This is a genomic window from Phaeovulum molybdatiresistens (assembly GCF_023544865.1).
Lineage (GTDB): Bacteria > Pseudomonadota > Alphaproteobacteria > Rhodobacterales > Rhodobacteraceae > Pontitalea.
Map to the genome: position 1 here is coordinate 56932 of NZ_JAMJFX010000005.1, position 54961 is coordinate 111892.

At 63.0% G+C, this 54961-nt stretch carries 59 protein-coding genes, 2 tRNA genes and 1 pseudogene (2 of these 62 running past the window's edge); 34 read left to right on the forward strand and 28 right to left on the reverse strand.

Going from position 1 to position 54961, the window contains the following annotated elements; genetic code table 11:
* Window positions 1-798, forward strand: partial view of a propionate-CoA ligase PrpE gene (gene prpE / locus MXB90_RS05400; protein WP_250042068.1) — the 3' end only. The gene continues 1095 nt to the left of window position 1, outside the view; the window shows 798 of its 1893 coding nt (coding positions 1096-1893); the start codon falls outside the window, past its left edge; the stop codon is at window positions 796-798.
* 15 nt (window positions 799-813) lie between these two features.
* Here prpE and MXB90_RS05405 read toward each other — a convergent pair whose 3' ends face one another.
* Window positions 814-1575 (reverse strand): NAD kinase, encoded by a 762-nt coding sequence (locus MXB90_RS05405; RefSeq protein ID WP_250042070.1) that lies wholly within the window; start codon window positions 1573-1575, stop codon window positions 814-816.
* A gap of 166 nt (window positions 1576-1741) precedes the next feature.
* Between MXB90_RS05405 and glyA the strand changes: the two genes are divergently transcribed.
* The gene (gene glyA, locus MXB90_RS05410; protein WP_250042071.1) at window positions 1742-3034 is read left to right on the forward strand and encodes a serine hydroxymethyltransferase; all 1293 of its coding nucleotides are present in this window, start codon (window positions 1742-1744) and stop codon (window positions 3032-3034) included.
* A 47-nt stretch (window positions 3035-3081) separates the two neighbouring features.
* On the opposite strand, the gene MXB90_RS05415 is transcribed toward glyA, so the two are convergent.
* Window positions 3082-3453: a hypothetical protein gene (locus MXB90_RS05415; protein WP_250042072.1), complete on the reverse strand. Its 372-nt coding sequence runs from the start codon at window positions 3451-3453 to the stop codon at window positions 3082-3084.
* Between the two features lie 89 nt (window positions 3454-3542).
* On the opposite strand from MXB90_RS05415, the gene MXB90_RS05420 reads away from it, so the two are divergent.
* The gene (locus MXB90_RS05420; protein ID WP_250042073.1) at window positions 3543-4304 is read left to right on the forward strand and encodes an alpha/beta fold hydrolase; all 762 of its coding nucleotides are present in this window, start codon (window positions 3543-3545) and stop codon (window positions 4302-4304) included.
* Between the two features lie 18 nt (window positions 4305-4322).
* Here the strand turns inward: MXB90_RS05420 and MXB90_RS05425 are convergent, their stop codons facing one another.
* The 3 genes from MXB90_RS05425 to MXB90_RS05435 form a co-directional block, all read right to left on the reverse strand.
* Window positions 4323-4814, reverse strand: coding sequence for a cytochrome b (locus MXB90_RS05425; protein ID WP_250042074.1), 492 nt, complete (start codon window positions 4812-4814; stop codon window positions 4323-4325).
* A 66-nt stretch (window positions 4815-4880) separates the two neighbouring features.
* Window positions 4881-5066, reverse strand: a complete 186-nt coding sequence (locus MXB90_RS05430) for a CTP synthetase (protein ID WP_250042077.1) — start codon at window positions 5064-5066, stop codon at window positions 4881-4883.
* Window positions 5067-5148: 82 nt separating this feature from the next.
* The gene (locus MXB90_RS05435; protein WP_250042079.1) at window positions 5149-5469 is read right to left on the reverse strand and encodes a hypothetical protein; all 321 of its coding nucleotides are present in this window, start codon (window positions 5467-5469) and stop codon (window positions 5149-5151) included.
* 171 nt (window positions 5470-5640) lie between these two features.
* Here MXB90_RS05435 and MXB90_RS05440 point away from each other — a divergent pair, with 171 nt between their 5' ends.
* Window positions 5641-5778, forward strand: coding sequence for an entericidin EcnAB (locus MXB90_RS05440; RefSeq protein ID WP_250042081.1), 138 nt, complete (start codon window positions 5641-5643; stop codon window positions 5776-5778).
* A gap of 38 nt (window positions 5779-5816) precedes the next feature.
* Here the strand turns inward: MXB90_RS05440 and MXB90_RS05445 are convergent, their stop codons facing one another.
* Together MXB90_RS05445 and MXB90_RS05450 are read right to left on the reverse strand one after the other, a co-directional pair.
* On the reverse strand, window positions 5817-7043 hold the full coding sequence (locus MXB90_RS05445) for a DUF2235 domain-containing protein (protein ID WP_250042083.1): 1227 nt from the start codon (window positions 7041-7043) through the stop codon (window positions 5817-5819).
* Between the two features lie 81 nt (window positions 7044-7124).
* On the reverse strand, window positions 7125-8270 hold the full coding sequence (locus tag MXB90_RS05450; RefSeq protein ID WP_250042085.1) for a type III PLP-dependent enzyme: 1146 nt from the start codon (window positions 8268-8270) through the stop codon (window positions 7125-7127).
* Window positions 8271-8493: 223 nt separating this feature from the next.
* Here MXB90_RS05450 and MXB90_RS05455 point away from each other — a divergent pair, with 223 nt between their 5' ends.
* The 3 genes from MXB90_RS05455 (at window position 8494) to MXB90_RS05465 (ending at window position 13330) form a co-directional block, all read left to right on the forward strand.
* Entirely contained in the window at window positions 8494-8925 is a 432-nt protein-coding gene (locus MXB90_RS05455; RefSeq protein WP_250042087.1) for an Lrp/AsnC family transcriptional regulator, read from the forward strand.
* A 132-nt stretch (window positions 8926-9057) separates the two neighbouring features.
* On the forward strand, window positions 9058-12105 hold the full coding sequence (locus MXB90_RS05460; RefSeq protein WP_250042094.1) for a valine--tRNA ligase: 3048 nt from the start codon (window positions 9058-9060) through the stop codon (window positions 12103-12105).
* Between the two features lie 118 nt (window positions 12106-12223).
* Window positions 12224-13330, forward strand: coding sequence for a pyridoxal phosphate-dependent aminotransferase (locus MXB90_RS05465; protein ID WP_250042096.1), 1107 nt, complete (start codon window positions 12224-12226; stop codon window positions 13328-13330).
* A 5-nt stretch (window positions 13331-13335) separates the two neighbouring features.
* Here the strand turns inward: MXB90_RS05465 and MXB90_RS05470 are convergent, their stop codons facing one another.
* A complete protein-coding gene (locus MXB90_RS05470; protein ID WP_250042099.1) occupies window positions 13336-14535 on the reverse strand; it encodes a pyridoxal-phosphate-dependent aminotransferase family protein in 1200 nt (399 codons plus the stop codon).
* A gap of 131 nt (window positions 14536-14666) precedes the next feature.
* On the opposite strand from MXB90_RS05470, the gene MXB90_RS05475 reads away from it, so the two are divergent.
* The 3 genes from MXB90_RS05475 to MXB90_RS05485 all read left to right on the forward strand — a co-directional run bounded on the left by MXB90_RS05475 (window position 14667) and on the right by MXB90_RS05485 (window position 17822).
* Window positions 14667-16430 (forward strand): ABC transporter ATP-binding protein, encoded by a 1764-nt coding sequence (locus MXB90_RS05475; protein ID WP_250042348.1) that lies wholly within the window; start codon window positions 14667-14669, stop codon window positions 16428-16430.
* A 15-nt stretch (window positions 16431-16445) separates the two neighbouring features.
* Window positions 16446-17177, forward strand: a complete 732-nt coding sequence (gene ygfZ / locus MXB90_RS05480; protein ID WP_250042102.1) for a CAF17-like 4Fe-4S cluster assembly/insertion protein YgfZ — start codon at window positions 16446-16448, stop codon at window positions 17175-17177.
* 324 nt (window positions 17178-17501) lie between these two features.
* Window positions 17502-17822: a DUF6280 family protein gene (locus tag MXB90_RS05485; protein WP_096429996.1), complete on the forward strand. Its 321-nt coding sequence runs from the start codon at window positions 17502-17504 to the stop codon at window positions 17820-17822.
* 183 nt (window positions 17823-18005) lie between these two features.
* Here MXB90_RS05485 and MXB90_RS05490 read toward each other — a convergent pair whose 3' ends face one another.
* The 3 genes from MXB90_RS05490 to MXB90_RS05500 all read right to left on the reverse strand — a co-directional run bounded on the left by MXB90_RS05490 (window position 18006) and on the right by MXB90_RS05500 (window position 21339).
* Window positions 18006-19139, reverse strand: a complete 1134-nt coding sequence (locus tag MXB90_RS05490) for a hypothetical protein (protein ID WP_250042106.1) — start codon at window positions 19137-19139, stop codon at window positions 18006-18008.
* A 59-nt stretch (window positions 19140-19198) separates the two neighbouring features.
* Window positions 19199-20593, reverse strand: a complete 1395-nt coding sequence (locus MXB90_RS05495) for a TolC family outer membrane protein (protein WP_250042108.1) — start codon at window positions 20591-20593, stop codon at window positions 19199-19201.
* A 95-nt stretch (window positions 20594-20688) separates the two neighbouring features.
* Window positions 20689-21339: a protein-L-isoaspartate O-methyltransferase family protein gene (locus MXB90_RS05500; RefSeq protein ID WP_250042110.1), complete on the reverse strand. Its 651-nt coding sequence runs from the start codon at window positions 21337-21339 to the stop codon at window positions 20689-20691.
* A gap of 177 nt (window positions 21340-21516) precedes the next feature.
* Here MXB90_RS05500 and MXB90_RS05505 point away from each other — a divergent pair.
* Window positions 21517-21590: transfer RNA gene (locus MXB90_RS05505), tRNA-Cys, on the forward strand.
* 30 nt (window positions 21591-21620) lie between these two features.
* Here MXB90_RS05505 and MXB90_RS05510 read toward each other — a convergent pair.
* Genes MXB90_RS05510 through MXB90_RS17835 form a run of 3 tightly spaced genes read right to left on the reverse strand, consistent with a single transcriptional unit; the run spans window position 21621 to window position 23134 of the window.
* Entirely contained in the window at window positions 21621-22688 is a 1068-nt protein-coding gene (locus MXB90_RS05510) for a tyrosine-type recombinase/integrase (RefSeq protein WP_250042112.1), read from the reverse strand.
* Window positions 22685-22891, reverse strand: a complete 207-nt coding sequence (locus MXB90_RS05515) for a hypothetical protein (protein ID WP_250042117.1) — start codon at window positions 22889-22891, stop codon at window positions 22685-22687. The genes MXB90_RS05510 and MXB90_RS05515 overlap by 4 nt, the downstream gene beginning before the upstream one ends.
* A 9-nt stretch (window positions 22892-22900) precedes the next feature.
* Window positions 22901-23134, reverse strand: a complete 234-nt coding sequence (locus MXB90_RS17835; protein WP_462982223.1) for an excisionase family DNA-binding protein — start codon at window positions 23132-23134, stop codon at window positions 22901-22903.
* A gap of 103 nt (window positions 23135-23237) precedes the next feature.
* On the opposite strand from MXB90_RS17835, the gene MXB90_RS05520 reads away from it, so the two are divergent.
* From MXB90_RS05520 to MXB90_RS05545, 6 genes are read left to right on the forward strand one after another with little or no spacing between them, the layout of a single operon-like run.
* Window positions 23238-23660, forward strand: coding sequence for a helix-turn-helix domain-containing protein (locus MXB90_RS05520; protein WP_250042120.1), 423 nt, complete (start codon window positions 23238-23240; stop codon window positions 23658-23660).
* Window positions 23657-24025: a hypothetical protein gene (locus MXB90_RS05525; RefSeq protein WP_250042124.1), complete on the forward strand. Its 369-nt coding sequence runs from the start codon at window positions 23657-23659 to the stop codon at window positions 24023-24025. Before MXB90_RS05520 ends, MXB90_RS05525 begins: the two co-directional genes overlap by 4 nt.
* Before the next feature lie 60 nt (window positions 24026-24085).
* Window positions 24086-25645 carry a site-specific DNA-methyltransferase gene (locus tag MXB90_RS05530; RefSeq protein WP_250042127.1) on the forward strand — a complete coding sequence of 520 codons (1560 nt, stop codon included), beginning with the start codon at window positions 24086-24088 and terminating at the stop codon, window positions 25643-25645.
* Window positions 25642-28314, forward strand: a complete 2673-nt coding sequence (locus MXB90_RS05535) for a DEAD/DEAH box helicase (RefSeq protein WP_250042131.1) — start codon at window positions 25642-25644, stop codon at window positions 28312-28314. The genes MXB90_RS05530 and MXB90_RS05535 overlap by 4 nt, the downstream gene beginning before the upstream one ends.
* A complete protein-coding gene (locus MXB90_RS05540) occupies window positions 28311-29618 on the forward strand; it encodes an SIR2 family protein (RefSeq protein WP_250042133.1) in 1308 nt (435 codons plus the stop codon). The genes MXB90_RS05535 and MXB90_RS05540 overlap by 4 nt, the downstream gene beginning before the upstream one ends.
* Complete coding sequence (locus tag MXB90_RS05545) at window positions 29581-31386, forward strand: ATP-binding protein (protein WP_250042135.1); 1806 nt, start codon at window positions 29581-29583, stop codon at window positions 31384-31386. The genes MXB90_RS05540 and MXB90_RS05545 overlap by 38 nt, the downstream gene beginning before the upstream one ends.
* Here the strand turns inward: MXB90_RS05545 and MXB90_RS05550 are convergent.
* Window positions 31383-31607: a helix-turn-helix domain-containing protein gene (locus tag MXB90_RS05550; protein WP_250042139.1), complete on the reverse strand. Its 225-nt coding sequence runs from the start codon at window positions 31605-31607 to the stop codon at window positions 31383-31385. The genes MXB90_RS05545 and MXB90_RS05550 overlap by 4 nt on opposite strands.
* A 95-nt stretch (window positions 31608-31702) precedes the next feature.
* Here MXB90_RS05550 and MXB90_RS05555 point away from each other — a divergent pair, with 95 nt between their 5' ends.
* The 6 genes from MXB90_RS05555 to MXB90_RS05580 are packed head-to-tail and all read left to right on the forward strand — an operon-like array spanning window position 31703 to window position 33843.
* Window positions 31703-31972: a hypothetical protein gene (locus tag MXB90_RS05555; RefSeq protein ID WP_250042141.1), complete on the forward strand. Its 270-nt coding sequence runs from the start codon at window positions 31703-31705 to the stop codon at window positions 31970-31972.
* On the forward strand, window positions 31960-32373 hold the full coding sequence (locus tag MXB90_RS05560) for a hypothetical protein (protein WP_250042143.1): 414 nt from the start codon (window positions 31960-31962) through the stop codon (window positions 32371-32373). Before MXB90_RS05555 ends, MXB90_RS05560 begins: the two co-directional genes overlap by 13 nt.
* Window positions 32370-32528, forward strand: coding sequence for a hypothetical protein (locus tag MXB90_RS05565; protein WP_250042147.1), 159 nt, complete (start codon window positions 32370-32372; stop codon window positions 32526-32528). The genes MXB90_RS05560 and MXB90_RS05565 overlap by 4 nt, the downstream gene beginning before the upstream one ends.
* Entirely contained in the window at window positions 32525-33352 is an 828-nt protein-coding gene (locus MXB90_RS05570) for a hypothetical protein (protein WP_250042150.1), read from the forward strand. The genes MXB90_RS05565 and MXB90_RS05570 overlap by 4 nt, the downstream gene beginning before the upstream one ends.
* 4 nt (window positions 33353-33356) lie before the next feature.
* The gene (locus MXB90_RS05575) at window positions 33357-33653 is read left to right on the forward strand and encodes a hypothetical protein (RefSeq protein WP_250042154.1); all 297 of its coding nucleotides are present in this window, start codon (window positions 33357-33359) and stop codon (window positions 33651-33653) included.
* Window positions 33654-33663: 10 nt separating this feature from the next.
* Complete coding sequence (locus MXB90_RS05580; RefSeq protein WP_250042157.1) at window positions 33664-33843, forward strand: hypothetical protein; 180 nt, start codon at window positions 33664-33666, stop codon at window positions 33841-33843.
* A 183-nt stretch (window positions 33844-34026) separates the two neighbouring features.
* Here MXB90_RS05580 and MXB90_RS05585 read toward each other — a convergent pair whose 3' ends face one another.
* The gene (locus tag MXB90_RS05585; RefSeq protein ID WP_250042160.1) at window positions 34027-34596 is read right to left on the reverse strand and encodes a hypothetical protein; all 570 of its coding nucleotides are present in this window, start codon (window positions 34594-34596) and stop codon (window positions 34027-34029) included.
* A 279-nt stretch (window positions 34597-34875) separates the two neighbouring features.
* Between MXB90_RS05585 and MXB90_RS05590 the strand changes: the two genes are divergently transcribed.
* From MXB90_RS05590 to MXB90_RS05600, 3 genes are all read left to right on the forward strand, one after another.
* The gene (locus MXB90_RS05590) at window positions 34876-35679 is read left to right on the forward strand and encodes a metallophosphoesterase (RefSeq protein ID WP_250042163.1); all 804 of its coding nucleotides are present in this window, start codon (window positions 34876-34878) and stop codon (window positions 35677-35679) included.
* 308 nt (window positions 35680-35987) lie between these two features.
* Window positions 35988-36251, forward strand: a complete 264-nt coding sequence (locus MXB90_RS05595; RefSeq protein WP_250042165.1) for a type II toxin-antitoxin system prevent-host-death family antitoxin — start codon at window positions 35988-35990, stop codon at window positions 36249-36251.
* Window positions 36244-36660, forward strand: a complete 417-nt coding sequence (locus MXB90_RS05600) for a hypothetical protein (RefSeq protein WP_250042168.1) — start codon at window positions 36244-36246, stop codon at window positions 36658-36660. The genes MXB90_RS05595 and MXB90_RS05600 overlap by 8 nt, the downstream gene beginning before the upstream one ends.
* Before the next feature lie 52 nt (window positions 36661-36712).
* Here the strand turns inward: MXB90_RS05600 and MXB90_RS05605 are convergent, their stop codons facing one another.
* The 3 genes from MXB90_RS05605 to MXB90_RS05615 form a co-directional block, all read right to left on the reverse strand.
* Complete coding sequence (locus MXB90_RS05605; protein ID WP_250042170.1) at window positions 36713-36865, reverse strand: hypothetical protein; 153 nt, start codon at window positions 36863-36865, stop codon at window positions 36713-36715.
* A gap of 115 nt (window positions 36866-36980) precedes the next feature.
* The gene (locus MXB90_RS05610) at window positions 36981-37202 is read right to left on the reverse strand and encodes a hypothetical protein (RefSeq protein WP_250042172.1); all 222 of its coding nucleotides are present in this window, start codon (window positions 37200-37202) and stop codon (window positions 36981-36983) included.
* Between the two features lie 3 nt (window positions 37203-37205).
* Complete coding sequence (locus MXB90_RS05615; protein ID WP_250042175.1) at window positions 37206-37751, reverse strand: hypothetical protein; 546 nt, start codon at window positions 37749-37751, stop codon at window positions 37206-37208.
* A gap of 16 nt (window positions 37752-37767) precedes the next feature.
* On the opposite strand from MXB90_RS05615, the gene MXB90_RS05620 reads away from it, so the two are divergent.
* Together MXB90_RS05620 and MXB90_RS05625 are read left to right on the forward strand one after the other, a co-directional pair.
* A complete protein-coding gene (locus MXB90_RS05620) occupies window positions 37768-38223 on the forward strand; it encodes a hypothetical protein (RefSeq protein WP_250042177.1) in 456 nt (151 codons plus the stop codon).
* 15 nt (window positions 38224-38238) lie between these two features.
* Window positions 38239-38439: a hypothetical protein gene (locus MXB90_RS05625; protein WP_250042179.1), complete on the forward strand. Its 201-nt coding sequence runs from the start codon at window positions 38239-38241 to the stop codon at window positions 38437-38439.
* A 143-nt stretch (window positions 38440-38582) separates the two neighbouring features.
* Here the strand turns inward: MXB90_RS05625 and MXB90_RS05630 are convergent, their stop codons facing one another.
* Together MXB90_RS05630 and MXB90_RS05635 are read right to left on the reverse strand one after the other, a co-directional pair.
* Window positions 38583-38909, reverse strand: coding sequence for a plasmid mobilization protein (locus MXB90_RS05630; protein ID WP_250042180.1), 327 nt, complete (start codon window positions 38907-38909; stop codon window positions 38583-38585).
* A gap of 163 nt (window positions 38910-39072) precedes the next feature.
* On the reverse strand, window positions 39073-40161 hold the full coding sequence (locus MXB90_RS05635; protein WP_250042182.1) for a helix-turn-helix domain-containing protein: 1089 nt from the start codon (window positions 40159-40161) through the stop codon (window positions 39073-39075).
* Window positions 40162-40621: 460 nt separating this feature from the next.
* On the opposite strand from MXB90_RS05635, the gene ettA reads away from it, so the two are divergent.
* A complete protein-coding gene (ettA, locus tag MXB90_RS05640) occupies window positions 40622-42277 on the forward strand; it encodes an energy-dependent translational throttle protein EttA (protein WP_250042185.1) in 1656 nt (551 codons plus the stop codon).
* A 57-nt stretch (window positions 42278-42334) separates the two neighbouring features.
* Here the strand turns inward: ettA and MXB90_RS05645 are convergent, their stop codons facing one another.
* The 4 genes from MXB90_RS05645 to MXB90_RS05660 all read right to left on the reverse strand — a co-directional run bounded on the left by MXB90_RS05645 (window position 42335) and on the right by MXB90_RS05660 (window position 46843).
* Window positions 42335-42505, reverse strand: coding sequence for a hypothetical protein (locus tag MXB90_RS05645; protein WP_250042187.1), 171 nt, complete (start codon window positions 42503-42505; stop codon window positions 42335-42337).
* A gap of 300 nt (window positions 42506-42805) precedes the next feature.
* Window positions 42806-44695: an acyl-CoA synthetase gene (locus MXB90_RS05650; protein WP_250042189.1), complete on the reverse strand. Its 1890-nt coding sequence runs from the start codon at window positions 44693-44695 to the stop codon at window positions 42806-42808.
* A 172-nt stretch (window positions 44696-44867) separates the two neighbouring features.
* Window positions 44868-46655 (reverse strand): ABC transporter transmembrane domain-containing protein, encoded by a 1788-nt coding sequence (locus MXB90_RS05655; RefSeq protein ID WP_250042199.1) that lies wholly within the window; start codon window positions 46653-46655, stop codon window positions 44868-44870.
* Between the two features lie 102 nt (window positions 46656-46757).
* Window positions 46758-46843, reverse strand: a tRNA-Leu gene (locus MXB90_RS05660).
* Between the two features lie 119 nt (window positions 46844-46962).
* Here MXB90_RS05660 and MXB90_RS05665 point away from each other — a divergent pair.
* The 3 genes from MXB90_RS05665 (at window position 46963) to MXB90_RS05675 (ending at window position 50020) form a co-directional block, all read left to right on the forward strand.
* Window positions 46963-47718, forward strand: coding sequence for an SDR family NAD(P)-dependent oxidoreductase (locus MXB90_RS05665; RefSeq protein ID WP_250042202.1), 756 nt, complete (start codon window positions 46963-46965; stop codon window positions 47716-47718).
* A gap of 84 nt (window positions 47719-47802) precedes the next feature.
* The gene (gene metG / locus MXB90_RS05670; RefSeq protein ID WP_250042205.1) at window positions 47803-49533 is read left to right on the forward strand and encodes a methionine--tRNA ligase; all 1731 of its coding nucleotides are present in this window, start codon (window positions 47803-47805) and stop codon (window positions 49531-49533) included.
* A gap of 79 nt (window positions 49534-49612) precedes the next feature.
* Window positions 49613-50020, forward strand: coding sequence for a group III truncated hemoglobin (locus tag MXB90_RS05675; RefSeq protein ID WP_250042208.1), 408 nt, complete (start codon window positions 49613-49615; stop codon window positions 50018-50020).
* Between the two features lie 5 nt (window positions 50021-50025).
* Here MXB90_RS05675 and MXB90_RS05680 read toward each other — a convergent pair whose 3' ends face one another.
* Both MXB90_RS05680 and MXB90_RS05685 read right to left on the reverse strand, forming a co-directional pair.
* Window positions 50026-51036, reverse strand: a complete 1011-nt coding sequence (locus MXB90_RS05680; protein ID WP_250042211.1) for a YcjF family protein — start codon at window positions 51034-51036, stop codon at window positions 50026-50028.
* Window positions 51033-52442, reverse strand: a complete 1410-nt coding sequence (locus tag MXB90_RS05685; protein WP_250042214.1) for a YcjX family GTP-binding protein — start codon at window positions 52440-52442, stop codon at window positions 51033-51035. The genes MXB90_RS05680 and MXB90_RS05685 overlap by 4 nt, the downstream gene beginning before the upstream one ends.
* A gap of 146 nt (window positions 52443-52588) precedes the next feature.
* Here MXB90_RS05685 and truA point away from each other — a divergent pair, with 146 nt between their 5' ends.
* Window positions 52589-53368 (forward strand): tRNA pseudouridine(38-40) synthase TruA, encoded by a 780-nt coding sequence (gene truA, locus MXB90_RS05690; RefSeq protein WP_250042220.1) that lies wholly within the window; start codon window positions 52589-52591, stop codon window positions 53366-53368.
* Between the two features lie 122 nt (window positions 53369-53490).
* Window positions 53491-54879 (forward strand): annotated as a pseudogene (locus MXB90_RS05695) (IS5 family transposase).
* Between the two features lie 48 nt (window positions 54880-54927).
* On the opposite strand, the gene MXB90_RS05700 reads toward MXB90_RS05695, so the two are convergent.
* Window positions 54928-54961, reverse strand: the 3' portion of a protein-coding gene (locus MXB90_RS05700) for a polysaccharide biosynthesis protein (RefSeq protein ID WP_250042222.1). The gene runs 1862 nt beyond the window's last position; only the last 34 of its 1896 coding nucleotides appear in the window; the start codon falls outside the window, past its right edge; its stop codon occupies window positions 54928-54930.

Here is a 54961-nt window from a genome sequence, read left to right on the forward strand (position 1 = left end):
GAACGGGCCGACCCCGATACCGTGAAATGGGCGCAGCGCCATCTGCGCCTGCCGGTGGTGGACCATTGGTGGCAGACCGAAACCGGCTGGCCGATCGCCGCGAATCCGCTGGGGATCGAGGAACTGGAGACCAAGGTCGGCAGCCCCTCGGTCGCGATGCCGGGCTATGACGTGCAGGTGCTGGATGAAGGCGGCCACCCCGTCGCCCCCGGCACGCTGGGCGCCATCGCGATCAAGCTGCCCCTGCCCCCCGGCACCCTGCCCACGCTGTGGAATGCAGAGGATCGGTTCCGCAAAAGCTATCTGACGCAGTTCCCCGGCCATTACGAAACCGGCGATGCGGGCTATGTCGATGAGGATGGCTATCTTTACATCATGGCGCGCACCGATGACGTGATCAACGTCGCGGGCCACCGCCTGTCCACCGGCGCGATGGAGGAGGTTCTGGCCAGCCATCCCGACGTCGCCGAATGCGCGGTGATCGGCGTCGCGGATGAGCTGAAGGGCCAGATGCCGCTGGGGCTTTTGTGCCTGAACAAGGGCACAAACCGCCCGCATGAGGCGGTGGTGGCCGAATGCGTCAAGCTGGTGCGCGACCAGATCGGCCCGGTCGCGGCCTTCAAGCTGGCCTGCGTGGTGGACCGCCTGCCCAAGACGCGGTCAGGCAAGATCCTGCGCGCCACAATGGTCAAGATCGCCGACGGGCAGGAATTCAAGATACCCGCGACGATCGACGACCCGGCGATCCTTGATGAAATCGCCGTGGCGCTGAAGGCGCTGGGTTATCCCGAGGCCTGAACCTGCGATGCGCGATCAGGCGAACTGTTCGCGCATCAGCCGTTCCTCCAGCCCGTGGCCGGGGTCGAACAGGATGCGGTGTTCGACTTGGGGTTCGGACCGCACCTCGACCCAGATCACCGGTTCTACACAGCGGGAATCGGCATCCGCCATCACCGGGCGCTTGTCGGGCTCCAGCACGTCGAACCGGACCACGGCAGATCGCGGCAGGATCGCGCCCTGCCAGCGCCGCGGCCGGAATGAGGCGATGCCGGTCAGCGCCAGCACATCAGACCCGATGGGCAGGATCGGGCCATGCGCCGAATAATTGTAGGCGGTGGACCCGGCCGGGGTGGACAGGATCGCGCCGTCGCAGATCAGTTCCTCCATCCGGACGCGGCCATTGACGGAAATCCGCAGCTTGGCGGCCTGGGGGCCTGCGCGCAAAAGCGACACTTCATTGATCGCCAGCATTTCGTGCAGCGTGCCATCCTCGGTCTGCGCGCGCATCGCCAGCGGGTTGATCACCGCCTCTTCCGCGCTGGCAAGCCGTTCGGTCAGCCCGTCTTCGGAATAATCGTTCATCAGAAAGCCGATGGTGCCGCAGTTCATGCCATAGACCGGCAGGCCGGTGCCTTCATGCAGCGTCTGCAGCATGAAGCCATCGCCCCCCAGCGCCACGATCACATCGGCGGCATAGCGCGGCACCTGACCATAGCGCGCGATCAGCGCCGCCAGCGCCGTTTGCGCACTGGCGCTGGACGATGCGGCAAAATGGATGTGCTGCGCCTGTGCCACGGGCCCTGTCCTTCCTGTTTTGCCAAGGTGTGGCAAGGCCCGCCCGGAAAGACAAGCGCCAATGCCCGGGCCCAAATTGACCCTTGCGCGTTTTGAACGCTTCCGGCGTGGGAAAAACTGCGATAAAGCTCCGCCCAAACCCGATGACCCCTTGCAGGAGACGCCCATGACTGCGCAACGTGACGCCGGTTTCTTCACCGAAAGCCTTGCCACCCGCGACCCCGAGCTGTTCGGCTCGATCCGTGATGAGCTTGGCCGCCAGCGCGACGAGATCGAGCTGATCGCGTCCGAAAACATCGTTTCGGCGGCGGTGATGGAAGCCCAAGGCTCTGTCATGACGAACAAATATGCCGAAGGCTATCCGGGCAAGCGCTATTACGGCGGCTGCCAGTTCGTTGACGTGGCCGAAAACCTGGCGATCGAACGCGCCAAGCAGCTGTTTGGCTGCGAATTTGCCAATGTGCAGCCCAATTCCGGCAGCCAGGCGAACCAGGGCGTGTTCCAGGCGCTGATCAAGCCCGGCGACACCATTCTGGGCATGAACCTCGCCTCGGGCGGGCACCTGACGCATGGCGCGGCGCCGAACCAGTCGGGCAAGTGGTTCAACGCGGTGCAATATGGCGTGCGCCAGCAGGACAACCTGATCGACTATGACCAGGTCGAGGCGCTGGCGGTCGAACACCAGCCCAAGCTGATCATCGCCGGCGGCTCTGCCATTCCGCGCCAGATCGACTTTGCCAAGTTCCGCGCGATTGCCGACAAGGTCGGGGCCTGGCTGATGGTCGACATGGCCCATTTCGCGGGTCTGGTCGCGGGCGGCGCGCATCCCTCGCCCTTCCCGTATGCGGACGTGGCCACCACCACCACGCATAAAACCCTGCGCGGCCCGCGCGGCGGCATGATCCTGACCAACAACGAAGAGATCGCGAAAAAGGTCAATTCGGCGATCTTCCCGGGCATCCAGGGCGGCCCGCTGATGCATGTGATCGCCGCCAAGGCCGTGGCCTTTGGCGAGGCGCTGCGCCCCGAGTTCAAGGTCTATGCCCAGCAGGTCATCAAGAACGCGCAGGCACTGGCGGATGAGCTGATGAAGGGTGGCCTTGATATCGTCACCGGCGGCACCGACACCCATGTGATGCTGGTCGACCTGCGCCCCAAGGGCGTGAAGGGCAATGCGACCGAAAAGGCGCTGGGGCGCGCGCATATCACCTGCAACAAGAACGGCATCCCGTTCGACCCGGAAAAGCCGATGGTGACCTCGGGCATCCGTCTGGGCACGCCCGCCGGCACCACCCGCGGCTTTGGCGAGGCGGAATTCCGCGAAATCGCGCGCCTGATCGTTGAGGTCGTCGATGGTCTGGCCGCCAATGGCGAAGACGGCAACGGCGCGGTCGAGGAGGCCGTCAAGGCCAAGGTCGCCGCGCTTTGCGCTCGCTTCCCGATCTACCCGAACCTCTGATCCCCGGATCATCGGCGCGAAGGGCCCCCACGGGGGCCCTTTTCGTTTCAGATCAGCCCGCGCCAGACCATGACCGCCAGCACCCCTGCCCCCGTCACCAGCAGCGCCAGCACGACCGAGGCCGCGATGCCCAGAACCGTCGCGCGCAACCGATCGGCCGCGCCCAGCGGCTGAAGGTGGTGAACGGCGATGTCATGGGCCTTCTGCACCCGGGCGGGGTCCAGCTGGCGGGCGATCTTGGGGGCGGCGGCCAGTGCCTCGGCCTCGGCCAGCACGGCGACGGCACGGCGCACCTTGCGCGGCAGCGCGCGCGACCGCGCCCGCAGCTTGGCCTGCAGCCCATGACCCTTTGCCCCCAGCCGCTGTTCCATCAGCCGGGCGACACGGTCGGTCATCTGCTGCAAGGCCATCGGGTCCATCGGCGCTCCTTCCGCGGTCAACCTAGCCCCGGGCCCGTCGCCTTGCAACGGGGCTGGCGGGCGACGCGGGCCTGCGCTAGCTTGCGGCCATGTTGAACCACCACCTTCACGGTGCGCCCTCGCACCACCCGCCGCTGCTGATTGTGCATGGCCTGTTCGGGTCGGCGCGCAACTGGGGCGTGATTGCGCGCCGCCTGTCCGAAGATCGGCTGGTCATTGCCGTCGATCAGCGCAACCACGGCGATAGCCCCTGGGATGACGCCCATGGCTATGAAGACATGGCCGCCGACCTGGCCCGCGTGATCGACGACCACGGCGGACAGGCGGATGTGCTGGGCCATTCGATGGGGGGCAAGGCCGCGATGGTGCTGGCGCTGACCCGGCCCGGGCTGGTCCGCCGCCTGATCGTGGCCGACATCGCCCCCGTGGCCTATGGCCATTCGCAAAACCATCTGGTCGATGCGATGCAAGCCTTGGACCTGACCGGCCTGACCCTGCGGTCCGAGGCGGACCGGCGGCTGGCCGAAACCGTCGACGATCCCGGTGTGCGCGCCTTTTTGCTGCAATCGCTGGACCTCAAATCCGATCCGCCGCGCTGGAAGCTGAACCTGAACGTGCTGCGCGACGAAATGGACGGCATCACCGGCTGGCCGGGAACCCCGGGTCGGTTTGACGGGCCCGCGCTGTTCGTTTCCGGCGCGCGGTCCGATTACGTCAGGCCGGAACACCACGCCGCGATCCGGGCCCAGTTCCCCGCCGCGCGCTTCACCGAGATCGGCGAGGCGGGGCACTGGCTGCATGCCGAGCGCCCGCGCGAGTTTGAGGCCGTGGTGCGCGACTTCATCGCCTGAACGGGCACCGGCACCGCATCAGGCCGCCGGTCGCTTCATCCGCGCCATAAGGTTCGTCTTCAACACGAACTGGTGGTAAAGCGCGCCCACGACATGCAACACAACCAGCAGCAACAGCAGGGTTTTCATCACCTCATGCGCGCCAGCGGCGGGGCCGACGCCACCAAACCATGCAACCGCGCCCGACACCGGCAAGCCAAGCATCAGCAGATACAAAATCCCATGCGTCGCCTTGGCCAGCAGCTTCAGCGCAGGCGCTTCCTGTTCGGGCGGCGGCGGCGCACCGTGGCGCGCCCGCAGCACCAGCCGCCACACCACCAGCGCCAAAATCAGAATGCCGCCAAAGACATGCTGCGCGACCAGCGGGTCAAAACCCGTTTCCTGGCCAAGCCGCGTCGCGCGCCAGGCCGCCGAAATCGCATCCTTGAACACATATTGCAGGACGATCAGCACCGCGACGATCCAGTGCAGGCCAATCTGCACGGCCGTATAGCCCCGGGGTTGTATCATGTCTCTCTCCTTCGGGGCACCGCGCCCCTAGGCTGTAACGATCTGCCCCGTCGCTTCCGTCGCGGCTCAGCCGTTCGAACTGATCTGGCGGGCGACCAGCCAGGCGGCGGGAATGCCCAGAACGAAACCGGCCACGGCCGCCACGACGATCGATTTGGTATCAAACATGTTCATCGTCAGCGCAGCCACGATCAGAACACCCGCAAGTGTCGGGCCGGACAGCGCGTAGATGAGGGAAAACAGGCGGAACATGGCAACTTCCTTTACTGCAGGCATTCACAGCCCCCATGAAACAGATTTTGTCCGCCATCACCTTGATCTGCGTCAGGTTCGGTCAGGGGCAATCCAGATCAAACCGCGCCTCGCCGGTATCGCCGGGCAAGGATGGCGAGCGGAACCGCCCGCCCGCCGGGCCCACCACACGACACCCCGAAACCTGTTCGGCGGCGCGGATCATCAGGGCGGGCACGGTATCACGACGGGCACGGGTCAGATAGCCGTGGCGGATGACCTCGGCCCGGTCGTCTTTCACGAAGACGGTGAAGCGATACCCTTCAAGCACGACATCATGGCGCGCTGCGCCGAAAAACTGCGGCGCGGGCGAGGCGCAGGCGCCAAGCATCAGGGCAAGGATCAGGGGCAAAAGGCTACGCATTCGCGACCTTTGCCATGACAAGGTTAACAATGTGTTACGCCGGAGCCGCCACCCCGTCGCGCGAAACACCACGGGCACCGGAAGGCGGCCCCCCGCGCAGCCACGCCCGGCGGGCTGGCCAGGCGGCGGCGGGCTTGCTAGGGTCGGCCAGACCCGAAGGATCGTTTTGCGATGAAAACCCTGCCAATTGCCCTGATCGCCCTGCTGATGTTGAGCGCGTGTGAAACCGTGAAAGGTGCTGCGCGCGATATCGACACCGCCGGGCAGACGATCACCAGCGAAGCGCGCAAGGCCCAGGCGGCCATGTAGCGCGCGCAATCGCCTGCGCGTGACGGCCCCGCCCCGTGTCAGGCGATGTCCTGTGCGGGCAGGGCCGATACCCGCAGATCGGATGATCCGCCGGGGTCCGGCCCTTCAACCGCCTGTTCCCGGGCCAGACGCAGCAGTTCGGCCCGCCGGTCTTGCCGGGCGATCCATGGGCGCAGGATCATCCGCCAGTCACGTCGCCCGCCAATCGCGCTTTCATGGATACGCTCGCTTTGGTCGCGGCCCACCACGCGCGGGGCGCGCAGCAGGTAGAACTTGCCCCAACCGCGCCAACTGCCGGCCGCGGGTGCAGCCGGATCGCAGGGAAAATCCGCGCGCCAGTCGGTCGGAAGCGCCAGGCCCAGCGCCTCGGCCCGTTCCAGCATCCAGACCAGCGGGATATTGGCCAGCGGCCGGGCCATCTCAAAGCCCGGAAGCTGGCCGCCGATATCGCCGTGGCAGCCCTTGAACCAGACCTGTTCGATGCGCGCGGCCCCGGTGGCGCCGCTGTCCCAGATCAGCGGTTCCAGAACGGATCGACTTTCGTCCAGCGCCAGTGCCTGATAGCCGTGATTGACCGACGGCCCCAGCCGATGGTCATGAAAGCGATAGCGCGGTTCGTGCAGCACCCAAAGGAAGGGCAGCCGGTTCCCGATCGCCATGACCGTGTCGAAGGCGCCCACCATCTCGATGCGGGTGCCGTCATGACAGAACCGGCGACGAAAGATCCCGGCGACGGGGGGCGGCTCTTCCGCCTCATAATAGCGCCAGGCAAGGCGGATGTTGCGTTCGGTCGCGTCCTGATGGCGCAACAGGCCGACGCGGTCGATGATCCCCGCCAGTGATCGCGCCGCGAAGGCGCCGCGCGAATAGCCGATCAGAAAGATGCGGTCCCCCGGACGGTAGCGGCTGGCCAGCCAGCCATAGGCGCGCAAGATCTGGCGGTTGACGCCCCAGCCCAGCATCACATCCGACAGGTCACGCCATTCGCGCCATTGCAGCCCCTTGCCGTAATAGACCGAAGCACGCGGGTTGGTCGCGCGCAGATAGTGATACAGGATGCCGATCGAGGTTTCTTCGCCCGCGCGCAGGCTGCCGCGGGTGCCATCCAGCAAGATCACATGGTCCTGCGCGCCGCGCACGGGGCGGGCGGGCGGGGCGGCATCGGGTTCCGGTGCGGCAGGGCCGCGCAAGAGCCCCCCCACGCGCGACCACAGCGCCCTGATCGCGCCGCCAAGCCGCAGCCGGTTTGCCCACTGCCCGCGCATTCTGCCCCTATCCCACGAACGAAGCCTTGCCCAAAGTATAGGGCAAGGTTCTGAACGGGTCATTGACGAAAGGGCGCGCGATCAGCCCTGCAGCGCCAGGGCCGTGACGATTTCCAGCGCGCCAAAGCCGTTGAAGCGCGTGTTGGTCGCCGCGGAATAGGCCCCCATCCCCAGGAAGGCGACGAAATCGCCCTCGGCCATGTCGGCGGGCAGCGCCAGATGGCCGGGCAGCCGGTCCACCGAATCGCAGGTTGGGCCAAAGACCACGCGATCGACCGGCGCACCGGTGCGGCGCTGGCCGTCGGGGGAATAGACCTCGATCCGGTCGATCGTGCCGACCAGGGGCATCTCGGCCAGACCGCCATAGATGCCATCGTTCAGGAACACATGTTCGCCATCGCGCAGCGATTTCACGCGGGTGATATGGGTGAAGGCATCGCCCACCAGGCCGCGCCCCGGTTCACAGACCAGGGCGGGCCGCGCATCGCCAAAGGCTTCGGTGGCAACGCGGTCGATCAGGGCAAAGATGTCCTCAAGCACCGGGGCGCGGCCCTTGGTGCGATGGTTGGGGAAGCCCCCGCCCACGTTCAGCCGCGCGACCGCAACGCCCGCGGCGGCGCTGATGCTGGCAGCGGTGCGGATATAGGCGTCCCAGGCCATCGGATCGGTGCATTGCGTGCCCGGATGGAAGGTCAGCGAGGGGATAAAGCCCGCATCGGCCACCCGGCGCAGCAATTGCGCGGCCAGTTCAGCGGTCGCGCCGAACTTGGCGCCAAAGTTATAGGCCGCGCCAGCAACCGGCAGCTTGAACCGCACCGCGATCTCAACCCCATCGGCCGGGACCATCGCAATCAGCTTGTCCAGCTCGGAGGCCGAATCGACCGACCACACCTTCACCCCCGCAGCCACGGCATGGGCGATTTCATCGCGCCCGCGCACGGGGTTGTGGTAATGCAGCGCCGCCCCGGGCGCCAGGCGGCGGATCAGGTCGATCTCGTAGGGCGAGGCCACATCGAAACCCCGCACACCTGCGGCCAAAAGGTTCTCGATCACGATCTCGTCGGGGTTCGATTTGACCGCATAGGTCACAAGCCCCGGAAAACCGCGCAGAAACCGCCGCGCGGTCGCCTGCAACACGGTCGGCGCGAACACCAGCACCGGATGATCGGGCTTTTTGATGCGGATGATTTCGGACGGATTGGTCCAGATAGTCTTCGACAGTCCCATCGGCTTTCCCTCGCCAACAGAACGCAGCCACCTCTTGCCCCGGCTTGACGGGTCGGGAGACGCTTACGCGTTTCAACCAACCAGGCCAGGTGCGTATGAGCCGCCCTTTTCCTGAAAACTCTGGCCGGGCATATGGTGTGAATTCTCTGCAATCGAAAGACTAGATTTGCCAGATTTCTTCGTTAGAACGACGAAACTGCCGTCAATGTGGAAGAGTGGCGAAATGGACGATCTGGACCGGGGCATATTGGGCCTTCTGGGGGGCGATGCCCGCATGTCGGTGGCAACGCTGGCGCGGCGCCTGAAGGTGGCGCGATCAACGATACAGGCCCGGCTGGAGCGGCTGGAGACCAGCGGCATCATCGCCGGCTACACGGTCAAGCTGGGCGAGGCCGCGCGCCAGGGCCGCATCCGCGCGACGGTTCTTCTGACGATCGAACCGAAATCGCAGGCGGCGATCCTGACCCGGCTGAAGACGATCGCCGAGGTGGAAAAGATCCATACCACCTCGGGCCGGGTCGATCTGCTGCTGCAGCTGGCGGCGAATTCGACCGCGCAGCTGGATGCGGTGCTGGACCAGATCGGCGAGCTGACCGGGGTGAAATCGTCGGAAAGCCTGATCCATCTGTCGACCAAGCTGGATCGCGCCAGTTGACGGGGTTGGGGGGCGCTGCCCCCCTCGGGCTTCGCCCTCACCCCCCGGGATATTTGGGCAAAGCCGAAGGGAAGGCTTTTCCTTGCGGGGGCCGGGCGGTAAAGAGCGCACAAGCCGAAAAGGATGCAGCCGATGACGATGGAAAAGACCTTCAACGCCGCTGAAGCCGAAGCGCGGATCGCCGCCGCCTGGGAGGCGCGCCATTGTTTCGCGGCGGGCGCCAATGCCAGCCGGGACGAGACGTTCTGCATCATGATCCCGCCGCCGAACGTGACCGGCAGCCTGCACATGGGGCATGCCTTCAACAACACGCTGCAGGACATTCTGGTGCGCTGGCACAGGATGCGCGGGTTTGACACCCTGTGGCAGCCCGGCCAGGACCATGCGGGCATCGCCACGCAGATGGTGGTGGAACGCGAACTGGCCAAGGCGGGCCTGCCCGGGCGGCGCGAGATGGGGCGCGAGGCATTTCTGGACAAGGTCTGGGAATGGAAGGAGCAATCGGGCGGCACGATCATCAGCCAGCTGAAGCGGCTGGGCGCGTCGTGCGATTGGTCGCGCAACGCCTTCACGATGGATGAACATTTCCAGCAGGCGGTGATCAAGGTCTTTGTCGACCTGTATAACAAAGGCCTGATCTATCGCGGCAAGCGGCTGGTGAACTGGGACCCCCATTTCGAGACCGCGATTTCCGACCTTGAGGTCGAGAATATCGAGGTCGCGGGCCACATGTGGCATTTCAAATACCCGCTGGCCGGGGGCGAGACCTATGAATATGTGGAACGCGACGCCGACGGCAAGGTGACGCTGCGCGAGGTCCGCGACTACATCAGCATCGCCACGACCCGCCCTGAAACCATGCTGGGCGATGGCGCGGTGGCGGTGCATCCGTCGGACAAGCGCTATGCGGCGATCGTGGGCAAGCTGTGCGAAATTCCGGTGGGCCCCAAGGAACACCGCCGCCTGATCCCGATCATCACCGACGAATATCCCGATCCGAATTTCGGCTCGGGCGCGGTCAAGATCACCGGGGCGCATGACTTCGACGACTATGGCGTGGCCACGCGCAACAACATCCCGCTTTATGCGCTGATGGACACCAAGGGCCGGATGCGCGCTGACGGCCTGCCCTATGCCGAGGCCGCCGAGATCGCGGGCCGCATCGCGCGCGGCGAGGAAGAGGTGGGCGACGTCAGCAGCGTCAACCTTGTGCCCGAAGAACTGCGCGGCCTTGACCGGTTCGAGGCGCGCAAGCGCGTGGTCGAGGCGATCACCGCCGAAGGTCTGGCCGTGATGATCCCCGATGGCGAGGGCAACATGGTGCCCTACGTCGAGGCGAAGAAGATCATGCAGCCCTTCGGCGACCGGTCCAAGGTGGTGATCGAGCCGATGCTGACCGACCAATGGTTCGTCGACACCGCGAAAATCGTGCAGCCCGCGATCGACGCCGTGCGCGAGGGCCGCACCACGATCCTGCCGGAACGCGACGCCAAGGTCTATTTCCATTGGCTGGAAAACATCGAGCCCTGGTGCATCAGCCGCCAGCTGTGGTGGGGCCATCAGATCCCGGTGTGGTATGGCCTGGACCTCTGGACCGAAGGGTTCCGCGATGACGAGGGCGACAGCGCGCTGGACGAGGTGGAACTCTTCCGCCTACTGAACGAGGGCGGGCTGGTCCATGCCGGGGCGCGCCACCATTGCGCGGCCGATCTGGCCGGCGTGACCGAGGCGTTCCGCGACGACATCGCGGGCCTGCCGGCACCGCTGAACCATGCCCGCATCGTCGAGGTTGCCGACCGTGCCGCGGCGCTGGACCTGCTGGCGAAAAGCCTGGCCGACTACAACCTTAGCCAGGATCCGACGCATCTGGTCTATCCGGTGTGGCGCGATCCGGACGTGCTGGACACCTGGTTCTCCTCGGGCCTTTGGCCGATCGGGACGCTGGGCTGGCCGGAAACCACGCCCGAACTGCAGAAATACTTCCCCACCGATGTGCTGATCACCGGGTTCGACATCATCTTCTTCTGGGTCGCCCGGATGATGATGATGCAGCTGGCGGTGGTCGATCAGGTGCCGTTCCACACCGTCTATGTCCACGCCCTTGTCCGCGACGAGAAGGGCAAGAAGATGTCCAAATCGCTTGGCAACGTGCTGGACCCGCTGGAGCTGATCGACGAATTCGGCGCGGATGCGGTGCGCTTTACCCTGACCGCGATGGCGGCGATGGGGCGCGACCTGAAACTGTCGACCGCGCGGATCGCGGGCTATCGCAACTTTGGCACCAAGGTCTGGAACGCCACCCGCTTTGCCGAAATGAATGGCGTCTTTGACGGCCCCGCGTCGGGCCGGCCCGAGGCAAGCCATACCGTGAACCGCTGGATCATCGGTGAAACCGCCCGCGTGCGCGAGGCAGTGGATGAGGCGCTGGCCAACTACCGCTTCAACGATGCGGCCAATGCGCTTTATGCCTTTGTCTGGGGCAAGGTCTGCGACTGGTATGTGGAATTCGCCAAGCCCCTGTTCGACGGCGATCATGCCGCCGAAACGCGGGCGACGATGCGCTGGGTGCTGGACCAGTGCTACATCCTGCTGCACCCGATCATGCCCTTCGTCACCGAAGAGCTGTGGGCGCTGACCGGGGACCGCGCAAAGATGCTGGTTCATGCCGACTGGCCGACCTACGGGGCCGAGCTGATCGACGCCGAAGCCGACCGCGAGATGAACTGGGTGATCGGCCTGATCGAGGATATCCGGTCAAGCCGCACGCAGATGGGGGTTCCGGTGGGCCTGAAGCTGCCGATGGTGCTGGCCGAGGCGGATGCGGCCGCGCGCGCGGCGCTAGCGCGCAACCAGGCGCTGATCTTCCGGCTGGCCCGAATCGATAGCCTGACCGAAGCCGCCGTGCCGAAGGGCGCGATTTCCATCGCCGCGCCGGGGGCGGTCTTTGCCCTGCCGCTGGAAGGCGTGATCGACGTGGCCGCCGAAAAGGCGCGGCTGGAAAAGGCGTTGGCCAAGCTGGAGAAGGATCTGGGCGGGCTGCGCGGGCGCTTGTCGAACCCCAAGTTCGTGGAAAGCGCCGCCGAGGATGTGGTCGAGGAAACCCGCGAAAAGCTGGCCCAGGGCGAGGAAGAGGCCGCCAAGATCGCGGCGGCCGTGCGCCGTCTGGCCGATCTGGGCTGACCCCCGACCGGGGGCTTTCGCGGCAGTTGCGGAAGCCTCCGGCGGGAGTATTTGGGCCAAGAAGAAGCCATGTTCGCGCAGGCTTGCGGGGCGGCGGGAATGGGCTTAGCAACGAGGTATGACCGGACCTCGCTATACCCCGCTGATCGACAGCCTGCCCGCCTCGGTGCCCTTCGTGGGGCCGGAGACGCAAGAACGCGCGCGTGGCCGCCCCTTTGCGGCGCGGCTTGGGGCGAATGAAAACGGCTTTGGCCCGTCACCCCGTGCGATCGAGGCGATGGCGCGCGCCGCATCCGAGGCCTGGATGTATGGCGATCCGGAAAACCATGATCTGCGCGCCGCGCTGGCCGCGCATCATGGCTGCCGCCCCGAGAATATTGTGGTGGGCGAGGGGATCGACGGGCTTCTGGGCTATCTGGTGCGGCTGGTCGTGGGGCCGGGCGATCCGGTGGTGACCTCGGATGGGGCCTATCCCACGTTCAACTATCATGTCACGGGCTTTGGCGGGGTGCTGCACAAGGTTCCCTACAAGGGCGATCACGAAGACCCCGCGGCGCTTTTGGCGCTGGCCGCGGCGACCCGTGCCAAGCTGATGTACATCGCCAATCCCGACAATCCGATGGGTTCACACCACCCGGGCACAGTGATCGCCGACATGGTCACGCGGGTGCCGGATGGCACGCTGATGGTGCTGGATGAGGCCTATGTGGACCTGGCCCCCGAAGGCACCGCCCCCGAGATCGATCCCGAAGATCCGCGCGTGATCCGGATGCGGACCTTTTCCAAGGGCTATGGCATGGCCGGCGCACGGGTGGGCTATGCCATTGGCGCAGCACCCCTGATCACCGCCTTCAACAAGATCCGCAACCATTTCGGCATGTGCCGGATCAGCCAGGCAGGCGCGCTGGCCGCGCTGGAGGATCAGGACTGGCTGGCGGCGATTCGCGCCAAGGTCGCGGCGTCGCGCGCGCGGCTTGGCCAGATCGCTGCCGAAAACGGGCTGACCGCCCTGCCCTCGGCCACGAACTTCGTCACCATTGACTGTGGCCGCGATGGCGCCTTTGCCCGAGCCGTATTGGCCGGGCTGATCGAGAACGACATTTTCGCGCGCATGCCCTTTGTCGCGCCGCAAGACCGCTGTATCCGCGTGTCCTGCGGCCCCGAGGCGGCGATGGCGGCCTTTGCCCGCGCCCTGCCCCGGGCGATTGCAGCGGCGGGGGGCTGAGGCGCTCAGCCGCCTGCGATCACCTGTGCCGCGGCGGCGATCCCCCCGCTTTGGAAGGGGAGGTCCAGCGCGGCCATCCCGGCCTCCATCACCGACAGGGCGCCCAGCGTCATATGGGCGTTGACGTGGCCCATATGCGCCACGCGCAGGAAATCATCATAAGCCGGGCTGCCCGGATCGGCCATGCCCAGACCGATGCCCAGCGTCACACCCGCCTGCGTTTCGCACCAGCGGCGCAGACGGCCGGCGCCGCCCGCGCCGATCCTCGCCGCGGTCACCGAATGGCCGCGATGCGCCGGATCGGCCACGTTCAACGCGATGTCGCCGCCCGGCCCCCAGGCGTCAAATGCGGCCCAGACGGCGCGCGCAAGCGTGGCATGGCGGGACCAGGTCTGGTGCAACCCCTCTTCGTCCAGAATCATCCCCAGCGCCTCGGCCAGGCCGAACAGGTGATGCGTGGGCGCGGTGCCGCCGAAATGCTGATAGAACTGCTCGGCAAAGGCGCGCGGGCGCCAGTTCCAGTAAGGCGTTGCCAGATCGGCCGTGCGCCCCGCCTCGGCCGCGCGGTCGGAAAACCACACAAAGCCCAGCCCCGGCGGCACCATCAGCCCCTTCTGGCTGGCCGCGACCATCACATCGACGCCCCAATCGTCCATGCGGAATTCGTCGCACCCCAGCGAGGCGATGCAATCCACCGCAAGAAGCGCGGGGTGCCCTGCCGCATCGATCGCCGCCCGGATCGCGGGAATGTCGTTCTTGACCGAGCTGGAGGTATCCACATGGGTCACCAGCACCGCCTTGATCCGATGATCGCGGTCAGCGCGCAGCGCCGCTTCCACCCGGGACGGATCGGCGGGCGTGGATTTGCCGCAATCGATCAGATCGACCTCGACCCCCATCGCGCGGGCATGGTCCGCCCAGCCAATGCCAAAGCGCCCCGTGGCCAGAACCAGGGCCCGATCCCCGCGCGAGAACATGTTGGCATTCGCCGCCTCCCACGCGCCGTGACCATTGGCGATGTAGATCGCCACATGCCCCGAGGTCAGCGCCACCCGGCGCAGATCGGGAAAGATGCGCGCGACCGTGTCGATCAATTCGCCCTCATAGATATTGGGCGCGGCGCGATGCATCGCCGACAGCACCCGGTCGGGCATGGTCGAGGGGCCGGGAATGGCCAGATAGGGGCGGCCCTGCGACAGGGTCATGGCGGTTTCTCCTGCAGTGATAGCGCAATCGGTACGCCCGCGGGGCGGCGCGGTCAATCGTGCCGATGCTTGCGCGCGCCGCCCCGTTCACGCTAGACCCGACACAGACCGCGCCCGAAACCGCGCATCCGATAGGCAGGACCTTGGCCAGACCCGATCCCCGATATTCCTCCGGCAAGCTGTTCGCCCGGCTCTGGCGCGACTATCTGCGCCGCCACTGGCCGCTGATGACGCTGGCGCTGCTGGTGATGATGATCGAGGGCTCGACGCTGGGCGCGCTCAGCTGGATGCTGGAGCCGCTGTTCGACCGGGTCTTTCTGGGCGGCGAAACCGGGCTGATCTGGTGGGTCGGTCTGGCGATCCTGGGGCTGTTCGTGATCCGCGCGGTGACGCTGGTGGTATCACGCACGCTGCTGACGCGGATATCGCTGGCCAGTTCCAGCGCCATGCAGGTGGATCTGACCCGCCACATCCTTGGCCTTGACCAGGCGTTCTTCCAGCACAATCCCCCCGGCGCACTGATTGAGCGGGTGCAGGGCGACACCATCGCCGTTCAAGGCGTCTGGTCGACCTTCATCACCGGGGCGGGGCGCGATGCGGTGTCGCTGATCGCGCTGTTTGCGGTGGCGATATCAATCGACCCGATCTGGACCGCGACCACGCTGATCGGCGCGCCGCTTCTGATCCTGCCGACCGCGGTTGCGCAGCGCTACATCCGCAAGAAAACCGCGCAGATGCGGTCGCAATCGGGCCAGCGCGCCACCCGCCTGGATGAGGTGTTCCACGGCATCGCCGCGGTCAAGCTGAACCGCATGGAAGACTATCAGATGCGCCGCTTTGCCACGATCGTCGATGCGATCCGGCGCGCGCAGGTCAAGATGACGATGTCGCAGACGATGATCCCGGCAATGATCGACGTGGTCACCGGGCTTGGCTTTTTCGGCGTCCTGTTGCTGGCGGGCGGTGAAATTGCCGCAGGCCAGCGGACCGTGGGCGAATTCATGTCATTCTTCACCGCCATCGCGCTGGCGTTTCAACCGCTGCGCCGTCTGGGCGGGCTGGCTGGCACCTGGCAGACCGCGGCGGCAAGCCTGGAACGCCTGTATCGCCTGTTCGACACCCCGCCCGCCATCACCAGCCCGGCCACCGGACTGCGCCCCGATCCGGCGCAGACGACGATCCGGCTGGAAGGCGTGCGGCTGAGCTATGGTGAAACGCCGGTGCTGCGCGGGCTGTCCTTTACCGCCGAGGCGGGGCAGACGACCGCGCTGGTCGGGCCGTCGGGGGCGGGGAAAAGCACGGTCTTTGCCCTGCTGACGCGGATGATCGACCCCGACAGCGGCCGTATCACCATCGGCGGACAAGATATACGCGCGTTGGATCTGCCTGCGCTGCGCGATCTGTTCTCGACCGTCGCGCAGGAAGCGGCGCTGTTTGACGAAACCATCCGGGAAAACGTGCTTCTGGGGCGCACCGACGTGCCCGCGCCCGCGCTGGCCCGCGCGCTGCAGGCCGCGCATGTCACCGATTTCACCGACAGCCTGCCGCAGGGCATCGACACACCTGCCGGGCCGCGTGGTTCCTCCCTCTCGGGCGGGCAACGCCAGCGCGTCGCCATTGCCCGCGCCATTCTGCGCGACGCGCCGATCCTGCTGCTGGATGAGGCGACAAGCGCGCTGGATACCGCGTCCGAGGCGCGCGTGGCCGAGGCGCTGGCCGACTTGTCGCAAGGTCGCACCACGCTGGTGATCGCGCATCGCCTGTCCACCGTGCGCAACGCCGACAAGATCGTTGTGATCGTCGATGGTCAGGTGGTCGAGGAAGGCACGCATGAAACGCTGCTAGTGCAAGGCGGGACCTATGCGTCGCTGTGCCGGATGCAACTGACCGACTGAACAAAGGGGGCCAGGATGAACGAACGCGCAATCTTCCGGATCAGCGGCGCGGACCGGATCAGCTTTCTGCAGGGGCTGATCAGCAATGATGCGCGCAAGCTGGATGCGGGGCCCGTCTATGCCGCGCTGCTGGCCCCGCAGGGCAAGTATCTCGCGGATTTCCTGCTGATCCCCGATGGCGACACCGTGTTGCTGGACATAGCCGCGCCCCTGGCCGAGGCCACCGTCAAGCGGCTTTCGATGTATCGTCTGCGCGCGGATGTGCGGATTGAGCCGACCCCGCTGCAGGTGCACCGCGGCACCGGTCCCGCGCCGACCGGCGCGGTTACCGACCCGCGCCACCCCGCGCTTGGCTGGCGGCTTTATGGCGCCACAGGCGGCGATGACGGGACCGATTGGGACGCGATCCGCGTGGCCCATTGTATCCCCGAAACCGGGATCGAGCTGACGCAAGACACCTACATTCTGGAAGCCGGCTTTGAACGCCTGAACGGCGTCGATTTCCGCAAGGGATGTTACGTGGGGCAAGAGGTGACCGCGCGGATGAAGCACAAGACCGAACTGCGCAAGGGCCTGGTGACGGTGCGCGTGCAGGGCAGCGCCCCGGTGGGCACGCCGATCGAGGCCGCCGGCCGCGTCGTGGGAACGCTTTACACCCAGGCGGGCGGCCGCGGCATCGCGCATCTGCGGCTTGACCGCGCCGAAGGTCCGATGCAGGCGGGCGCGGCCACCGTCAGCCTGGACTGACCCAGGCGCGCGGTTCACATTCGCGCGAGCCTGCCGGCTGCGGCACCAGTACCAAGCCGGCACGACCCTGATGGCGCAAACGGCAAAAAGGCGCCGATATGCCGGCGAAAATACGAATTACGGCAAAAATGGTTGATCTGAAAACGCCCGCGCCTATATATGGGCGGCTGCACTGTGGCACCTAGACGAAATATTGACCGCGACAACGATAGCCATGCAACAAACGCATGACTGCCATGTAACGCAGGCCATATCGAATCGTTCGGGAAAAGCCATATTTGCCGCTACGCCAGGAAACGCAAGAGCAATAAAAAGGACGGAATGATGCGCGATTTCGTTGACGGCTCCGCATTCAATTACGAACAGGGCCAACGCGCACGCAAGCTTTTCGCGGCTGTGGTGCTGGCCGCATTGGATGATGCGATCGCCGATGACAAGAAATATGGCAACGGGCCGGAACAGATTGCCCGTTGGGCTCGGTCGCGCGATGGGCGCGAGGTGCTGTCCTGCGCCGGGATCGACCCGAACGAACGCGTCGTAAAGGGCCTGATGGAATTCGTCTCGAAAGGTGTGCGCACCTCGGTCGCGCTGTCGCGCGAGGAAAGCGAACGCCGCCTGGCCGCCGAAGAGGCCGAAGCGGCCTGAGGCATTGAGACATGCCGTTAAAAAAACGCGCCCTCGCGGGCGCGTTTTGTTTTGTGCGGATCACGGGTCAGTCAGCCGCCCCGGTTTGTAGCCCTAGCCTTGGGTCAGGCGGCGACGATTGCTTGTCGACCTTGATATGGTCCGGTCCGCAGCGGCACTGGCCATCCGCTACCAGGCCACAGATCAGTCGAAATCCTGACTGCTCAGCGCCCGCTGAATCTCACGCCGGACAAGCTTGCGCACATTGCGCGTGATCCTTTCGCCAAGCGAGCCCTGAAGTTCCTTGCGGATAATATCCGCCACCAGAATGCGCAGGGTTTCCTCATCAATCAGCGTGTCGGACCCTGCGAAGATGCTCTCTTCCTCATCATCGTCCACGTCTGCATGCCGCCGCGCTTCGGGCTGGGGCCGAAGGATCCTTGGGCCGCTGCGGTGATCCGGCGCGGCCTCATGCAGATGCAGCCGACGGGGGGTATCGTCCTCCGGCACGGCAGCATCGGTTTCTTCCGTCGTCTCTTGCGCCTCGGCCTGGTCTGATGGCACGAGGTCTTCAACGACATGCGTGCCATCGATGTCGGGCGCCCAGCTGGCATCTGCGACGTCGCTGCCATCAGGGGCCTCTGCCGCATCCTCGGCCCCCCCCTCTACCGGTGCCCCTGCGTCGGCCAAGGTGTCAAACTGGCCATCCGGGCCTTCTTCGGCGTCAATCCACATGGGTGCGCCCGGATCATCGGCAATCTCTTCGACAAGATCGCCGGCACCCGTCACGTCCCCGCCGTCGTCCGCCGGCCAGGCCCGGGGTGGGGCTGTCGTCAACAGCGGATCGGGATCTGCGCCGTATTCATCACCAAGCTGCGGCTCTGCATCTGCAAGCCCGGGCGCCAGGTCGACATCGCCACCACCGGCCAGGGTAGGCTCTTCCTGGGTGGGCACATCCCCCACGGCGGCTTCCAGTTCGGCAATCGTATGTTCCAGCCGCTGAAGCTCGGCCCCAAGATCATCCGGCGTCGCAGGCGCGGGCGCCGCCTCGGCCGAAAACTCATCTTCGCCCTCAACGCGCAGGGCGGGCGTCAGCACAAGGCAGCCGTCGTCCTCGACAACCGCATTCTCATCACCTTGATCAGCGTCATCGGACCGCAAGGCGGCGCCCGGCGGCTCTTCAACCGGCGCTGGAGCCTGGGGCAAGGGGGCAGGACCGGGCGCAGGATCAGGCTGCGCCTGTGGCGCGGGTCGCACAGGAACCGGATCCAGCGACACAAGCCGGCGGATCGAGGCAAGGACATCCTCGATCTCTGGCGAATTCATCGGATCAGACATGCCGTCCCCCTGCCCGTTCGGTCGCGGTCAACGCGCCGCGCGTGCCCGGCACGGGCGCGTCACTTCTTGCCGATGGAACGCAGCACCCGATCAAGGCTTTCCCCCTGAACGCTGGTGACGGGCGCATTGCGCACCGCGTTGTAATAGGCCGCGGGATCATAGGTCGGGATACCAAGCTGCAATTTCTCAACGGTCAGAAGACCCATAGACGAAAGAAGTGAATAGATCGCTACCTGCAGATTGGCTTCGGCATCGATGCGGTCGGCCTGCGCGTTCAGCAATTCCTGTTCCGCGTCCAGCACATCAAGGGTGGTACGGGCGCCAAGGGTCGCTTCTTCCTTGACGCCGTTATAGGCAACCGTCGCGGCCTCGATCTGCTGGTTGATCGCACGGATCTGCGCGCGGGCAACTTCGATGCTGGACCAGGCATTCGCCACGGACTCGCTGATCTGCACGCCTACCTGGGCCAAACCGGCGCGGGCAGCATCGCGATTGGCGATCGCCTTGCGATGCGCCGAAGCCAGCGCGCCGCCGGAATAGATGGTCTGCGACATCCGCACCCCCGCCGTCAGGCCAGCGCCTGTGCCGCTTGGGTCGGACACCCCGACCGAGCCGCTAAGCGTCGGCATCCGCCGCTTGGCAGACAGCGCCACCTGCAGATCGGCGATGGTCACCTGGCGCTGTGCGCGCTTGATCGCCGGATGCAGGCGCAGCGCCGTGCCCCGCGCCTCATCAAGCGATTTCGGCAACGCCGGGGGATTTGGCAAGGCTGCCAGGTTGACCGGATAGGCGCCAGTCGCGGCCTTGAAGGATTCGCGCGCAGCTTCCAGACTGCCCTGCGCGGCCACAAGCGCGGCGCGGGCGGCGGCCAGCCGCGCCTCGGCCAGCGACACATCGGTTCGGGTCACTTCACCCACTTCGAACCGGTCCTGGGCGGCACGCAGTTCTTCACCGATCACGCGCACCGAATTCTGGTTGATCGCCAGGCGCTGGGACGCGCTTTTCACGTCGGTATAGGCGGCAATCGCGGTCAGCAGGACATCCTGTTCCACACCCACAAGCGCCTCACGGGTTGCCAGAACGCTTTCCTTGGCAATGTCGACGCCCAGCTGGCTTTGCCCGAAATCAAACAGAACCATCGACGCGGACAAGGACAAAGACGCGCTAAGATCCTCGACATCGCGGGGCGGCACGTCGCTGTCGGTGTAGGTCGCCTCGGCGATCCACTGCACCACGGGCCGCAGGCTTGCGATGGCGGCGGCGACATCCTCATCCGCGGCGCGCAGCGTGGCGCGGTTCTGCTCCAGCAGGTTGGAATTGCGGTAGGCCGCGACCAGCGCATCCGCGAGCGTTTCGGCCCGCGCTGCCACCGGGGCCGCAGCAAAGCTCAGCGCGGCAAAGCCCGCGAGCGTGATCGATTTCAGCGTCTTGCGCAACATGCCTGGCTTCCTCATTCCTAAGAACTTTCCCTGCTTCTTTCGGCAGAGCAAAGATCGGGGGCGGGATCGCCCCCTGTGATCACGACGTCATTGCACCCACGCCCCGCCTGTCAGAGCGCGAATTCCTTTTCCGCGGCAAAGCCCGGCAAAACCGGGGCCGCCGCGTTGAATGCATAGCGCCAGGTCACCTGGCCATCGATCTTGCGCCCGATGCGCGCCACACCCAGCGCCTTTTCCATGAACAGACAGCCGATCCGGCCGCCTTCTTTCAGCTGATCCAGAATCGCCTGCGGCACCTGTTCCGCGGCGCCTTCGATGATGATTACGTCATAAGGGCCGTGTTTGGCCGCACCGCCCGCAAGCGGACCTGCGACGACCGCAACATTGTCCGCGCCCAGCTGCGCCAGGGCGGCCTCGGCCTGGGTGGCAAGGCCCTCTTCCTCAAGAACGACAACCGCTTCGGCCATGCGCCCGATGACCGCGGCGGAATAGCCCAGCCCGCAGCCGATATCGAGCACCAGATCCCCCGATGTCACATCCAGCGCATCCAGCAGCTTGGCCAGCGTCCGCGGTTCCAGCATCACACGGCCCGGCGCGATGTCCAGATTTTCACCGATATAGGCGGCCTCACGGCGGGGCGCGGGCACGAACTGTTCGCGCGGGATAGCCAGCATTGCCTCGATGATCGGGAATTTCGTCACGTCATTGGGGCGAACCTGGGTGTCGACCATCATGGTGCGGCGCGCGGCGAAATCGGTCATGTCTGGGCTCTTGAAATAGGGTTATCCGTTTGATCCTTGTGCCACATCCCCCCTGCCGGGGCAACCGTCGCACGCCGGGACAGCCTGCCGCAGCCCGCCTGTGATGCACGAAACCCACGCCCCGCCCCCTTGCGGCATCCATCGCGATGGTCTAATTGACGATCACCTCGAAGGAACGGCGGGTTGGCGGAGAGGTTACGCAGCGGATTGCAAATCCGTGAAGACCGGTTCGATTCCGGTACCCGCCTCCAATACTTTCAATGGGTTAGAAGATTTTCTGCTCATAGAGTATCACCCTTGGTATCAGTTTCACTTTTCGTTCTCGTTTCGTTCAAAAGCCGTTCCCACAGCTGACGTTTCTCGGCAGCAGTCGTTGCGCGCATGACTTGGCGCGCAAATCCTGCGTATTTGATGACCATCTTCTTGGTCTTGTGGCCACTGAAGCTCATGATCTCATCATCGTCGCAGCCTGCCCACGCTAACTCCATGACGCCGCGATAGCGCATAGCGTGCAGATCGTGCTCCAGCACACCAAGTCGTTCGCGCTCGGCCCTCATGATGCGGGCGATCTTGTAGTAGCTCATCGGCGAGCCATCATCGTTCGCCAGAATTGGACGATCGGGGGTCAGCCTTTCCCCCAGCTCTGCCCTCAGACGATCAAGCTGCGCTTGCAGGTTTAGAGTGCAGGGAAGCAGAAGCTCCACGCCCGTCTTGCTCTGCGTTATCTTCAGGTTCTGCCCATCTTCGTATTGACGCCATGTGAAAGCGTTTAGGTCCCCCGGCCTTTGAACACTGCCTACCCCGAGTTCAAAGATGAGCATCGGCAAATCGAATGCTTCGCGTCTCCAAGTTTCCACCGCTGCGTCCGTCCAGGGAATGTGCGGCTTTTTTCTGTCTTCTGGGACTTTCAGAAGCTCGATGTCAGTAGCAGGGTTGTCCTTCAACCAACCTTTTCTTTGCCCAAGCTTGGCGAGCATAGAAATCGCGACGGGGATGTAGTTGGCAAACCTTACTCGGTGTGTATTCTTATCCATGGCGTTGTAAATATCAGCCTTGGTCAGTTGCCTTACATCCCGTTTCCCAATTCGCTCCTCAAGGTATGTGAAGGTGCCCTCCAAATCCTCACGATAGCGTGGTTCGTAACCCGCCCATTTGTCGGTCTTGCGAAGTTCGGCGATCAAAACTGACCAGGAGCGTCTTGCTGCATGACGCTTGCCGCGAACAATCGACCAGTACTCATCATCGAATTCAGGCGTGCCTTCAGAAGCATAGATGCGATAGTAGCGACCACCCTTTCGCACATACCAACGCCCGCTTGGGTGTTTCCAAAGGTATTTTTTCCGCTTCACCAGACAATCTCCTCATTCCCATCAATGAGGTCTCCGGCAACGATCTGCTCAAGAAGCCGCGTATCCCATCGCTTTTCACCCGCAATGTCTTTTCCATCTGGCAACTGACCAGAGGCGACGCCTGCCCTGAACTCACTGACCGTCATGTCAAGCAGCTGAGCTGCCGTGCTCTCCTTGGCGGCGATTGGAACATACCGGGCCATGACGTCACCTCAACGACTTCCAGACAGGTTCGTTCGCGGCTCCACGGTGTGCGCCTCTAGGTATTCCTCAAGAGCGCCTTGCGGTAAGAGGTAAATGCCCCCGACCTTCACATGACGCACTTGTTGGTTGCGGATCAGTTTTCTGACACGCGCTAGCGGCCAACCAAGGCGGCTCGCTGCCTCTGTGGGGCTTTCGTATGAAGAAGAACCAGTTGTAACCATTTGTGCACTCCCTGACACCATTGGCTTACATTGCGCACCTAGATACACTCATCTTACGAATCTGGGCCGATTACTCGATTTGTATCCTATGCGTTACAATATGGCAATGAGGTAAACAAAGCGAATGAGTGTTATCGGGGATCGCATCGAAGCTGTGCGCAAGCAGAGCGGCCTCTCACAGGAAGCTTTCGCCGAAAGTATCGGTGTGAGCAGGAACTCATACTTCAAATATGTCAGAGGCCATCGCGCTGTGCCCTCTGATGTTTTTTCAGCAATCCTTGAGAAATACGGCACAGACCCGGTCTGGCTGCACGAAGGCGACACAGGGTTGAACAGCCGAACAACCTCCCTGCTCGACGACATGAAGCAGATCCTTTTTGCGGTCGATGACCGCGCAGAAGAGCGCGGCTTGAACCTCGACCGCGACAAGCGCTGGCTGATCGCCTGCCGCATCTGTGTGGAACGGGTCGTGACCGCAAAGCAGAGCGAACCTGACATTCCCCTGGAAACGAGTGAAATCGACAAATGGTTGGAGGTGGCACAATGAACAACAACGAACCCAGGCTCCCCGGATTGACCGACGACGAGATGGACCAGCTGATGGACCCGCTGCTTTCGGTGCAGGACCGTATGACGACATGGCAGGCCAAGCCGCTCAGTGTACAGGCCCGCAAAGTGCTCCAGAGACGCAACTCTGAGGCCCTGCGCCACCATTACATAACCGGGCAAACCTGCGTTGCGATCACGCTACTACTCTGGCTTCTCCCACAACTCCTGCCATCCTCAAGCCAAGTGATCGACATGCAGGCGCTCGGCTTGTCCCTTTACATGATGTCTGTGCCGACAATGGCGGTAGCGCTATTTCAAGCCTGGGCCATGACCCGCGCTTTTACCCGTATTGAAGAAATCTGAACGCGGGGTTCCACCCGTGCGAATTGAGAAAGACCCGAGCAGATGCCCACCCTACGCTGGTTGACCCGAGACGACGATGTGCGCGCCGCTGAGAAGGTGCCTTACCGCCTGTTGGAGGAGGTCGAGGGGCTGGGCTATGGCGACCGGGATGCGGGCAATATGCTGATCCAGGGCGATAACCTTGAGGCATTGAAGGCGCTGCTCCCCTATTACGCGGGTCAGGTGAAATGCATCTATATCGACCCACCCTATAACACCGGATCGGCGTTCGAGCATTACGACGACAATCTGGAGCATTCCCAATGGCTGGCGATGATGTGGCCCCGGCTGGAATTGCTGCGGGAGTTGCTGGCCGAGGATGGCTCGATCTGGATTTCTCTCGATGATGCCGAAGCGCATTACATGAAGGTTATTGGGGATGAAGTGTTTGGCCGAAAGAACTTTATTCTTAACCTTGCATGGCAAAAACGTGATGGACCGCCCAATGATCGAAAGATCGGAATGGTTCACGAACACATTCTTGTTTGGGCAAAACACCGCGAGTTGAAGAGCAAACAAACACTCGCTGAGCTGTCGTTCAATCTGATGCCGCGAAGCGAAAAAGCTAACTCGCAATATGCAGTATTCAAGGAACCTGATGGACCTGATCCACGCGGTCCCTTCAGGAAAGTTGACTCGACTACGAATGCCAAAGGTGGACGCAATGTGGATAGCCTCATCTATCCATTGAAGAACCGATTCACGGGCGAAGAGGTCTACCCGCGCCAGGGACGCAACTGGGCGCACAACAAAGTCGAAATGGAACGTCTGAACGCGGAAAAACGCTTGTATTGGGGCGTGAACGGTACAGCAGGCACGCCTATGAAGAAGCTTTTTCTGAATGAAGCAAAGCAGGGCATGACAACCCCAAGCGTTTGGTCTGGTTTCGCACTGAACCAACATGCAAGCTCGGAGATGGAAAAAATATTTGGCGAGAAGGCCGCTTTTGAAACTCCAAAGCCCGAGGGGCTTCTTGAAAGAATTATTACCATCGCCACCAACCCCGACGACCTCGTGCTCGACAGCTTCCTCGGGTCCGGCACCACCGCTGCCGTCGCACAAAAGATGGGGCGGCGCTATATCGGGATCGAGATGGGCGACCATGCCGTCACCCATTGCGCGCCGCGTCTGCAAAAGGTGGTGGACGGCGAACAGGGCGGGATTTCCAAGGCGCAGAACTGGCAAGGCGGCGGTGGTTTCCGCTTTTACCGCCTTGGCCCGCCGGTCTTTACCGAGGACGGCCAGATCCAACCCGATATCCGCTTTCCCGTGCTGGCCGCTCATATCTGGTTCGCGGAAACCGGCAACCCGTGGACGGAACCCCAGCCTCTCACCCCCTTCCTTGGAGCGCAGGGGGGTAAAGGCTATGCGCTGCTCTACAATGGCATCCTTGGCGACAAATCGGTCTCGGGCGGCAACGTCCTGACCCGCAAGACACTGGCCGCGATCCGCGCCGCACAGGGCGATTTTACTGGCCCGCTGACCGTCTATGGCGAGCGCACGGCGCTGTCCGAGGCGACGCTCAAGGCCGAGCAGATCGAATTCAAACAAACCCCATATGATGTGAAGGCGCGCAAATGAAGCTGAAGGATTATCAAAAAGCCTCGCTCGCCACGCTGCGGAAATTCTTTGAAGAGGCGCGGATTGTCGGCCCAAAACCGGCCTATGAGGCGATCACGGCGGAACCGGAACTGGCCAAGCGGCTGCGCGGCTATGCGGCAGGCTACAAGCCGATCAAGGCGCTGCCCGAGGTGCCTTACGTCTGCCTGCGCCTGCCCACCGGCGGCGGCAAGACCATTCTGGCCGCGCATTCGATCACCGTGGCCAAGGATGCCTGGGTGGAAAAGGATTTCCCGCTGGTGCTGTGGTTGGTGCCGACGAACACCATCCGCATCCAGACCGCCGAGGCGCTGAAAAACCCGCGCCACCCCTACAGGCAGGTGCTGGACGAGGCGTTCGAGGGCCGTGTTCGCGTGTTCGATATTGGTGATTTCACGCAGATCACGCCGCATGATCTGCGCTCGAACCTCTGTGTCGTGGTCGGCACGATCCAGACACTGCGAGTCAGCAACACCGACGGGCGCAAGGTTTATGCCCATCACGAGATGCTGGAGGGGCATTTTTCGACTGTCTCACCCAGCACGCCGGGGCTGGAGCGCAATGACGATGGCCCAATGAAGGGCGATATCCGGTTCAGTTTTGCCAACCTGATGCATCTGCACCGCCCGCTTGTGATCATGGACGAGGCCCACAAGGCGGGCACGAGCCTGAGCCAGGATGTCTATGAGCGGATCAACCCGAGCGCCCTGATCGAATTCACCGCCACGCCCAAGGGATTCAACAACATCCTTCATTCCGTGACAGCGCAAGAGCTGAAGGATGAAGAGATGATCAAGATGCCCGTGGTGCTGGACGAGGCTGAAACGTGGCAGGGCGCGGTGAACTCCGCCATTCTGAAGCGGGCCGAGTTGCAGGAACATGCGGATCGGGACCGGGAGGGGTATATACGCCCCATCGTGCTGTTTCAGGCGCAGAAGAAGGGCGAAGATGTTACCGTAGATGTGCTGCGCAACCATCTGATCGAGAATGAGAATATTGACCCGGCCAAGATTGCTGTGGCCACTGGCGCGCAACGTGATCTGGACGGGATCGACCTGTTCAAGCCCGACTGCCTGATTGAATATGTCATTACCATCGAGGCGCTGAAGGAAGGCTGGGATTGTTCCTTCGCCTATGTGTTCTGCTCGCTGGCCAATATCCGCAGCAGCACGGACGCCGAGCAGCTTCTGGGCCGCGTGCTGCGGATGCCCTATGCGAAAAAGCGCAAGGAAGCGGCGCTGAACAAGTCCTACGCTAAGCTGGTGTCGAAGCATTTTTCTGAGGCTGCCGTCAGTCTGCGTGACAAGCTGGTCGATATGGGGTTCGAGGAAAGCGAGGCCGAGGCCAATATCGAGGCCGAACAGCCGGGACTGGATGACGGGCTGTTTGGGCGGCAATCACGCCCACGCCCGACGATGACGGTCGAGCTGGACGCCTCAGAGGATGAGCGCCGCGACATCAACATCGTCGCACCGGGCAAAATCAAAGTGTCGGCAGGTGATGACGGCAAGACCCGGATCGAATTCACCGGCGTGCCCAAGCCCAAAGATGAAGAGCGCCTGTTCCAGATGGCCCCCGAGCGCTTGCATGGCGTGCTGCGCGAGAAGCTGGACGAGTTCAAAGCCAAGCACGCCGACGATCTGGCCCCCGCCCATCTGGGCGAGGAATTCACCGTGCCGCGCCTGATGGCGCATGTGCAGGGCGAGCTGGTCTTTGGCGATACCGATATCCTGATGGAATATCACGACTGGTCGCTGGCCGATCACCCGGCGCGGCTGACCAAGGCCGAGTTCGATATTGTCGAGACGACCAACACCTTCGAAATTGATCTGGACGGCAACCGCCTTTCGATCTCGGCGGCGGACAGTTCGGAACAGCTTTCGCTGGATATCGACGTGGACGACTGGACGCCGAATTCGCTGGTGCGTTGGCTGGATGGTAAGGTGCGCGATCAATGGATCGGCCAGGCGGAGCTTCTGGCCTGGCTGAACGATGTTGTCACCCACCTGACCCGCGACCGCGATATCCCCCTGTCGCAGCTGATGCGCTGCAAGTTCATCCTGGCGCGCAAGTTGAACGAGAAGATCAGGGGGTTCCGCCAGATGGAGCGCGACAAGGTTTACCAGATGAACCTGTTCGGCCCCGAGGCGCGTGTCGAGGTGTCCTTCGATGACGGCATCCGGTTCTTCGACGAGATGTATTTCGACGTGCCCAAGTATCGTGGCATGTACAAGTTCAAGCACCACTTCATGGGGCCGGACGAGGTGCCGACATTCGACAGCAAGGATGGCGGCGAAGAGGTCAAATGCGCCCTGGCGCTGGATGCTCTGCCGGGCCTGAAATATTGGACCCGCAACGTCAGCAGGCACCCGAATTCATTCTCCCTGCCGACCTCGACCGACAAGTTCTACCCGGATTTCGTGGCCGTCATGGAGGATGGCCGTCTCTTGGTCGTCGAATACAAGGGCAAGCAGTTGTCTCCGGAAGAAAGCCGGGACAGCCGCGAAAAGGAACTGATCGGCCAGCAATGGGCCAAGGCGGCCGGAGGAAAGGCCGTCTTCGTCATGGCGACGATGGAACGTGGCGATCCGAAGGAGGTGCGGGCAGCAATTTTGGATACTCTGAAGAAGGGAGAGGGAGACAAGGTATGAGCTACTGGGTTGATCAACCGTCTTCCACAAACAATCTGCGTCTATTTCAATCTGATGGTACATGGTTGGCTTGGAACGAGATTGACGAGGATGGCAAGACTCGCAGAGGGGCCCGAGAACAGGTTGAAGAGCGGCTGCTTTCGGCACTGAACGCAACAAACCTTGTGGCCCTACTTGGCTCGGGTGCGTCCTTTGCTGCGAAGAATGCGGGCGGAAAGCAGGCTCCTGGCATGGCTGATCTCTGGGATGATGCCCGACAGAAGGTTGGGAAGGCGGATTTCGACAAGGTTGTAGCCGAGGTCTGGGGCACGACCGACAAGAAGGACATCGAGGCGCTTCTCAGTTTGTGTAAGATGACGGTCGAGCTGCAAGCTGCCCGCGGTGCAGCCGCTGGCAAGAATCCCACCGAAGAAAACCAGCTTGACCTGCCTTCCTTCGTCCATAAAGCCGAACAGGCGATCTTGGATCGCGTTGATTTTGTCTCAGAGCAAACGGACCTCATCTCTCACAAGGAGTTCCTGCGCCGCCTCGCCCGCCGGAGCGCAGAAAAGGCACGGGTGAAGCTCTTCACCACGAATTATGACCGCTGCATCGAGGAAGCAGCAGTCGCCCGCAACCTAGCCCTTATCGACGGCTTTTCCCACTCTGCGATCCAGCGATTCAATCGCGATCATTTTCAGCAGGACATCGTGCGGCGATCCGCGAGCAGCACACGCGCAGACTATGTTGATGGGGTTTTTCACCTCTATAAGCTTCATGGCTCGATGGACTGGCGGCGGCGAAAGTCCGATGGTGTGGTGATCCGCCGCCTTGACCACGACGAAAACCATGAGCCAGTGCTGATCTACCCGCGTTCATCAAAGTACCAAGAGGCGTTTGCGCCGCCCTACCTCGACATGTTCGCGGCTTGGCAGGCAGCACTGCGAGAACCCGACACAACATTGATTGTCAGCGGTTTCGGATTTGCTGACGATCACATCAGCGCTCCGATCTGGTCTGCACTTGAGTCGAACCTCTCGATCCGACTCGTGCTGTGCGATCCCTGCTTTGTCCCGGTCGACGCACTCGACGTGAGCCTGGTCGACACGCAGGAGCACGCAATCTCTCAGACTAACGACAACTTGCGCACATACCAGAATCGCATCCTGAGCCTGGTAAGGGAGGGCGATAGTCGGATCACGGTCCTGAACGGTCGATTCAGCGATTTGGCCCTCGCGTTACCTGAGATCGTTGGGGAAACCGACCGGCAACGGCTGGAGGCTCGACTTGAGCGCATCCGAGGTCAAGACCATGACAACCGATGACCGTTCGGCGCTGATCGACGGGGTGAAGCGCCTTGGGACCGTGACTAAGGTTAGCGCGTCCGGGATCGAATTGAACCTGCCTCACGCACTTGCGGCAGCGGGTCGGCGCGGCGTATCCCGTGGAACTGTAGGTGACTTTGTATTCATCGACTGCGATCAGGCAGTCATCCTCGGACGCATCGTCGAGGTCCATATCCCCGACCGAAACCGTCCCGCCCTTGAAAGACACATCGAACATGAGCCGAGCGTTGAGCCGGTTGGGAGGGTCCAACTTCTCGCCACGATCCGCAAGACGACGCAGACTGTCGTTAGAGGCGTGTTGGTGTCACCGAGAGTCGGCGACGGTGTTTTCGAGGCCAATGGCACAGCACTATCAAGCTCGATCCAAGCCGCACTATTTGGTGGCGTCGATGTGCAAGATGGCGCACACCCGATCGCCGTGTCACTCGGTCGAATCTCTGGCATCGACGACGCCGAAATCGCGTTGCCGCCGGAAAAGCTGTTCGGTCGCCACTGCGGCATCTTCGGTGCAACCGGCGGCGGGAAGAGCTGGACGCTGGCAAAGCTCGTTTCCGAAGTCGCTCGTCTGGGTGGCAAGGCCATCGTCTTTGATCCGACTGGCGAATTTTCGGGAAAGCTACCTGGCGCGGTAGAATACGTCTTCACTCGGGCCGAAGATGGCCAGACGCTGGTCAGGTTTCCCTCTGAAAGGATGACCGAGTTATCGCTCTTTGCGCTCCTACGCCCAACCGGTCAAAGCCAAGGACCGACTATGCGCGAGGCGATTAGGAGCTTGAGACTGGTTCGCGCCCTGCGAAACGACACCGCAATTGTGCCGGAGCAAACAGGACAGAGACAACGATTCTTCAAAGAAGTATTCGGAACAGTGCTGGTAGAGGAGGACTTCACGGTCCAAAAGACCGGTCAGTCAATATCGGAGTACAACAGAGCCACAGCCCACTACTCAACCGCAATGGCATCAGAGTTGTGCGACTTCGACGTGGCTCTTCTCACAGACCAGATCGTAAACGAGTGCATTTGGCCAAGTGACAACCGAAATCCTGGGGTTTTTGGCGGTAAAGCCGACACTACGTTGAACTACTGCAATACGTTGATTGTGCGGATGCGGGGAATGCTGGCGTCCTCAGAGCTGCGGTGTCTGTTCGGAAGCGAGGGCGAAGACATTTGCACCCTCCTCGATGGCTTTCTGAACGACTCGCAGCAACGGGTATGCCTGATCTCGTTCAAGAACGTCAGTTTCAACCACAACGCCCGCGAGCTGCTTCTAAATACAATCGGCGAGTATCTCCTCAGCCTCGCCCGAGCTGACCGCTTCCGGACTCAACCCGTCATTTGCTTCCTTGATGAAGCTCATCAGTTTATGGGGCGTTCTGTCGGGGACGAATTCAACAGCGTTTCACTTGATGCATTCGGACTTATCGCTAAAGAAGGCCGAAAATATGGTTTAACCACCGTTTTGGCGACCCAACGCCCACGCGATGTACCGCAGGACGTTCTGAGTCAGCTCGGCACGCTGTTTGTCCATCGGCTAACAAATGAGCGCGACCGTGAAACCATCGAGCGTGCGTGCGGAGACCTCGATAGGTCAGCCGCAGCATTCATCCCGTCGTTAAGTCAAGGTGAAGCTATTATTCTGGGACCCGACTTGCCGGCACCACTCCCCATAAAGATATCTGCACCGGAACGCTCCGCTCAACCATCTTCCCGAGGCCCCAACTATCAGGACGCATGGAAGAATACTGACTAAGCTTTCAGCAACGTCCAGGCCTCAACGCCGAACCCTTCGGCCACCCGATAGAGGTTGTCGATCGAGATATTCTGTTCCGAGCGTTCGACCGCGCTGAGATAGGTGCGGTTCAAACCGGACTCATTCGCCAGATACTCCTGCGACCAGCCACGCTCGGCGCGCAGCTTGCGCATGTTGCGCGCAACGATGTCTCGCAGGGGGCTCTTGGGCGTCGTCTTCATGCACAATGCTATTGTGCTTTGACGCTTTTAACTCTACCTGTTTTAACATACATTCGACGAGTTGGAGAGTACCCATGACCCAATGCCCCCACTGCATGACCGAAATCCACGAAGAGGCGCGCGTCTGCCCGTCCTGCGGCGCGAAGAAGGGCGCTTTGGGCGCGGACTTTACTGGGCGCGAACTGAAGGCGCGGGCGGGCATTGTGGCAGCAATTGGCCTGCTGCCGCTCCTCGTCGGGCTTGGTTTTCTTGTCACAGGCGACGTCATTGGCTTCATGTTTTTGGCTGGCCTTGCCACCATCCCCTTCGCCATCGCCGCGGGGATTTTTGTCGCATCGGAGGGGCGCGAAAAATGGTATCGCTGAGCCTTCACGATCCGGACGGCGTTCAGCGCCGTTTGCAGGCCTTTCTCGTCCAGTTCACCGCGCCGCAATGGGTCACTCAGACCCGGACCGACGCGACCATTGAGGATCAGGAACGCGCCGCCGAGGTTCTGGACATCGTTCTGGATATCCTGCTCGATGCGCAGCTCGGGCTGGTGGCCGATCTGGTTCCTGCCGATGACGAGCAATTCTGGCACAGCCCGCGCCGTCTGCACGCGCCGGAAACGGGTGCGCAGTTCGACATCCGTGTGGGAACGCGCGGCGGCTATGATCTTCGCGTCACGTCAGGCAACACCGTGTTCACCGACCACGCGATGAGCTTTGAGGCCCTGACCATGGCACTGCGCAGTTTCGCTGCCCTGCGCCGCGAGGCCGCTGCATGAGCGAGCAGAAGCATACTTCGTTCTATATCAGCGCCGAGGGTCACAAGGCTCTGCGACTGGAGGCGATCAAACGCGGCCTGTCGATGAGCCAGCTCATCGCCCGTGCACTGGCCGATGCGGGCGTCGATATTCCAGCAGAGGATTTGAAGAAATGAAGAGTTTACTGGTTGCGGCTATCACCGCCTTCCTGCCTATTGCCGCCCACGCCCAAGACAGCCTGACCGAAACGCTGACGCCAGAGCCGCGCCCTTACCGCTACGCGATCCTCGACATTCAGCCGGGGGCGGAGGCAATGGACGCGGCCAGCATGTTCGGTGAGCGGATGATGCTGATCCTCGTGCCTGAGCAGGTCGCTCTGCGGGTCGAGAATGGCGAGGGGCGCGCCTTTGTGCTGACCTTCGACCAGAAACTGGTGACGCAGGGCGTGGGGCTACACACCCGCATGGGCCGCGATCCCTATGCCGAGATCAACGCCACGCTGGCGACCGAGGCCATGGGCGGGCGGGTGCTGCAAATCCGGCGCACGATCCGCGAGCCGAACGAGAAGCTGCCCGAACCTGCCGCGCTGATCGCGCAGTTGGAAGAGCGCTATGGCCCGCCTTCGAAGCGTGACGGGAGCAGCGCGACATGGGCCTGGGGTGAGGATGGTTTTATCCCCGATCTGGACGGCCAGCCCCTGCATGAAATCACCACCGTCAGCCAGTTCGGGGCGCGCAGGACGATCCAGTATCGGCCCTGCTCAACCGGTTTCAATGCCGATGCCGAGTACCGTTTCCGCCAGCACCGCGAAACGCCGATCATGCCGGGTTGCACGGCGCTGTTCACGGTTGGGGTTAGCGGCGGCGCTCAGCTCTCGACCGTCAGCTTTTCGCTGACCGATTTCGACCTGATCCGCCAGCATGTCGCCGAGGTAGATCGTCAAATCCTCGAAGCCTTGACCACCGACGCGCCGGTCGCGCCTGCCGATATGGACCTGTGATGCCATGACAGACGCCACAGCGGAAACCCAAACCTGCCCATTCTGCTACACCGAGATGGACGCGCGGGCAGATGTTTGCCCCAGTTGCCACGCAACCAAGGACACGACACCCGAATGGGCCAAGCGCCTGAAAATATACAAGATCGGCGCATTCGCTCTGATCATCGGTCTGGGCCTGATGTTTATCGACGGCAAGGGTATCTGGTGGTGGGGGTTCCCTTTCGTTCTGATCGGAGGCTTCTTCCTGTTCAGGGCGCATAAATTCGACGTCTCCGAAGTGCTTTGGCATCGCAAGGAATAGGAAGGCCGCCATGGAAACTCACTGGATCGACAGCCCAAAGTACCAAGCCGACCGCAAGGAGCTGGCTGATCTCTGCGGGCGCAACCGCACCCCGGCGGAAGACGCACGACTGGCCGAACTGAGGGCGCGGGTGCAAGACTGGGCGCGGCTCAATCGGGCCGCAGAGGATTTCGTGAACGGCGCGCCGTAGGCGACTGGCCACTGCGCAAGAACCAGTATTGGCGCAGTGGAAGACGGCGGGTTAGCATTTCGGACATCAAGCTATCGCCAAGGCGCAGAACGATAGATTGGTAGCTCCATATTTCTGGTAACAAGAACACATCCTGCTGCTGTGCGACCAGCAAAGAGCTTGGTTTCCACTTGGAGCTACTTCTCACGAGTCTAGTGGCGGCTGAACTCGCCTCCTAAGAATCTCCTCTTCAATCCGACGAGGCTGAATAAAATAATATCGTATCTCAGCGTCGTCTTGCGGCTGTTGACCGCCGACTGGCCCAGCACCATGAACGCCAAACGCATTGTTTACAATCTGGATCACATCAGTCCTTAGCTCCGAAAAGCCCTCTTTGACATCCTTATAATCAGCAAGGCCCTGATAGGCCGTAAATGCAACGAATGCGCCAATTTTGACCTTGGCGTAAACAGAACCGCTTTCAAATGAGACAGACTCGACGAAGAAATCTTGCAAGGTAAAGTTAAATGGTTCGATTGGACCGTATTGGCGCAGGTCTTTCGAGGCCGTTTCGGAGTACGCAATTTCACCCCCTTTGTGCCGTAACTCAACCGGATCAATGCTATCCAATGCCACTTGGAGGTTGGATAATGCGTCCGAGAGCAGGGGAAGCTGATTTACATTGAGTCCCCCCCTTATGAAATCACGGTAGCTTCTGTGCGACAGCAAATAGCTGACCGTTCCTATGTAAATTGATTTCTCCGACGGCGCCAATTTATATTCCTTTTAATACAATCCGTTACGATAACATCTGAGCATTTCAGTTTCGTGTCAAGCAAAGCGCATGATCTACCCTGGTTCGCAGTAGCAGAAGGCATCGCCCATTGTTCTCATCTCGACTGCCCCCATGCTCGCGAAACGGCGGAGGCGAGCGAGTACTATTTAAATTCCCTGTTCACTAGCTTCCCGCATTGATCGTGGGGAGGGGCTGTTGGCACAGACACTCAAACGCCGAGGCGACCTTGGTGTAACGGTATAGAAAAGGAGAACAATTTGTCCCATTTCCTGGTCTGGAGTGATCTGCACGACGAATTCTGGGACGGCTTCGATCTGCCCGATCTGTCCGCGCCAGTGGACGGGGTGCTGATCGCGGGCGACACCCATACGATGGGCCGCCATCTGGATATCCCGGCGCGGGCCGCGCGCAAATACGGCTGCCCGGTCGTGGTGATCTGGGGTAACCACGAACCCTACGGGTCGATCTGGTCGGAGCTGTTGGCGGAGGAAGAGCGGCGCCTTGCCGAGTTGCGTGCCGAAATTCTCGACATCCGCGTGCTGCATGGCGCAGCTACCGAGGTCGCAGGGGTGCGCATCATCGGCGCGCCGCTCTGGACCGATTTGAAGCTCTTCCCCGAACTGGAGGGCCTCGCATGGGGCATGGTCGGGGAATGCCTGATGGATTATCAGCAGATCGGCGTCACGCCCAAGCGCATGTTCTGCGTGCGCACGATGCTGGACCATCACGCGATGGACAAAGCGGCGATCTGGGACGCTCTGCGCCAGCCCTATGACGGGCCGAGCATCGTCATGACCCACCACATCCCGGTGCGCCAACTGGTCCACCCCGCCCGCGAAATCGGCAATGACGGCAAACGCGCCCTATGTGCTGGCTTCGCCAGCGACCTATGGGCCGAGATCAGGGGCTTCGACATCCACACCTGGATCTGCGGCCACAGCCACGACAACGAGACGTGGACCGGCAAAGGCAAGCACGGCCCCATCCGCTTCGTCATGAACGGGCGCGGATATCCGGGCGAAGAGGTTGAGTTTGACCCGGCATTCGTGCTGGAGGTCTGAGCGTGGAAGTATAGGGCGATAGTGCTATATCGCTATCGCCCTATCGCTCTATCGAAGCCGCCAGAAACCCCACAATCGCTCGATACCTGGCGTCTCGCTCATGTAGATTTTCCGGCTCCCGTTGGGTACCCGGCCCCGCCTGACATCGCCCCCCAAATGGCAGGGGAAGGTGGGGCTGGCTCTGTACGCCATACCCTTGGAGTCTCTGGACTGCCGATTAAGAATAGATATCTTGGCATCGGGCTAAGCCCTCCACTCTTGCACATTATGCGAAAAATACGTATATTACGGAAAATCAGGAGGGTTCCATGTCCGACATTCAGAATTTTCCCGCCGCCGATCTGGCGCGCAAGACGGGTGACATTCTCGACGCGGCCAGTCGCGCGCCGGTGGCGATCACCAAGCATCGCAAGCCACGGTTCGTGCTGATGAGCCTTGAGCGCTACGAGGCGCTGACAGGCACAACGGATCAGCAGGCACACACCTTGGAGGATATGCCCGCCGAGATGAAGGCCATGATGATCGCCGCTCTGGAGCGAGACCTTGCCGGTGGCGCGACGCCAGATGCGTAAGCCCGCCGCCGGTGACGTCTTCACCTATCCATTTCTTTGGAAGCGCCAGCAAATTCAGGGCGAAACAGAAGGCCGCAAGCCTCGCCCGGTCTGCATGGCCGTCACCACTGCAAAGGCGGACGGCAACACATTGCTGTTTATTGTTCCCATCACAAGGCAGCCACCCATGGACGGGCGGATCGCTATTGAAGTTCCTGAGATCGAGGCCAAACGTGCTGGCCTCGACACTGAAAAGCCCTGCTGGGTCATGCTGGACGAGTTCAACAGCGATGTGTTTGAGCGCTCCTATGTCTTTGAGGACCGCACACCGCTTGGTGCGTTCAGTTCGAAATTCACGGCGCGGCTACAAGGCATCCTGCTGGCAGCCGCCAAAGACGGCAAAGCCCGTATCGTGAACCGACAAGACTGATTGGCTGGAATTTGAAGCCCGCCGCCCGAAAACTCCGAAAGTTTCAGCCTACCTACTCTGTTTCCGAGGTATTTCTTGGCGCGGGCGGTTCGGCTTCTTCCCCTACCATTTCGGTGTTGTTAAACAAATCATCCAGAAAACCTGTGTCTTCCATTTCGCCCAAGGCGTCCTGAATCTGGTCGATGATGCTTTTTCCGGTCTTCATGGTTGTGTCCTTTCGTTTGCCTAGAATTTTGGGCCATACGAGAACGACCCGAGGGCCGAGCCTCGTAGCTTCGGCTTGCTCTGCTCAACTTCTTCCCGCTGCGCAGATCGCCGGGTCAGCCAGCCTCCAACAGCCGCCGCAATTCCGCCTGTTGCCGCTCCAAAGCGGTCAAGCGTTTCTCCAAGTCGGTCGCGAAGCGATTGAATGCGCGATGTAAAGTCTCGAACTCGCTCGGCGAGGCGCTGGCGCTCTTCAAACCAGCCTCGAATGTCGTGTTTAGTTCTTCGACAGCGCGCAGTAATGCGGTCTCGAAGGGCGTCAGTTGCAGGTGGGACATGGTTTACCTCGTTGCTGCGGTTTCGACGCAGACTTCTCCGCCGTTCAGGTTGGGGATCGGACAATCGGCCAGCGTGACGCCGCGCGGCAGGCTCAGCACCCGGCCCAAGCCGCCAGGGCCACGGCTCAACCTCACCCCTTCGAGACCGAACATTGCCAACCCCGGCTCGGGTGTCGTGTTCTGCGGTTCGGGAAAGGTCAGCTGCACCGCCAACAAGAGCACCCAGAAGGTCAGCAAGACCCCGGCCAGATAGGTCGGCAGCATGGTCGTCCACGTTACCGTGCGCCATTCCTTCCGGCTGGCTTCCAACTCGGCTGTCGCCTGCCGAATCTTGCGGCCCTGTTCCTCGACCTGGGTGGCCGTCCGGTCGTGGATCATCTCGCTCAGCTTTTGCAACTCGCGCATATCTTGCATGAGTTTTTGCTGCGCGGCGCTCAACGCTTGCGACAAATGCTGCTCGAAGCCGTTCAACATCTGCTGGGTCTGGGCTTCGGTCGCGTGGGTTTGCGTCTCGACCTTCGCTTGCAGGCTTTGCAGCAAAGTACTCATCTGCGGTCCAGTCTTCATGGAATATCCTGTCTTCAAGGCGGAATGTGTTCTGGCTGTCCGAGGTGCCCGCGACGCGCATGGTGATGCGGGTGTCACGCTTGCGGGGCTTGCCACCTCGGGCTTCTTCGGCATCAGCCTTGCGGCGTTTCTCAAGCTGCTTCTCAGAGAGCGGTTTGAATTCCAGGCCGTCCAGGTCGGCCAAGGCGATGCGGACATCGGCGTGGTTGCGGATCTCACCGACTTCGACCCCCTGTATGATCAGCGTCTGGATTGTTTCCTTGATCTGCTTCCGGTCGCCGAAATCGAATACCGGCTTCACCATGCGCTTGTGGGCAGGTTCTTCCGGGCTGACCCAGCCCGCGCGGGAATTCCAGTAATCGCGGAAGGCGTTGAAATAGGCCTCCGATCCCGGTGGCGCGGGGTTGAACGAGCGGTTGCCGTGAAGTTCGACGCGCGGAATGAGAAAGTGTAGCTCGACATTGCCCATATGCCGGTGCCGCACCCAGAGGATATTCGCCTGATCCCCCTCAAGACCCGCAAAGGCGGCTTTCTCGAAATCGGCCATCAAAGCCGCCTGATCCGCTTCGCAGGGATCATCATCAACGTGGAAGGCCACCACGCCGCTGGTGTAGCGCCATTTCCGAGTATTGCTGTCGATCAGGGCGCGGGTCAGGTCGGGGTCGCCTGACAGCACCTCCGGCAACACATCTCGGCGAACGGTCTGACCCGCGATGCGATTTCGGTCTTCGGTATAAGCCGCGACCTCCTCGGCCAGCAGGTAGTCCACCGCCGCGCCTCCGGAGCCGTCACCATGTGTGAAGAAGCGCACCATCATCTTGAGTGCTCCGCGACAATCTCGGCAAGCTGCCGATCCATTGCCATCAGCAGCGTCCGCACCGCGATCAGGTCGATAGCGCGACCCGCCTTTCGGTCGGTGTTGATGGCACGGGCGATCTGGTTGAGATTGTTGCCCGCACGCCCAACCGCCGCCAGCAGAATGGGATCGACCTCTGGCGGTCGCGCCCGTCTCTGCATCGGCTCGCCGGACAATAGATGGCGGGCATAGTCGGACAGAGATCGCTCTTGGGCGCGGGCTTTGCGCAGCCACGCAAAACGCTCCTCCTCGGTGCAGCGCACCCGCAAAACCAGATCACGCACCGGACGCTGTGTCGTCTCTCGCTTACTCATTCCAGAAACCGATGGCGCTCTGCGCCGGGCTTGGGGTCGAGGGGAAAGGGCCTGTCCATTCCCTCGCAAGGTGCAGGTGGCGTAGCCACATGCGTAACCTTGCTCTCTTTCTCTGAATGCAAACGAGGGTAGTTCATAGGTTGCCTCCTGACCGGAGCAACGCATGTGTTAGCTCTCCGACCAAGCCGTCGAGAACGGCAATCTTTCTGGCCTCTTGTCGGGCCATCCCTGCGAAGGAAGCGGCTGCGTTCTTCCTGCCAAAAGGCCCATCTCGCTGCGAATTTCGATCTGCCACGATCAGGCAAAGCGCGGTCCTCGCCTCGCCAAGCTGTATGCATCTTTCTCTCCACAAACGGCTGGAGACGCCCAGTTCGTAGGCCCGATCATGCGCCGCTCGCGTGACTGCCTGCCAGTCCGGCGGAGCACCACAGGCATACAGATCAATGTACTCACCCAGCTTTGCTCCAGCCAAAAGCCGGGCATGGGCCGGACTTGTGCTCAAGCGGCTTCCTTCCCTCGGCTTCTCGGCGATACGAGTTTTGTTTTTCTTTTCTTCATTCATATTGAGACGGACATTTTCGTCTGACTCGACAGTCATCTCTGGCTGACCGCCAACTGCCGAAAAATCTGCAAGTACGGCTTCCAGCGCCTCGGCAACCTCCTGCATTTTTTTGATGTCGCTCAGCTCGTTGGGTCGACGGCGAGGCAGAATGCAGGTCGCTGCCTCATCGGCATCGGCGTTATCCAGATCACGTATCTGCCGAAAGAGGCCCTGAATATGCTCGCGCAACCGCTCGCGGTCTTCATCGGCCTGCATCTGACGGCTGACCAGCAGCCGAATGTACTCCGCCCTTTCGATAAGCGGGGCCAGGTTGATGCCCGCTGCACGCTTGATCACACCATCAACGCGATCACCAGAGCGGCTTTTGCGTTCGGGGTAAGTGCGTTTGATCAGGCCTGCATCAACCAGTTCAGCCTCGATCCTCCCGATCTGGCGTTTCGACAATCGAAATGCCGCCGTAAGCCGTTCCAGTGAATACCAGATGGCGCAAATCCTGCCCTGCTGGAAATCGGACGGCTGGCAGTTATCTATCGCGAATTCGAGATACTTGAGCGCCCCGCTCGACAGGCCAAGAGCGACCCTTGCCTGCAATAGCAATTGCTTCAGTCGGTAGGGTGTCATGTCAGCAGGTAAGCCGCCATGTATGAGGTGCTGGCTCATGACCGCACCTCCTGCCCCGAGCTTGCGAGATTCTGGGGTTTCTGGTAGTAGGATGAGGCAATGAACTTTTTTGTGTCGTCGGATAGGGCTGCAACCCTTCCGGCGACTTTCTTTTTCTGACGGAAACTTCGGCGCGAGAGATGACCAATTATCTGAACGCGGCCTTTTTCCGGAACGCAAACCTCTCGGGTATCAGGTTCTTCCTGCGTTCGATATATGTCCTGATACCAAAAATCCTCTAAGTTACTGTTATCGTTAAAGAATGTCAAGGATTGCAAATCCGTGAAGACCGGTTCGATTCCGGTACCCGCCTCCAGAGCCCGACATGCGGCCCCAACCAGAACCGCGGCACCAAACCCGCTGCGATTCGGCGCGACCGGGGCGCGAGCAACCCTTTCCTCTTGCGACCTGATCCCCTAAACAGGCGCGCAAACGACTTTCCGCCCGAGCGAGGTTTCCAATGGCGTCCTATCAGTATGTCTATCACATGGATGGTGTTTCGAAGACCTATCCGGGCGGCAAGAAATGCTTTGAAAACATCCGCCTGAATTTCCTTCCGGGCGTCAAGATCGGCGTGGTCGGCGTCAACGGCGCGGGGAAATCGACCCTGCTGCGCATCATGGCCGGGATCGACAAGGATTTTTCGGGCGAGGCCTGGGCCGCCAAGGGCGCCAAGGTGGGCTATCTGCCGCAGGAACCGCAGCTGGACGAAAGCCTGGACGTGCGCGGCAACGTCATGCTGGGCGTGGCCGAAAAGCAGGCCAAGCTGAACCGCTACAACGAACTGGCGATGAACTATTCGGACGAAACCGCCGAAGAGATGGCCCAGCTGCAGGATGAAATCGACGCCGAGAACCTGTGGGATCTGGACAGCCAGGTCGATGTCGCGATGGAGGCCCTGCGCTGCCCGCCCGATGACGCCAATGTCAGCACCCTGTCAGGCGGGGAACGCCGCCGCGTCGCGCTGTGCAAGCTGTTGCTGGAAGCGCCCGACATGCTGCTGCTGGACGAACCGACCAACCACCTGGATGCGGAAACCATCGCCTGGCTGCAAAAGCACCTGATCGAATACAAGGGCACCATCCTGTGCGTGACCCACGACCGCTATTTCCTGGACGACATCACCAGCTGGATCCTGGAACTGGAACGCGGCCGCGGCATTCCGTATGAGGGCAACTATTCCAGCTGGCTGGAACAGAAAGCCAAGCGGATGGAACAGGAAGCCCGCGAGGACAAGGCCAAGCAGAAGGTTCTGGAAAAGGAACTGGAATGGATCCGTGCCGGCGCCAAGGCGCGTCAGGCAAAATCCAAGGCCCGGATCTCGGCCTATGAAAAGATGGCCGACGAGGGCGTCAAGGAACGGGTGGGCAAGGCCCAGATCATCATCCCCAACGGCCCACGCCTGGGCGGCAAGGTGATCGAGGTCGAGAACCTGACCAAGCACATGGGCGACAAGCTCTTGATCGAGAACCTCAGCTTCTCGTTGCCGCCGGGCGGCATTCTGGGCGTGATCGGCCCGAACGGCGCGGGCAAATCGACCCTGCTGAAGATGATCACCGGCTACGAAACCCCCGATTCGGGCACCGTCACCGTCGGCGACACCGTGAAGCTGGCCTATGTCGACCAGTCGCGCGACGCGCTGGACCCCGACAAGAACGTCTGGGAAGAAATCTCGGGCGGGGCGGAACTGATCGAACTGGGCGACGCGCAGGTGAACAGCCGCAGCTATGTGGGTGCGTTCAACTTCAAGGGCGCGGACCAGCAGAAAAAGGTGGGCCTGCTGTCGGGCGGTGAACGCAACCGCGTGCACATGGCCAAGCTGCTGAAATCGGGCGGCAACGTTCTGCTGCTGGACGAACCGACCAACGACCTGGACGTGGAAACCCTGCAGGCGCTGGAAGCGGCGATCGAGGATTTCGCGGGCTGCGCGGTCATCATCTCGCACGATCGCTTCTTCCTGGACCGTCTGTGCACGCATATCCTGGCATTCGAGGGCGAGGCGCATGTGGAATTCTTTGAGGGCAACTTCGAGGATTACGAACAGGACAAGATCCGTCGCCTTGGCCCCGATGCGGTGAACCCCAAGCGTGTGAAATACAAGAAGTTCTCGCGATAAGGAAAAGGGCGCGTGGGTCTGCCACGCGCCCTTTTTCACGGCCCGATGCGGGAAGGATCAGGTCAGGATCGTATCCATCCGCCGCGCACGGCTTGAGGCGAAAGTGACCACGTTGTGGCGGCTGGGTGCCCGATTGCGGGCGGTTTGCGCATGACCCACCGGGGTTGCAGCAAGGGTTGCAAGCGCGTTCATGCGACCGGCGCGGGCTTTTTCGATGAAATTGGTCATTCTGTGCGTCCTTGGCTGACGAGGTTTCGTACTTTACCGCCACAATCGCTACCTGTTGCCAAAGATTGACCCCGGAAATGTCGGAAAAATGGCGCCGCTGCGCCAAATCCAAGCCATTTTGGCGGAGAAAGTTGGACAACCAAGGGTTGATTGTTGTCGCCGAAAATTCGCGCGTAGATGCGTAAACAATCGACGCCAAAAGGGTTCATTGTTTACCAGATCACGCCCTTCTATCGCACAGGTTGAAAAGAAACGGCCGCGCGGGTCGCGCGGCCGAATCATATCCGCAGGGTCACGCGGTCAGCGCGCCCAGTCCCAGGGCACGGTGAATTCGCCTAGTTTATGCGCCAACGCTGCCTCATCGACCGTGCCGCGCGCGGCCACCTGCGCCACAAGCCCGCGCTTGCGATCCTCGACCACGCCGATGACATGCGCGGCAAGGCCCGCCTCGGCCAGGGTTGCGTCCAGCACCCGCATGATCGCGCGCTTGCGCAGATCAGGCTTGAAGATCTTGCCCACCGCGGTCTTGGGCAATTCCGGCAGAACCTCGATATGCTTGGGGATCGCGGCGCGTTCGTGGATATGCTTGCGGGCATGGTCCATCAGCTCGGCCTCGGTCACGCTGGCCCCGCCGACCAGTTCGACATAGCAGCATGGCAATTCCCCGGCAAAGCTGTCGGGTTGGCCGATCGCCCCTGCAAAGGCCACGGCGGGATGGGACAGCATCGCTTCCTCGATCTCGGCGGGGTCGATGTTGTGGCCCCCGCGAATGATCAGGTCCTTGGCGCGGCCGGTGATCCACAGATAGCCATCCGGGTCGATCCGACCCAGATCACCCGTGCGCAGGAACCGATCCTCGGCGAACAGGTCGTGGTTCTTGTCCACCTCGGTATAGGTGGACCCTTCAAAGACGCCGGGGTTGGCCACGCAGATCTCGCCCACCTCATCGACGCCGCATTCGATGAAATCGCCGTTGGTCCGTTTCAGGATGCGCACATGGGTATAGGGCAGCGGGATGCCGACCGATCCCACCTTTTTCAGCCCATCCACCGGGTTCACCGACACCAGACAGGTCGCCTCGGTCAGGCCATAGCCTTCGGCGATTTCCACCCCGGTGGCGGCCTTGAAGCGGTTGTAAAGTTCGATCGGCAGGGGCGCCGATCCCGAAATCGCCGTCCGCAGGCTGGAGATGTCGGCATTCACCGGGCGCTGCATCAGCGCGGCGATAGCTGTGGGCACGGAAATCAGGAAGGTGACCTTCCAGCGTTCGACCAGCTTCCAGAAGTTGTCGAAGACACCATCCCCGCGATAGCCCGCCGGCGTCGGGAACACCACATGCGCGCCCGAGGCGATGGCCGACATCAGGATCGGATAGGCCGCAAAGACGTGAAACAGCGGCAGCGGGCAGATCAGCACGTCGTCCCTGGTGAACAACAGTGTGCCGCCCAGCCAGCCGTTATAGATCATGCCGGAATATTTGTGCTGCGCGACCTTGGGCATGCCGGTGGTGCCGCCGGTGTGAAAGAAGGCCGCAACCCGATCCACGGCGGGGTCGTCAAAGGCCAGCCGCTCGGCGGGCATCCGTGCCGCCTCGGCGTTGAAATCGAATACATCGGCCTTGTGCTCCACCGGGTTCTTCGGGCGGACCAGCGGCACGATCCAGCTTTTGGGCGGGGTCAGATAGCGGTTCAGGTCGACCTCTAGAACGGTCTTGACGTTGGGCGCGAATTTCACCGCCTCGGCAGCCTTTTGCGCCACATCGGTCTTGGGGAAGGCGCGCAGTGTCACCAGCACCTTGGCGTTGGTTTCCCGCAGGATCGCGCTGATCTGTTCGGCCTCCAGCAGCGGATTGATCGGATTGACAATCCCTGCCGTCGCCCCAGCCAGCAACACGACCGCGGTTTCAAGGCAATTGGGCAGCAGATAGGCGACCGTGTCGCCCGGCCCCACGCCCAGCTTGCGCAGCAGGTTCGCGGCCTGCGTCACCCGGCCATGCAGGGCCTGCCAGGTCAGGGTTTCGGCCTTGTCGGTCGGCCCGGACAGTATCTGGAACGACAGTGCGGGACGATTGCCATGGGCGTCCTTGGCGCGGGTCAGGAACTGATAGATCGTCGCGGGGCGCTCGCGCGCCTCCCACGGCATTTCGCGTTCAACGGCGTCACGGTCTGCGATGGATGCAAAAGTCGGCATCGGGCCCTCCCCTGTCGCCCGTTCCTCTGCGGGCTTCTTGATCAGCATGGGACGAAACCCGCCGTTCGGGCAAGGGACAGTGCGGCGCAAAACGTCACGTCACGTTGGTTTCTGACGCAAGGGAAAAGCCCGGGCGCGCCATTGCGAAACGCGCGCGCCACGGGCCGCGGGCTTAGCCGGCCGCGCCGTGGGTGAATTGCAGCCGCGCCAGCCGGGCGTAAAGGCCACCTTCGGCGACCAGCGCATCATGGGTGCCCTGCGCGACGATACGCCCTTCGTCAAAGACGACGATGCGGTCGGCCTTCTTCACCGTGGCCAGCCGGTGCGCCACGATCACCGTGGTGCGCCCCACCGCCAGCCGTTCGACCGCGGCCTGAACCTCGCGTTCGGATTCGGCATCCAGCGCGCTTGTCGCCTCATCCAGCAGCAGGATCGGCGCGTCGCGCAGAATCGCGCGGGCAATGGCGATGCGTTGTTTCTGCCCGCCCGACAACATGACCCCGCGTTCCCCGACATAGGTGTCATAGCCCTGCGGCAGGGCGGTCAGGAAATCATGCGCATGGGCGGCGCGGGCGGCCTCTTCAACCTCACGGTCGCTGGCGTCGGGGCGCCCGAAGCGGATGTTTTCGCGCGCCGAGGCGGCAAAGATCACCGGGTCCTGCGGCACCAGCGCGATGGCGCGGCGGAAATCGGCGCGCGCCATGTCACGCAGATCATGGCCATCGATGGTGACGCGGCCCGTCTCGGGGTCCCAGAAGCGCTGGATCAGCTGGATCACCGTGGTCTTGCCCGCCCCCGAGGGGCCGACCAGCGCCACCGTCTCGCCCGGCGCGATCGACAGGCTGACGTGGTCCAGCGCCGAAACATCGGGGCGCGACGGATAGTGGAAGGTCACATCCTCAAAGCCGATGGCGCCCTTGGCAGGCATCGGCAGGGGCAGCGGATGGGCCGGGTCGCGCACCGTATCCTCGGCCCCCAACAGTTCAACCAGACGCTCGGTCGCCCCCGCGGCGCGCTGCAGCTCACCCCAGATTTCCGACAGGGCGCCGACCGATCCGGCGACCATGACCGCGTAGATCACGAACTGAACCAGCTCACCCACGCTCATATGGCCCAGCCGCACGTCGCGCGCGCCGACCCACAGCACGCCGACCACCCCGGCAAAGACCAGGAAGATCACGATCACCGTCATCACCGCCCGCGTCGTGATGCGTTTTTTCGCCGCGACAAAGGATTTCTCGGTCACATCGCCAAAGGCGTGCCGCGTCTCGGCCTCATGGGTAAAGGCCTGCACGGTCTGCGCCGACAACAGCGCCTCTGATGCCGAGCCCGAAGAACTGGCGATCCAGTCCTGGTTTTCACGCGAAAGCGCCCGCAACCGGCGCCCCAGAACGACGATCGGCACCACAACGGCAGGCACCACCAGCAGCACAAGCCCCGTCAGCTTGGCCGATGTGGCCAGAAGCATCACCATGCCCCCGATCAGGATCAGCAGGTTGCGCAACGCCACCGACACGGATGACCCGATCACCGACAGGATCAGCGTGGTATCGGTGGTGATCCGGCTGATGATCTCACCGGTCAGGATGCGTTCAAAGAACGCGGGGCTCATGCCCAGGACGCGGTCAAAGACGGCCTTGCGGATATCGGCCACGACCCGTTCGCCCAGCCGCGTGACCAGGTAATAGCGCAGGCCCGTGCCCAGCGCCAAAAGCCCCGCGATGATCAGCGCCGCCAGGAAATACTGATCCAGCAGCTCGGCCCCCTGACCAAAGCCATCGACCACCCGGCGCACCGCCAGCGGCAGGATCAGGCTGATCGAGGCTGTCAGAACCAGCGCCCCCATCGCCGCCAGCGCGATGCCCCGATAGGGCAGGATGAACGGGCCCAGCCCCTTCAGCGCACCGATGCGTTTGGTTGTCGGGCGGTCCGCGACCGCGCTGTCTGCCCTGCGTGCCATGTCTTCCCCTTACGGTCCGGTCCGGGCAAGGGTTTATTGGCTGGGACGCTGAGGGGCAAGCATCCTGTGGGACAAAGCCCGCGCCACGCGATGCGGCGCGCTTGGTGCGGGCGGCCGGACTCGAACCGGCATGGGCTTGCGCCCGAGGGAGTTTAAGTCCCATGCGTCTACCATTTCGCCACGCCCGCACGCCCCTTGGCTAGCCCAAGCGCCCGGCTGCGGCAAGGGCAGTCACATTTCAGACATGTCGTTGCGCCACTGTCCATTCCGCGCCAGACTGAACCCGATGAAACGACAGGAGGGGCGAATGGACATCCGCTTTGACGGCAAGACCGCGATCGTGACAGGTGCCGGGTCCGGCATCGGCGCGGCCATCGCACGCGAACTGGCCGAAGGTGGCGCCAGCGTGATCGTATCCGATCTGAACAAGGACCATGCGGGCCAGGTGGCGGACCAGATCACGGCTGCGGGCGGCACCGCCTTTGCCCATGCCGGCGACGTCGCCGACCCCGCCGCGGTCGAGGCGCTGGTGCACCTGGCGGTGGAAAAGACCGGCGCGCTGCACCTGATGGTTAACAACGCCGGCATTGGCGGGCCATCCGCCCCGACGGGGGACTATCCGCTGGATGGCTGGAAAAAGGTGATCGACATCAACCTGAACGGCGTCTTCTATGGCATGCGCTTTGGCATCCCCGCGATTGAAAAGGCCGGGGGCGGCGCGGTGGTCAACATCGCCTCGATCCTGGGCATGGTCGGCTTTGCCGGATCGCCCGCCTATGTCGCGGCCAAGCACGGCGTCGTTGGCATGACCAAGAATGCCGCGATGGAACATGCCGCGAATGGGGTGCGGGTGAATGCGGTGGGTCCAGGTTTCATCCGCACGCCGATGGTCGAAGGCAGCCTTGATGCCGACACCCTGAAGTCCCTTGAAAGCCAGCATGCGATGAACCGGCTGGGCACCCCCGAGGAAGTATCCGCGCTGGTGCTGTTCCTGCTGTCGGACCGCGCCAGCTTCATCACCGGGTCCTATCATCTGGTCGATGGCGGCTATACCGCGAAATGAAGGCGCGGCCAGAGGGGCAAACCCTCTGGCCTTGCCCCCGGAACCCCTGTAAACCGCGCGCCAAACGGGACGAAAGGTAGGCTCATGGCGCGGCACCTCATCACATCGGCGATTCCCTACATCAACGGCATCAAGCATCTGGGCAACCTTGTGGGGTCGCAGCTGCCCGCCGATCTGTTCGCCCGCTATCAGCGCGCGCGCGGGCATGAGGTGATGTTCATCTGCGCCACCGACGAACATGGCACGCCCGCCGAACTGGCCGCCGCCAAGGCCGGCAAGCCCGTGGCCGAATACTGCGCCGAAATGCACGATGTGCAGGCCGAAATCGCGCGCGGCTTCCGGCTGTCTTTCGATCACTTCGGCCGGTCGTCTTCGTCGCGCAACCACGAACTGACGCAATATTTCGCCAAGACGCTGGGCGAACAGGGCCTGATCGAGGAAGTCACCGAATCCCAAGTGTTTTCCGTCGATGACAACCGCTTTCTGCCCGACCGCTATATCGAGGGCACCTGCCCCAACTGCGGCTATGAAAAGGCCCGCGGGGATCAGTGCGAAAACTGCACCAAGCAGCTGGACCCGACCGATCTGATCAATCCGCGTTCGGCGATTTCCGGATCGACCCGGCTTGAGGTGCGCGAAACCAAGCACCTTTACCTGAAACAGCGCAGCCTGAAGGGCGATCTGGAGGCCTGGATCGACAGCAAGACCGACTGGCCGGTGCTGACCACCTCGATCGCGAAGAAATGGCTGAACGATGGCGACGGCCTGCAAGACCGCGGCATCACCCGCGATCTGGAATGGGGCGTTCCCGCCCAGTTTCCGGGCGCGCCCTGGTCGGGGATGGAGGGCAAGGTCTTCTACGTCTGGTTCGACGCGCCGATCGAATATCTGGCCGCCACCGCCGAATGGGCAGACAAGAACGGTCTGGGCGACGAGGCCTGGCAGCGCTGGTGGCGCACCGATGCGGGCGCGGGCGACGTGACCTATACCGAGTTCATGGGCAAGGACAACGTGCCCTTCCACACCCTGTCCTTCCCCGCCACGATCATCGGCGCCAACCGCGCCGACGGGGCGCAGTGGAAGCTGGTCGACTACATCAAGTCCTTCAACTACCTGAACTATGACGGCGGCCAGTTTTCCACCAGCCAGGGCCGCGGCGTGTTCATGGATCAGGCCCTGTCGATCCTGCCCGCCGATTACTGGCGCTGGTGGCTTCTGTCCCACGCGCCGGAAAGCAGCGACAGCGAATTCACCTGGGAAAACTTCCAGGTGGCGGTCAACAAGGACCTCGCCGACGTTCTGGGCAACTTCGTCAGCCGCATCACCAAGTTCTGCCGCTCAAAATACGGCGAAGCGCTGCCCGAAGGCGGCGTGATGGGCGACCGGGAACAGGCGCTGGTCGCCGAATTGACCACGCGCATCCGTGCCTATGAAGCGCATATGGAGGCGATGGAAGTCCGCAAATCCGCGGCCGAGCTGCGCGCCATCTGGGTGGCGGGCAACGAATACCTGCAATCGGCCGCACCCTGGACCGTGTTCAAGACCGATCCGGCGCAGGCCGCGGTGCAGACGCGGTTGGCGCTGAACCTGATCCGCATCTATGCCGTGCTGTCCGAACCCTTCATCCCCGATGCCGCCGCCACGATGCTGGCCGCGCTGAAGACCGACGATCGCAGCTGGCCCGTGGACGTGCCCGCGGCGCTGGCCGCCTTGCCTGCGGGCCACACCTTCGAAACACCCGAGGTCCTGTTCCGCAAGATCGCGGATGAAGAACGGGAAGAATGGCAGCAGCGCTTCGCCGGGGTGCGCAGCTAGACCTGCGCGCCGGGCTGCGACGGCGCGACGCTTGTCGCCGCGCGCGCCGGGGCCTATCTGGGGGGTGAAAGGATCCGCCATGACCGCCCCTCCGCCCCGTTTCGAGATCACCGAAGACCAGATCGAGGCCGTCGTTACCGCCTTTTACGCCCGTGTGCGCAGCCATCACCTGCTGGGTCCGGTCTTTGCCGCCCATGTCACCGACTGGCCCGCGCATGAGGCCCGGATCGCCCGGTTCTGGAAAGGCGCGATCCTGTTCATGCCCGGCTATGACGGCAGCCCGATGATGGCACACCGCCGCGCGGGCGATGTGCAGGGGGGCCATTTCCCGGTCTGGCTGGGCCTGTTCGATGATACGCTGCGGCGGGAACTTGACCCGCTGGCGGCCGCCAGCTGGTCAGCGCTGGCCCATCGCATCGGCAAGGGCCTACGTCTGGGCGTCGAGGATATGGGCCGCACGCCCGGTGCCGCCCCGGTCCTGCGTTAGGCCCGTCATTCCGCCTTTGCCTTCGGGAACAACCCCGTCAGCGCCCGGCTGATCAGGTTCGTCACCCGCGGTTTCTCCAGCGCGGCAAAGGGCATCGGGCGGCACACCTCAAGCGCGGCGATGCCGACGCGGGCGGTCAGCGCGCCATTCACCACGCCCTCGCCGAAGCGACGTGAAATCTTGGACAACAGGCCGCCGCCCGCCAAGGTTTCGATAAGGTCATCGCCCGCCGCGACCGCGCCCGTGGCCACCAGATGTGTCAGCACCGTGCGCGCCAGCCGCCAGCTGCCAAAGCTGCCTGCCCGCCCGCCGTAGATTTCTGCGATCCGCCGGATCATTCGCAGGTTTGCCGCCAGCGCGGCAAAGACATCGGCCAGCGCCAGCGGCACCAACGCGGTGACCGTGGCCACCGTGCGCGCCGCGGCCTCAACCTCCAGCCGGGCGGCGGCATCCAGCGGACCCATCAGTTCGCGCTCGGCGCTGTGCAAAAGGGTGTCGGCATCGACGGCCTCGGCGGCGCGCTCGGCCAACCGCGCGCGCGACCAATCCAGTTCCGGGCGCGCGGCATAAAGCGCAGACAGGTCCGCCACCACACGGCGCGCCTGCGCCAGATCGCCCGCCACCGTCGCCGCCGAAACCGCGCGATGCAGCCGGTCCAGCCGCCGAAGCCGGGCAAAGGCCGCCAATTCCCGTCCCGCCAGCAGCACCGCCGCCAGCAGGAAGGCCCCGATCAGAACCGTCCCGACCCAGCCCAGCACCGGGTTCGCCACAAACAGACCAACCACGAAATTCCACGCCGCGACCGAGGCGACAAAGGCCAACAAAGCCCCCGCCGCGCGCCAGAAAAACCGCGTGATACGCGATGCCGGGCGCGCCGCCAGCCGCGCTGCGATCTGCATCGCCCGCCCTTCGGGGCGCGGGTCGTGCAAGGGCGGCTCATCCAGGGGGGGCGCTTCGGCGGGGCTGGGCGGGGGGGTGTCCAGCTCTATCAGGACGGGGGCGGTCTTGTCGGTCATAATCTGTCCCCGATCAGGAATTCGGCGGCCCGGTCCAGCCGGATATGCGGCGGCCCCTCGCCGGGTTTCAGCTGCAGCCGCGCGGGGGCAAAAGACATGATCGCGTAATCCGCATCCAGCCAGCGGTCTGCGCCCGCCCGCGCGGGCGCCAGAAGCTGCGCCGGATCGGCGGGCAGTTCGCCGGGGTAGAAGGCGGCCTGACGCCCATCCAGCAGCGTGCCGCGCACCGCATCCAGGCTGCGGCCCTGATGGGGCAGGGTTTCCTCGGTCGTGGCGCGCAGGGCCGCGATTGACATCGCCATCGTGCGCGCGCCGGCGAAATCGGCACGATCCTTTGCCTCGCGCAACAACGCGCTGGTGATCGCGGTCAGCCGGGCATGCTGGGCATGATGCAGATGATCGGCCTTGGTGGCCGCGAACAGGATGCGTTCCACCCGGCGCCCGCCCAGAAGGCTTGTCAGCCAGCCCGCAGTTCCGGGGCGAAAGGCCCGCAGCACCCCGGCCATGGAACGACGCAGATCCTCCAGCGCGGCGGGACCGGCATGGATCGCCCCCAGCACATCGACCAGCACGATCTGCCGGTCGATCCGCGCGAAATGATCGCGAAAGAAGGGGCGCACGACCTGGGCCTTGTAGGCTGCGAACCTGCGGCCCATCTCGCGGCCCAGCGATCCGCGCGGGCTTTCGCCGGGCGGCAGGGGCGCAAAGGTCAGAACCGGCGATCCGGCCAGTTCACCGGGCAACAAGAAGCGGCCGGGCGAGCAATCCGAATATCCCGCCGCGCGCGCCGCCTGAAGATGGGCGGCAAAGGCATCGGCCAGCGCACGGGCGACGGTTTCATCATGCGCCGCGGCGCGATCAACCCCGGCCAGCTGCGCCAGAAACGCCTCGGCCCCCGGACGCCCCGCCATGCGCGCCAGCAGATCGGCGGACCAGTCGTCATAGGACCGATCCATCAGCGACAGATCCAACAGCCATTCGCCGGGGTAATCGACGATATCCAGATGCACCGTCCGTGCCCCGCGCAGATTGCCCATCATGCCCGAGGGCTGCACCCGGAACGACACGCGCAGTTCGGAAACCGCGCGGGTGCCCTCGGGCCAGTGCGGGTCGGGGCCGGTCAGCGCGGCAAGATGGGATTCAAAATCGAACCGGGGCACCGTGTCATCGGGCTGGGGCTGCAGATAGGCGGCCCGGATCGCCCCATTGGCCGCCGCCGTCAGCGCCGGCATCCGCCCCCGGTCCAACAGATTGGCGACCAAAGATGTGATGAAGACGGTCTTGCCCGCCCGCGACAGGCCGGTGACGCCCAGCCGGATGACCGGCTCGAACAGGGCCTCGGACACGGTGGCGCCAAGCCCCTCGATCCCGCGCGCCAGCCCGTCTGCAATATCGCCTATGCCCAAGGTATCCGCCTTTGCTGCCCGTGACCCAAGATAAGCGGCCCGCGACGCCGGGAAAAGGGCCCGTTTGGCCGTGGGCCCGCCCGAAGCCCCGGCCATCGCGTCACGGGGGATTGCAGCCGGGCACGCGCCCGCGCTATGGGCGGGGCATGCCAAGATATGCATTCAAGATCGAATATGACGGGGCCCCCTTTGCCGGCTGGCAGCGCCAAGCCGTGCAGCCTTCGGTTCAGGGCGCGGTTGAGGCCGCGCTTGCCCGGCTGGAACCCGGGCCCCATACCATCGCCGCCGCCGGGCGCACGGATGCGGGAGTGCATGCCACCGCGCAGGTGGCCCATGCCGATCTGACGCGGGACTGGGATCCGTTTCGCCTGTCCGAGGCGCTGAATTATCACCTTAAGCCCGCGCCCGTGGCGATCCTGGCCTGCGCCCGGGTCGAGGATGACTTTCACGCCCGGTTTTCCGCGACGGAACGGCGCTATCTGTTCCGGCTGGTGCAACGCCGCGCGCCCGTCACCCATGACCGCGGGCTGGTCTGGCAGGTCCTGAACCCGCTGTCCGCCGAGGCGATGCGCGCAGGCGCCGCCCATCTGGTGGGCCACCACGATTTCACCACCTTCCGGTCGTCGATCTGTCAGGCAGCCTCGCCGTTGAAGACGCTGGACGAAATCCGCATCGAGGAGCGGGACATCCCCCACGGACGCGAGTTCCGCTTTCACCTGCGGGCGCGGTCGTTCCTGCACAATCAGGTGCGCTCGATCGTGGGCACGCTGGAACGCGTGGGCGCCGGGGCCTGGGCACCCGAAGATGTGAAAACCGCGCTGAACGCCCGCGACCGGGCTGCCTGCGGGCCGGTCTGCCCGCCGCAGGGGCTTTATCTGTGCGGTGTGGGCTATCCGGACGATCCCTTTGCCACACCCGGCGCCTAAGGCGTTCGATCTGAACAATCCTGAAGCCCCTGATTTCATTTAAGAAGTTAGCAGTTTTTCTGGCCTTGGCCTGCAGAGCTTTGTATGATGTGGTGCGAAACCCTGCAATTTCGGTTCTGCGCATGAAGCATCGCCCGCGCCCCCCGGAACAGGATGATCTGCTGCGGCCGCGATTGGTCGACATGATCGACCCGCGGCACGAACTGGTGAAGCTGGCGGCGCTAATCGACTGGGAGGTGTTCGAGCGCGAGTGGGCGGGGTTCTTTCCGTCCCACAAGGGGCGGCCTGCGACGGAACCGCGGCTGGTGGCGGGACTGCTCTATCTCCAGCACGCCTACCGGCTGTCCGACGAAGCGGTGGTCGCCCGCTGGGTCGAGAACCCATACTACCAGCATTTCACGGGGGAGACGTTCGTCGGGAAAACAGTCCCCCGGACTGTTTTCTGATCCTCCTCACTCCAGCACCGGCTGCCGATCGATCCCTCGTCTCTGACCCGTTGGCGCAAGCGCATCGGCGAAGAGGACGTGGAGTGGATGCTGACCCAAACGATCCATGCCGGTCAGAAGTCCGGTGTGATCGGCGCGGGCAGCGCCAAGCGTGTCGCCGTCGATACGACTGTCATGGAAAAGAACATCGCCCATCCAACGGACGCCCGCCTCTACGAGCGGGCGCGGGAACAGCTGGTGGAGCTGGCGCAAGAGGCTGGGGTGGATCTACGGCAAAGCTATGCCCGCCTTGCCCCGCGACTGACGCTGCAGGTGAGCCGTTACGCCCATGCCAAGCAATTCAAGCGCATGCGCAAGGCATTGAAAAAGCTCAAGGGCTATACCGGCCGGGTGATGCGCGATCTGCGCCGCCACCTCGATGACATCCCCGAAGGCGGTCTGCGGGATCGGGTCATCGCCAAACTCGCTCTGGTCTCGCAGCTCCTGCATCAGCAGCCCAAGGGCAGCGACAAAATCTACGCCCTGCATGAGCCCGAGGTCGACTGCATCTCCAAGGGCAAAGCCCGGGTGCGCTATGAGTTCGGCTGCAAGGTCAGCGTGGCGACAACCCTGGACGAGGGCTTCGTGGTCGGCATGCGCAGCTTTCCGAGCAATCCATACGACGGTCACACCCTCAAGGAAACGCTGGGTCAGGTCGAGGTCCTCACCGACCAGCGCCCCGATCTTGCTGTCGTAGATCGTGGCTACAGGGGGCACGATGAAGACAAGACCCGCGTCCCGATCAGCGGCAGCCGCCGCGGCTTGACGCCCAAGCTGATTGCCGACATCCGACGCCGCAGCGCAATCGAGGCTGAAATCGGCCACATGAAAACCGACGGCCGCCTGTCACGATGCCCGCTGAAAGGCACGATCGGCGATGCGCTCTTTGCCGTCCTCTACGCCTGCGGCCACAACATCCGCAAGATCCTGGCACACCTCAGGGCTTGGCTTGCCAGGATGATTGCTGCCCTGTGGGCTGCTCAACAAATGCGAAACGTCCGGTGTCAGGCAGTTACAACGGCCTGAGCCCTTTGTTCAGGATGAACTAAGGCGATGGCGGGGCGGCGGCGGCTTTCAACCTGTCGGCCACCTGCTCCGGAGGGGCGCT

Excerpts from the sequence above, each read along its gene's own strand:
- glyA (WP_250042071.1), top strand. The coding sequence starts at position 1,742 with ATGACTGCGCAACGTGACGCCGGTTTCTTCACCGAAAGCCTTGCCACC.
- MXB90_RS05415 (WP_250042072.1), bottom strand. The coding sequence starts at position 3,453 with ATGGACCCGATGGCCTTGCAGCAGATGACCGACCGTGTCGCCCGGCTG.
- MXB90_RS05420 (WP_250042073.1), top strand. The coding sequence starts at position 3,543 with ATGTTGAACCACCACCTTCACGGTGCGCCCTCGCACCACCCGCCGCTG.
- MXB90_RS05425 (WP_250042074.1), bottom strand. The coding sequence starts at position 4,814 with ATGATACAACCCCGGGGCTATACGGCCGTGCAGATTGGCCTGCACTGG.
- MXB90_RS05430 (WP_250042077.1), bottom strand. The coding sequence starts at position 5,066 with ATGTTCCGCCTGTTTTCCCTCATCTACGCGCTGTCCGGCCCGACACTT.
- MXB90_RS05435 (WP_250042079.1), bottom strand. The coding sequence starts at position 5,469 with ATGCGTAGCCTTTTGCCCCTGATCCTTGCCCTGATGCTTGGCGCCTGC.
- MXB90_RS05440 (WP_250042081.1), top strand. The coding sequence starts at position 5,641 with ATGAAAACCCTGCCAATTGCCCTGATCGCCCTGCTGATGTTGAGCGCG.
- MXB90_RS05445 (WP_250042083.1), bottom strand. The coding sequence starts at position 7,043 with ATGCGCGGGCAGTGGGCAAACCGGCTGCGGCTTGGCGGCGCGATCAGG.
- MXB90_RS05450 (WP_250042085.1), bottom strand. The coding sequence starts at position 8,270 with ATGGGACTGTCGAAGACTATCTGGACCAATCCGTCCGAAATCATCCGC.
- MXB90_RS05455 (WP_250042087.1), top strand. The coding sequence starts at position 8,494 with ATGGACGATCTGGACCGGGGCATATTGGGCCTTCTGGGGGGCGATGCC.
- MXB90_RS05460 (WP_250042094.1), top strand. The coding sequence starts at position 9,058 with ATGACGATGGAAAAGACCTTCAACGCCGCTGAAGCCGAAGCGCGGATC.
- MXB90_RS05465 (WP_250042096.1), top strand. The coding sequence starts at position 12,224 with ATGACCGGACCTCGCTATACCCCGCTGATCGACAGCCTGCCCGCCTCG.
- MXB90_RS05470 (WP_250042099.1), bottom strand. The coding sequence starts at position 14,535 with ATGACCCTGTCGCAGGGCCGCCCCTATCTGGCCATTCCCGGCCCCTCG.
- ygfZ (WP_250042102.1), top strand. The coding sequence starts at position 16,446 with ATGAACGAACGCGCAATCTTCCGGATCAGCGGCGCGGACCGGATCAGC.
- MXB90_RS05485 (WP_096429996.1), top strand. The coding sequence starts at position 17,502 with ATGCGCGATTTCGTTGACGGCTCCGCATTCAATTACGAACAGGGCCAA.
- MXB90_RS05490 (WP_250042106.1), bottom strand. The coding sequence starts at position 19,139 with ATGTCTGATCCGATGAATTCGCCAGAGATCGAGGATGTCCTTGCCTCG.
- MXB90_RS05495 (WP_250042108.1), bottom strand. The coding sequence starts at position 20,593 with ATGAGGAAGCCAGGCATGTTGCGCAAGACGCTGAAATCGATCACGCTC.
- MXB90_RS05500 (WP_250042110.1), bottom strand. The coding sequence starts at position 21,339 with ATGACCGATTTCGCCGCGCGCCGCACCATGATGGTCGACACCCAGGTT.
- MXB90_RS05515 (WP_250042117.1), bottom strand. The coding sequence starts at position 22,891 with ATGGCCCGGTATGTTCCAATCGCCGCCAAGGAGAGCACGGCAGCTCAG.
- MXB90_RS17835 (WP_462982223.1), bottom strand. The coding sequence starts at position 23,134 with ATGGTGTCAGGGAGTGCACAAATGGTTACAACTGGTTCTTCTTCATAC.
- MXB90_RS05520 (WP_250042120.1), top strand. The coding sequence starts at position 23,238 with ATGAGTGTTATCGGGGATCGCATCGAAGCTGTGCGCAAGCAGAGCGGC.
- MXB90_RS05525 (WP_250042124.1), top strand. The coding sequence starts at position 23,657 with ATGAACAACAACGAACCCAGGCTCCCCGGATTGACCGACGACGAGATG.
- MXB90_RS05535 (WP_250042131.1), top strand. The coding sequence starts at position 25,642 with ATGAAGCTGAAGGATTATCAAAAAGCCTCGCTCGCCACGCTGCGGAAA.
- MXB90_RS05540 (WP_250042133.1), top strand. The coding sequence starts at position 28,311 with ATGAGCTACTGGGTTGATCAACCGTCTTCCACAAACAATCTGCGTCTA.
- MXB90_RS05550 (WP_250042139.1), bottom strand. The coding sequence starts at position 31,607 with ATGAAGACGACGCCCAAGAGCCCCCTGCGAGACATCGTTGCGCGCAAC.
- MXB90_RS05555 (WP_250042141.1), top strand. The coding sequence starts at position 31,703 with ATGACCGAAATCCACGAAGAGGCGCGCGTCTGCCCGTCCTGCGGCGCG.
- MXB90_RS05560 (WP_250042143.1), top strand. The coding sequence starts at position 31,960 with ATGGTATCGCTGAGCCTTCACGATCCGGACGGCGTTCAGCGCCGTTTG.
- MXB90_RS05565 (WP_250042147.1), top strand. The coding sequence starts at position 32,370 with ATGAGCGAGCAGAAGCATACTTCGTTCTATATCAGCGCCGAGGGTCAC.
- MXB90_RS05570 (WP_250042150.1), top strand. The coding sequence starts at position 32,525 with ATGAAGAGTTTACTGGTTGCGGCTATCACCGCCTTCCTGCCTATTGCC.
- MXB90_RS05575 (WP_250042154.1), top strand. The coding sequence starts at position 33,357 with ATGACAGACGCCACAGCGGAAACCCAAACCTGCCCATTCTGCTACACC.
- MXB90_RS05580 (WP_250042157.1), top strand. The coding sequence starts at position 33,664 with ATGGAAACTCACTGGATCGACAGCCCAAAGTACCAAGCCGACCGCAAG.
- MXB90_RS05595 (WP_250042165.1), top strand. The coding sequence starts at position 35,988 with ATGTCCGACATTCAGAATTTTCCCGCCGCCGATCTGGCGCGCAAGACG.
- MXB90_RS05600 (WP_250042168.1), top strand. The coding sequence starts at position 36,244 with ATGCGTAAGCCCGCCGCCGGTGACGTCTTCACCTATCCATTTCTTTGG.
- MXB90_RS05605 (WP_250042170.1), bottom strand. The coding sequence starts at position 36,865 with ATGAAGACCGGAAAAAGCATCATCGACCAGATTCAGGACGCCTTGGGC.
- MXB90_RS05610 (WP_250042172.1), bottom strand. The coding sequence starts at position 37,202 with ATGTCCCACCTGCAACTGACGCCCTTCGAGACCGCATTACTGCGCGCT.
- MXB90_RS05615 (WP_250042175.1), bottom strand. The coding sequence starts at position 37,751 with ATGAGTACTTTGCTGCAAAGCCTGCAAGCGAAGGTCGAGACGCAAACC.
- MXB90_RS05620 (WP_250042177.1), top strand. The coding sequence starts at position 37,768 with ATGGAATATCCTGTCTTCAAGGCGGAATGTGTTCTGGCTGTCCGAGGT.
- MXB90_RS05625 (WP_250042179.1), top strand. The coding sequence starts at position 38,239 with ATGCCGGTGCCGCACCCAGAGGATATTCGCCTGATCCCCCTCAAGACC.
- MXB90_RS05635 (WP_250042182.1), bottom strand. The coding sequence starts at position 40,161 with ATGAGCCAGCACCTCATACATGGCGGCTTACCTGCTGACATGACACCC.
- ettA (WP_250042185.1), top strand. The coding sequence starts at position 40,622 with ATGGCGTCCTATCAGTATGTCTATCACATGGATGGTGTTTCGAAGACC.
- MXB90_RS05645 (WP_250042187.1), bottom strand. The coding sequence starts at position 42,505 with ATGACCAATTTCATCGAAAAAGCCCGCGCCGGTCGCATGAACGCGCTT.
- MXB90_RS05650 (WP_250042189.1), bottom strand. The coding sequence starts at position 44,695 with ATGCCGACTTTTGCATCCATCGCAGACCGTGACGCCGTTGAACGCGAA.
- MXB90_RS05655 (WP_250042199.1), bottom strand. The coding sequence starts at position 46,655 with ATGGCACGCAGGGCAGACAGCGCGGTCGCGGACCGCCCGACAACCAAA.
- MXB90_RS05665 (WP_250042202.1), top strand. The coding sequence starts at position 46,963 with ATGGACATCCGCTTTGACGGCAAGACCGCGATCGTGACAGGTGCCGGG.
- metG (WP_250042205.1), top strand. The coding sequence starts at position 47,803 with ATGGCGCGGCACCTCATCACATCGGCGATTCCCTACATCAACGGCATC.
- MXB90_RS05675 (WP_250042208.1), top strand. The coding sequence starts at position 49,613 with ATGACCGCCCCTCCGCCCCGTTTCGAGATCACCGAAGACCAGATCGAG.
- MXB90_RS05680 (WP_250042211.1), bottom strand. The coding sequence starts at position 51,036 with ATGACCGACAAGACCGCCCCCGTCCTGATAGAGCTGGACACCCCCCCG.
- truA (WP_250042220.1), top strand. The coding sequence starts at position 52,589 with ATGCCAAGATATGCATTCAAGATCGAATATGACGGGGCCCCCTTTGCC.